A 50,045-nucleotide genomic window follows, 5' to 3' on the forward strand; every position below is an offset into this window, starting at 1 on the left:
GGCGGCGGCGGTGGCCGTGGCGGCGGAGGCGGTGGCTTCGGCGGCGGCGGTGGCCGTGGCGGCGGAGGCGGCGGCTTCGGCGGCGGCGGTGGCCGTGGCGGTCAGGGCGGTCCCCCGCGAGGTGGTCGCTGATGCTTTCCCCTAAGCGCGTCAAGTTCCGCAAGGTCCATCGCGGGCGCCGGCATGGCCTCTCGCGCGGTCAGCAGACGGTCAACTTCGGCGAGTACGGCCTCAAGGCCACCGAAGCGGGCTGGCTGACGAACCGCCAGATCGAGGCGGCTCGTATCGCGATGACCCGCAAGATCAAGCGTGGCGGCAAGGTGTGGATCAACGTCTTCCCGGACAAGGCCTTCACCAAGAAGCCGGCCGAGACCCGCATGGGTTCCGGTAAGGGCAACCCGGAGGGCTGGGTTGCCGTCGTCAAGCCGGGTCGCGTGATGTTCGAGCTCTCCGGCGTGCCGGAGGATCTCGCTCGCGAGGCCATGCGCCTGGCCGGCCACAAGCTGCCCGTGAAGACCAAGTTCGTGCTGCGAGAGGACGGTCAGTGATGAAGGCGTCCGAACTTCGCGACCTGGACGACAAGGGCCTGCGCGAGCATCTCGCCACGGCCCGGCGTGAGCTGTTCGGCCTGCGTCTGCAGCACGCCACCGGCGAGCTGGAGAACACCGCGGGCATGAGCTCCGCCAAGCGCGACGTCGCTCGCGCCCTGACCGTCGCGCGTCAGCGCGGCATCGACCCGACACAGAAGAACAATGGCTGAATCCGAAGAGACAACTGAGAACGTGGAGGAGGTGACCTCCACGGAGGCGGCCGCCGAAGCGCCTGCCTCCGAGGAGAAGCCCTCCGCTCCCACGGCGACGCGCCGTGAGCGCAACGCTGCCGCGCGTGCGGCCAAGGCCAAGAAGGCCGACGGCCCGCGCACGCTCGAGGAGCGCCTGGCCGAGCGCCAGGCCCACAAGGAGCGCAACGCCGCCCAGCGGCGTCGCTACCGCGCGAAGCAGAAGGTCAAGCGCGCCGAGGCGCGTGCGGCCGCCCCCGCCGTCGAGGAGCAGCACGCTCCCGAGCACGGCCCGGGCCGTCCGAAGGTGCGCCAGGGGATCGTGGTGTCCGACAAGCCGGACAAGACGGTCGTCGTGCGCGTGGACATCGCTCGCCGGCACCGCCGCTACCACAAGATCCTCCGCAGCTCGATCACCCTGCACGTCCACGACGAGAGCAACAACGCCCATGAGGGCGACACGGTTCGCGTCCAGGAGTGCCGGCCGATGTCGCGGACCAAGCGCTGGCGCCTCATCGAGGTCCTGGAGCGTGCCAAGTGATCCAGAACGAGACCCGACTGCGCGTCGCCGACAACACCGGCGCGCGCGAGATCCTCACGATTCGCGTCATGGGCGGCTCGCGCCGTCGCTACGCGGGCGTGGGGGACATCATCGTCGCCACGGTCAAGCAGGCCACGCCGAACGGCACGGTCAAGAAGGGCGATGTCGTCAAGGCGGTCGTCGTGCGCACCCGTAAGGAGTTCGGGCGCGAGGACGGCACCTACATCGCCTTCGATGAGAACGCTGCCGTGATCATCGACGCTCAGAACAACCCGCGCGGCACGCGCATCTTCGGCCCGGTGGCGCGCGAGCTGCGCGACGGCGGGTTCATGAAGATCGTGTCGCTCGCGCCCGAGGTGCTCTAGCCATGGCGAAGATTCGCAGCGACGACACGGTGATCGTGATCTCCGGCAAGGACAAGGGGAAGACCGGCAAGGTCATCCGCGTCGAGCCGGCGAACCAGCGCGTGTACGTCGAAGGCCTGAACATGATCAAGCGCCACCAGCGCCCGGTGCCGGGCCGACCCAATCTCGAGGTCGGCGTCATCGAGCGCGAGGCGTCGATTCACATCTCCAACGTGGCGCTCGTGGACCCCAAGGACCACAAGCCCACGCGTGTGGGAGTCACTCGCGAGGGCGGGGTGCGCAAGCGCGTCTCCCGTCGCTCTGGTACGGAGCTCGACTGATGGCACGACTGAAGGACCGATACAACGACGAGATCCGCGCGCAGCTCGTGGAGGAGTTCAAGTACTCGACGCCGATGCAGGCGCCGAAGCTGGTCAAGGTGACGCTCAACATGGGCGTCGGCGAGGCCAAGCAGGACTCCAAGATGCTGGAGACCGCGAAGTCGCAACTTGCCGACATCGCCGGCCAGCAGCCGAACATCCGCCGCGCGCGCAAGTCCGTCGCCAACTTCAAGCTCCGCGAGGGCATGCCGGTGGGCCTGACGGTCACCCTGCGTGACCAGCGGGCCTACGAGTTCCTGGACCGCCTGGTCTCGGTTGCCATCCCGCGCCTGCGCGACTTCCGGGGTCTGAACCCGAAGTCGTTCGACGGCCGTGGCAACTACAACACGGGCATCAAGGAACACGTCATCTTCCCGGAGATCGACTACGACACGGTTGATGCCGTCCGTGGTTTCGACATCGCGATCACGACGACCGCCAAGACTGACGGCGAGGCGTTCACGCTGCTCGACGCTCTGGGCCTGCCCTTCGCACGCGACGGGCGCCCGAAGCAGTACGTGAGCCTCCGCAACAGCGAAGCCGTCGCCGCAACATAGACAAGAGAGAACTTCTCGAATGGCTAAGACATCCAAGATCGTCGCCTCGCAGCGCACGCCCAAGTACAAGACGCGTCAGCAGTCACGCTGCCGTCGGTGCGGGCGTCCGCGCGCGGTGTACCGCAAGTTCGGCATCTGCCGTCTGTGCCTGCGCCAGCTGGCCCACAACGGCATGATCCCCGGCATGACGAAGTCGAGCTGGTAGGTCCATCATGTCGATGACCGACCCCATCGCGGACTTCCTCACGCGGATCCGCAACGGCATCATGGCCGCGCACGAGACGGTGGAGATCCCCTCCAGCACGTTCAAGCGCGAGCTCGCCCGCATCCTCACGGAGCAGGGCTACATCGAGGGCTTCGACGAGGCTCCGGGCGTGCCCGGCTCCGCCGCCGACAAGATCCTCATCCGCCTCAAGTACACTGAGAACCGGACTTCGGTGATCTCCGGCCTGCGCCGGGTGTCCCGCCCCGGTCAGCGTCGGTACGTCGACTCCAAGTCGATCCCGAAGGTTCTCGGTGGCATGGGCACCACCATCGTGTCCACCTCGCACGGTGTCATGACCGGCCACGAGGCCCGCGCTGCGGGCGTCGGTGGCGAGCTCGTGGCCGAGGTCTGGTAATCCGCAATGTCCCGCATCGGTAGAAAGCCCATCCCCGTGCCCTCGTCCGTGACTGTCACGGTCGAGCCCGAGGTCGTGCGCGTCAGCGGGCCCCGGGGCAACCTCGAGGAGCGCAAGAACCGCGCCATCGAGGTCGTCCAGGAAGATGGCCAGCTGCTCGTCTCCCGTCCGACCGATCGCGCCGAGCACCGGGCCCTGCACGGGCTCACGCGCTCCCTGGTCGCGAACATGGTCGAAGGCGTGACCGTCGGCTTCACGAAGACGCTCGAGATCCAGGGCGTCGGTTACCGCGCCCAGCTCAAGGGCCGTGACCTGGAGCTCGCTCTCGGCTACTCGCACCCCGTGCCGATCAAGGCGCCGGAGGGCATCGAGTTCGAGGTCCCGCAGCCCACGCGCGTGATCATCAAGGGCAACTCCAAGCAGGTTGTCGGCGAGATCGCGGCCATCATTCGCAAGCAGCGTCCGCCGGAGCCCTACAAGGGCAAGGGCATCCGCTATCAGGGCGAGTACGTGGCCCGGAAGGTCGGTAAGCGCGCATGACGGTTCTGTCTCCTCCTGCGAAGCGCCTCAAGCGTCGCCGCCGTGTCCGTGCGAAGGTGCACGGCTCCGCTGTGCGCCCGCGCATCTCGGTGTTCCGCTCCAACCGCGGCATCTTCGCCCAGCTCATCGACGACGACGCCGGCCTCACGCTGGCCTCGGTCCAGTGGACCGAGGACGCGCTGAAGTCGCTCAAGCCGATGGAGCAGGCGACGGAGGCGGGCAAGCTGCTCGCCACCCGCGCCAAGGACGCCGGCATCGACACCGCTGTGTTCGACCGCGGCGGCTACCAGTACCACGGCCGTGTCAAGGCCCTGGCCGAGGGCGCCCGTGAGGGCGGCCTGAGCTTCTAAGACCGCTACCCTCGAAGGACTCCATGGCAGCCCCCGATCGATCCATCTCAGCCTCTGGCTACGACCTCGAGGAACGCGTCGTCGAGATCAACCGCGTCGCCAAGGTCGTCAAGGGCGGCCGGCGCTTCTCGTTCACGGCGCTGGTCGTTGTCGGCGACGGGAACGGCGTCGTCGGTGTTGGCTACGGCAAGGCCAACGAGGTTCCGCTCGCAATCCAGAAGGGCGTCGAGCGCGCGAAGAAGAACCTGTTCCAGGTTCCGCGCCACGGCTCGACGATCACCCATCAGACCACGGGCATCTTCGGCTCCGGCCGTGTGTTCCTCAAGCCCGCGTCTCCCGGTACCGGCGTCATCGCCGGTGGCGGTGTGCGCGCGGTGCTCGAGCTCGCGGGTATCCACGACATCCTCTCGAAGTCGCTGGGCTCGCAGAACCCGATCAACCTGGTCAAGGCGACCATCGCCGGCCTGCAGGACCTGCGCAAGCCGGAGGAGATCGCGAAGCTTCGCGGGCTCTCGGTGGACAAGGTCCTCGGGCTGAGCTCCAAGCAGCCGGTCGCGACCTCGACCATTGGCGATGGTGCGTCCACGGACGCCGACGACACTCAGGCCGAGGCCACCTCGGAGGAGGTCGCAACCGCATGAGCAAGCTCGTCATCACCCAGGTCAAGTCCGCGAACGGCACGAATGGCCGTCAGCGGGACACGCTGCGCTCGCTCGGCCTGCGCGGCATCGGCAAGACGGTGGAGCGGCCCGACTCGGAGCCGCTGCGCGGCATGGTCCATGCCGTGCGCCACCTTGTAACGGTTGAGGAGAAGTCGTGAGCGAGCGTGACGCTGTCAACGAGGAGCTGGCCGCCGAGGCGGTTGGCCTCCATTCGCTGAAGCCGGCTCCCGGCTCAAAGAAGGACCGCAAGCGCGTCGGTCGCGGCCATGGCTCCGGCCATGGCAAGACCTCGGGTCGTGGCCACAAGGGCTACAACTCGCGCGCCGGCGCGAAGGATCGCGCACGCTTCGAGGGTGGCCAGAATCCGCTGCACATGCGGATGCGCAAGTTGCGCGGGCCGAACAAGAAGATGTCGATGCCGTTCGAGATGTTCCGGACGCACACGCAGCACGTGAATCTGGACGACCTCGAAGCGCGCTTCGACACCGGCGCGACCATCGGGCTCGAGGAGCTCAAGGCCGCGGGCCTCGCGAAGCAGCGGGGCGTGCCGGTCAAGATCCTCGGTCGTGGCGAGCTCACCAAGCAGTACACGGTGAACGTCCACAAGATCTCGGCCTCCGCGCGCTCGGCTATCGAGAGCGCCGGCGGCACCGTTCAGCTCATCGAGGACTAGCTCACCGTGGTCTCCACGATCCTGCAGTCGTTCCGCGTCGCGGAGATCCGCAAGAAGCTGCTGTTCACGGCGGCGATCCTGGCGCTCTACCGGCTCGGTTCGTTCATCCCTGTCCCGAGCGTCAACGTCGACGCCGTCGAGGACATCCAGAACAACTACTCGACGGGCGTGCTCAACCTGCTCGACACCTTCACCGGTGGCGGCTTGTCGAGAATCTCGTTGTTCGCGCTCGGGATCATGCCGTACATCACGGCGTCGATCATCCTGCAGCTCCTGGTCGTCGTCTCGCCTTCGCTGGAGAAGCTCCAGAAGGAGGGCGAGGTCGGCCAGGCGCGCATCACGCAGTACACGCGCTACCTGACCGTCGGCCTGGCGGCCGCTCAGGCCGTCGGCTACACGTTCCTGTTCCGCTCGCAGGGCTCTGCGGGCGGCACGCCGGTGTTCGACGAGTTCAACGCCGGCACCGTGATCCTCGTCGTGCTGTGTCTTACGGCGGGTTCCATCCTCGTCATGTGGATGGGTGAGCTCATCACGCAGCGCGGCATCGGCAACGGCATCTCGCTGATGATCTTCGCCTCGATCGTGGCCGGCCTGCCGGGTGGCGTGACCACCTGGTGGACCAACCCGGACCCGGTCTTCAAGATCATCCTGCCGTTCCTGGCGCTCGGCGTCGTGGCCGCGGTGGTCTTCATCCAGGAAGGCCAGCGCCGGATCCCGATCCAGTACGCCAAACGCGTGATCGGCCGTCGCATGAGCTCGGGCGGGCAGACCTACCTGCCGCTGCGCGTGAACATGGCGGGCGTGATCCCGGTCATCTTCGCCGCGTCGATCATGGCGTTCCCGCCGACGATCGGTCAGCTCGTCCCGGGTCTCGAGGGGCTCGCGACGACGTTCAACCCCGGCGGCGTCTGGTACGTCGTCGGCGAGACGCTGATGATCATCATCTTCACGTACTTCTACACCGCGGTGACGTTCAACCCGGTGGATCAGGCGGACAACCTGCGCAAGTACGGCGGGTTCATCCCCGGCGTGCGCCCGGGGCGTCCGACGGCCGAGTTCCTCGACCGCATCCTGGCCCGCCTGACGTTCCCTGGTGCGCTCTACCTGGCAGCCGTGGCCGCGCTGCCGACCATCATCATCGCCACGACCAACGCGCCGTCGAGCTTCTACTTCGGTGGCACGTCACTGCTGATCGTCGTGGGCGTCGCCCTCGACACGATGAAGCAGCTCGAGGCGCAGCTGATGATGCGGAACTACGAAGGCTTCCTCAAGTAGGCATGGCGGAGCTGAACCTCATCCTCCTGGGTCCCCCGGGGGCCGGTAAGGGCACCCAAGCCGCGCGCCTGCGCGAGGACTTCGGGCTCGCCTACATCGGCACGGGTGATCTCCTGCGCGAGCACAAAGAGAGCAAGACCGAGCTCGGCCAGCGCGCGCAGGAGTACATGGACAACGGCGACCTCGTCCCCGACGATCTGGTGATCTCGATGATCATCGACAAGATCGAAGAAGAGGGCGAAGACGGGTTCCTGCTCGACGGCTTCCCGCGCACGGTCGGCCAGGCCGACGCGCTGACGGAGGAGCTCGAGAAGCTCGGCCGGCGGCTCACGGCGGCGCTGCTCGTCGACGCGCCGGATGAGGTCGTCCTGCAGCGCCTGTCGGGGCGCCGCCAGTGCTCGAACGGGCATCTCTACCACGTGGAGTTCGACCCGCCCAAGCACGAGGACGTCTGCGACCAGGACGGCAAGCCGCTGTTCCGCCGCAAGGACGACGAGCCGGACACGATCCGCAAGCGCCTCGCGACGTACCACAAGCAGACCGAGCCGCTGCGCGACTACTACGAGGAGCGCGGCTACCTGCGGCGCTTCGACGGGACGCGCGACAAGACCGAGGTCCACGACCACATCCGCGCGACCTTGGCGACACTGCGCCTCGAGGAGCGGCTGTGATCATCAAGAAGTCACCCGCCGAGATCGACCAGATGGCCGCGGCGGGAGACATCTTGGTGCGGACGATGGACCTGCTGGCGGGCAAGATCCGGCCCGGCGTCACGACGCTGGAGCTGGACGCGGCCGCCGAGAAGTTCATCCGCTCGCAGGGCGCCACGCCGGCCTTCAAGGGCTACCGCGGCTTCCCGGGCTCGATCTGCGCCTCGCCGAACGACATGGTCGTGCACGGCATCCCGGGCAAGTTCAAGCTCCAGCGCGGGGACATCATCTCCGTCGACATCGGCGTGGTGAAGGACGGCTGGGTCGCTGACGCCGCCCGCACCTTCCCGGTCGGCGACGTGTCGCCGGTGGCGATGCACCTCCTCGACGTCACGCGCGAGTCGCTGTTCAAGGCGGTCGAGCAGTGCGTGCCGGGCAACCGGCTCGGCGACGTCTCGCACGCCGTCCAGCAGCACGTCGAGTCCCAGGGCCTGTCGATCGTCCGGTCGCTGGTCGGGCACGGCGTCGGCCGGGACATGCACGAGGAGCCCCAGGTCCCGAACTACGGCACCCCGGGAAAGGGCACGCCGCTCGAAGAGGGCATGGTCCTCGCCGTCGAGCCGATGGTGAACGCCGGCCGCCACATGGTCCGCATGGGCGACGACGGCTGGGCGATCTACTCCCAGGACGGCTCGCTGGCCGCCCACTTCGAGTTCACGATCGCGATCACGGCTTCCGGCCCGCGCATCCTCACGCCGTGGCATCACCCGGAGGCCGCCGCCTCCGCGCCCGCCGCAGCGTAAGCAGCGCCGCGCCCAGCAGCACGCCGATGCCGGTGACGGTGAGCGCCTTCTCGGGGGTGTCGCACTCGCCGACGGTGTCGCAGTCGGCCTGGCAGTCCCGCGCGTTGGCCGCGAACGTCTCGGGGTTCCAGCGCGTGGGCTGAAAGGCGGGCCCGGGCGGCGAGTCCTGCTCGATCGGGACGAAGCGGGAAGCGCGCGAGTCGCCCCACGGCGTGGCCTTCGTCATCCACGCCGGGCTGGTCCTGGTGATCTCGACCACGGGGGCGAACGTGGCGAGCCCGCGGCCGTCGGACTCGTCGTTGGGGTCGGGCCAGAGCCGGTCGCGGATGCCCGCGTGGAAGTACGACGCGTGCGACCCGTGCGAGGCGTAGACCACGGGGCGGCCGTCGCGCAGCTCGATCTCCTCGCCCCCGCAGCGCTCCTGCCCCGAGTGCTGGGCGTAGACGGCCTCGACGATCCGCTGGTCCTCGACCCGGTACTGGACGAGCTCCCAGTCCCCCTCGTGCCGGCCGCTGCGGACGATGCCGCGATCCTGGTCCTGGTAGCGGTAGTACAGCCAGTACTGGCGCCACGTCCCGCCCTGCTCGGCGGGGACCGCGCGCGTGTACACCGCCGGGCGGGCACTGTCGACGGCGGTGAGCGGCGAGCGCTCTTGGGCGTCGTGGACGACGACGGGCGCGGTGTCCAGCACGGGCGAGGATGATGACGCGTCGAAGGCCTCTGCAGAACTCCTCCCCGAAACGACACCGTCAGTGCGCTAACGTGATACGCCGCGCGCGTGAGACGGCGTGCGCAACCCCGACGGAACTGCCGAAATAGGCCGTTTGCAGGGCCTTAGCATGTGGACCGGACGCACCGGATGCTTTGCTATCCTGCTCTGTCGCGCTCGAAGCCGGGAGGCTTCTGCGTGTGACCGCTCCGGGGGCATGGTAGCGGTGGCCATCTCGGCCACCAGAGCCACCTCGTCTGGGACATCAGCCGAAAGGGATCATGAAGGTACGACCGTCGGTAAAGCCGATGTGCGAAAAGTGCAAGATCATCCGCCGCCACGGTCGGGTGCTCGTGATCTGCCAGAACCCGCGGCACAAGCAGCGGCAGGGGTAAGGGCGGTCACGCATGGCACGCATCGCAGGCATCAACATTCCGCTCAACAAGCGCGTTGAGATCGGGCTCACCTACATCTACGGGATCGGGCGCGCGACCTCGAACGACATCCTCACGGAACTCGGGATCGAGCAGGACCGCAAGGTTCGCGACCTCACCGACGACGAGGTGTCCAAGCTGCGCGACATCATCGACCGCGACTATGTGGTCGAGGGCGACCTCCGTCGTGAGCGCAGCCAGAACATCAAGCGCCTGATGGAGATCGGCTGCTACCGCGGCCTGCGCCATCGTCGCGGCCTGCCGGTGCGCGGCCAGAAGACCAAGACCAACGCCCGCACGCGCAAGGGTCCCAAGCGCATGCAGGTCGCCGGTAAGAAGAAGGCAGGTAAGAAGTAATGCCCGCTCCTCGCCGCCCCCAGCGTGGTCGCCGCAAGGTCAAGAAGAACGTCCCTGTCGGCCAGGCGCACATCAAGACGTCGTTCAACAACACGATCGTCGCCCTGACCGACCGCGAAGGCAACGTCATCGCCTGGGAGTCCGCCGGCGGTGCCGGGTTCAAGGGCTCGCGCAAGTCGACCCCCTTCGCTGCGCAGGTGACGGCTGACGCCGCCGCGCGCAAGGGCATCGAGCAGGGCATGCAGAAGGTCGAGGTCTTCGTCAAGGGCCCCGGCTCTGGTCGTGAGACCGCGATCCGCTCGCTGCAGGCCGCCGGCCTCGAGGTCACGGGCGTCAAGGACGTCACCCCGCAGGCCCACAACGGCTGCCGTCCCCGAAAGCGGCGACGCGTCTAACCCCAAGTGTGGCCCCCGAGCGACCAGGTGCGGGAGATCGACGTGATCGCAGACCACGACCTGCTCACCGCGAAGGTGCTGCGCCAGGCCGAGCGCGCGGACGACGCCGCGCCGGTCCAGGCGCGGCCCGTCGTGGGGCTCTACCCCCAGTAGGCAAAGACTTCCCCACCCCCTTGGGCGCACAAACCGGTGACGCCAGGGCTTGCTCCCCACACGAGAACGAAGTTAGGAAACTTGATGCTCGACTTCCAGATCCCCCGGATCACGTCCGAATCGGTTGAGGAAAACCGCGGACAGTTCGTGGTTGAGCCGCTTGATCGCGGCTTCGGCTACACGTTCGGGAACTCCCTGCGGCGCGTGCTGCTCGCCAGCCTGGCTGGTGCTGCCGTGACGTCGGTCCGGATCGAGGGGGTGGCGCACGAGTTCTCCACGATCAAGGGCGTGACGGAGGACGTCACCGACATCGTCCTCAACCTCAAGGGCATCGTGTGCCGCATGCACTCGGACGCCACCGAGGTCGAGGCGCCCCTCGTCGTGACCGGTCCCGGCGAGATCACCGCGCGCGACATCGACCTGCCGTCCGGCGTCGAGATCCTCAACCCGGACGCGCACATCGCGACGCTCGACAAGAAGACCAAGCTCGAGCTCTACCTCACGATCGGCCGTGGCCGTGGCTACCGCCCCGCTGAGGAGAACAAGTCGCCCGATCAGCCGATCGGCGTCATTCCGATCGACTCGATCTTCAGCCCGGTCCGCCGCGTCGCGTACTCCGTCGAGCAGGCCCGCGTCGGCCAGCGCACGGACTTCGACAAGCTGACGCTGGACATCGAGACCGACGGCTCGATCGACCCGCAGGCCGCCCTCCGCGAGGCCGCCGAGATCCTCATCTCGAGCCTCTCGATCTTCACGGACGAAGATCGCATCGAGGACCTGCGCCAGGGTCACGCGAACCTCCAGCTCGACAACGGCGGCGGCCCCGGCGGCAACGTGCTCGCTCCGGGCGGCCAGCGTGGCGGCGGCCCGATGGACGACATCCTCATCGAGGAGCTCGAGCTCGGCGTCCGTAGCTATAACTGCCTGAAGCGTGCCGGCATCCAGACCGTTGGCGACCTTGTGTCGAAGTCGGAGGGCGAGCTTGCCGCCATCCCGAACTTCGGCAAGAAGTCGATCGACGAGGTCATCGAGACCCTCTCGCAGCGGGGCCTGACGCTGCGCACCGACTGACATCATGCGCCATCAGAAGACTCGCCATAAGCTCAGCCGCGACAGCGCGCACCGGAAGGCGCTGCTCGCCAACCTCTGCATCGAGGTCATCGACCACGAGCGGATCAAGACCACCGAGGCCAAGGCCAAGGCGGTCAAGCCCGAGATCGAGAAGCTGATCACCCTTGCGCGCAAGGGCGACATCCACGCTCGCCGTCAGGCGACGTCGATCCTTCAGCATCCCGACAAGGGCGTGATCTACAAGCTCTTCGAGGAGATCGCCCCGCGTTACACGGAGCGGCCGGGTGGCTACACCCGCATCCTCAAGCTCGGCCCGAGGTCTTCGGACTCGACCGAGATGGTTTACATCGAGCTCGTCTGAGCTGACCAGCAAGCTCACCCTTGCGTACGACGGCGGCCCGTTCGCCGGCTGGGCCATTCAGCCCGGCCTGCGGACCGTGGCCGCCGAAGTCGTTCACGCGCTCCAGGTCGTCCTACGCCAGCCGGTCGACCTGACCGTCGCCGGTCGCACCGACCGCGGCGTGCACGCGCTGGGCCAGGTGATCTCCTACCCCGGCCCGCTGCCCCGCCTGCGGAGCGTCAACGCCCTGCTGCCGCACGAGATCTCGGTCTACGAGGCCGAGGCGGTGCCCGACGACTTCTCGGCCCGCTACGACGCGCGGTCGCGCGCCTACGTCTACCGCGTGCTCGCCCGCTCCGCGCCCGACCCGTTCGAGCGTGGCCGCGCCCTGTGGTGGCCGTACCCGCTGGACTTCAGCGTGCTGGAGGCCTGCGCCGCCGCCCTGCCCGGCACGCACGACTTCACGGCGTTCACGCCCACCGACACCTATCACCAGCGGTTCGAGCGCACCGTGCTCAGCGCGAGCTGGACCCGCACCGGGCCGCTCCTGGAGTTCCGGATCGAGGCGCTGTCGTTCATGCGCAACATGAACCGGATCCTCGTCGGGACGATGCTCGAGGCTGCCCAGGGGCAGCGGGACGGGTTCGAGCGACTGCTCGAAGGCGCGCCGCGCTCGGCCGCGGGCCGGACGGCGCCTCCGCACGGGCTCTATCTCGAGCGCGTCCGCTACACGTAGCTGACGGCGCGGTTCTTGCCGGTGCGCTTGGCCGCCCGTAGCGCCTCGTCGGCTTCCAGCAGCAGCTGCTGCGGCTCGGAGGGCCCGACGACCCAGCCCGCGCTGATGCGCACGATGTCGCCGTAGCGGATCTCGCTCATCAGCCGCTGGGCCAGCGTCTCCATCCCGGCGGCGTCGATGCCCGGCGCCAGGAGCGCGAACTCGTCACCGCCGAGGCGCGCGGGCAGATCCTGCTCGCGCGAGGAGGCGCGCAGCGCGTTGGCCACGAACACAAGCGCCCGGTCGCCGCCGGGGTGTCCATAGAGCGTGTTGATGCCCTTGAAGTCGTCGACGTCCAGGGTGAGCAGCCCGACCTGGCCGTCGCCCGCGTCGAGCGCCTCGAGCAGCGCGCGCCGGTTCGCGAGCCCGGTCAGCGGATCCTCGCGCGCGAGCCGGTCGGCCTGCGCGCGCAGCTCGACCATCCCGCGCTTGCCCGTCAGCAGCAGGAACGCGAGCAGCCAGTAGCAGGGGATGAGGATCAGCAGCTCGCCCAGCAGGGCGTCGCGCATCGCCGCCGGGTCGTACATGAGCGGCAGCGCGTGGACCACGAGCGCGGCGGCGAAGTACGGCCACGCCTCGCGCGTAGAGAAGAAGTAGGCGGCGAAGATCAGGCACAGGGCGATCAGGAAGCGCGCCGGGGAGTCGACGCCGCCGGTGTCGTGGACGGCGATCGCGACGCACGCCATCCCGGTGCCCACCGCGGCGTGCATGGCCCAGCCGGGCACGGTGCGCCAGTCCATCCTCAGCGCCGCGTGCAGACCCCAGAAGAACGCCGTGATGCCGATCGGGAGCGTCGGCGTGATCACCGCGCCCTCCGCGCCCGGTAGGAGCGGGAGGATCGTCGTCAGCACCGCCCCGACCGCGAACATCCAGCCGACGATCCGTCCGGCGAGCGGGCGTTCATCGGAGACCGCGGTGCCGGTCAGATGGAGCAAGGCCTCCATATACCGGGTAATCGGCCGCGACCACGCGACCTCGCAGTCATCACCGAGTAAACGACAGGCGCACGACCTCGGCGGCGGCCGTGAACACCAGGACGCCCGCGGCGGCCACGAGCGCGAGGTCGAGCGGGACCTCCGGCATCCACAGCAGCGCCGCGGCCAGGAGGACGAGCGCCGCGGCGCGCGCGAGCCGGCCGGGTGTGCCGCAGGGTGCGAGCGCCCGCGTGACCGGTCGCCGCCAGGCGCCGCGCGCACCGGGCTCGAGGACCGCCGCGGCGACCAGCCCGCCGGCGCCCAGGACGAGGCCCCACAGCCGCAGGTCACCCAGGAACGTGTCCCAGATCGTGCCCACGACCACGTCGCCGTGGCTCGTGTCGAAGGTGGAGAGCACGACGGCACGGCCGATCGTCGTCGCGGCCACGAGCACGCCGCCGGTGACCGCGAGGGCGAGCGCGGCCCGGCGCGCGCCACGCCGCCGGTCGGGGGCGCGGAGGGCGGCGAGGATGAGCAGCGCGAGGCCGAGGACGATCGCCACGGGCGCGAGCGACGCCGCGCGGCGGGCGTCCGGCGCCAGCTCGACCAGGCCGCTCTCCACGCCACCTCCGCCTAGGTGGAAGAGGCTCGGGTCCTCCCGTGAGAGAAGTGCGAGCGCCCGGGAGCGCTCCGGCACGGCCGCGCGGATGTCCGCCGCGGCGCCGGGGAGCACGAGGTCGACCGAGCCGCCGCTGAAGAGCGCATGGTGCATGGCCTGGGTCCCGGCGCGGAAGTGCGCCGGGAACTGCGGGTCCTGGACAGCGTCGGCGACGGCGGCCTCGACGGTCGGACGCAGCTGGGCGAGGTCGGGCTCGTCCTCGATCGCACGACCGGCGAGCCGCAGGCCGATCTCGTCCTGGACCTCGTCCTGCGTGAGCACCGAGGCGGCGCGGTCGGCGAACGCCTGCTCGTCGAGCACGACCGCGCGGCCGTAGAAGGCGAGCGCGCCGAGGACGAGCAGAGCGACCCCACCCGCGAGCAAACCGGCGCATGCTTTCCCCACCATGACCACTCAACCTAGGCGGCGCGAGGGGCTCAGGGCCTGGCCGTCCGTAGAGTCGTCGTATCCTCCGGCGCGTGCTGCGCGTGCTGCTGACCAACGACGACGGCATCGAGGCCGAGGGGCTCCAGACGCTCCGCCGCGCCCTCGTCGCGCTCGACGACGTCGAGCTCGCCGTCGTGGCGCCGGACGAGAACCAGTCCGCGACCGCCCGCTCGATCTCGATCCGGCGCCCGCTCTGGGTCCAGGAGGTCACCTTCGAGGACGACACGGTGGGCTACGCCTGCGACGGCACGCCCGTCGACTGCGTGCGCCTGGCGGCGCTCGGCCTGATCGAGGGCTTCGAGCCCGACCTGGTCGTCGCGGGGATCAACCACGGCGCCAACCTGGGCGACGACATCACCTACTCCGGCACCGTCGCGGCCGCGCTGGAGGGGATCATGCTCGGCGTGCCGGGGATCGCCGTCTCCCAGCAGTCCACGCGCCGCGAGCTGGACTTCCGGCTCGGGCACCAGTTCGTGTTCGACAGCGCGGCGGCGTTCGTCGCGCGGGTCGTCGACCGGCTCGACGACGTCCCGCTCCCGGAGGGCATGCTGCTCAACATCAACGTGCCCGCGGGGGAGATCGGCGGCGTCGAGGTCACCCGGCTCGGCAAGCGCATCTACCAGGACCGGCTGGACCTGATCGACGAGGACACGGGCCGCAAGCTCTACCGCGTCTACGGCGACTCGCCCGTGCACGACGACGATCCGGGCACGGACCTCGCCGCGGTGTCGGCGGGGCGGATCGCGGTCACGCCGCTGCACTTCGACCTCACCGCCGAGCACGGGATGGAGGCACTGCGGGAGTTCGACCTGGCGCAGCTGCTCGAGGCCGACGATGTCGACCCCACCACCTGAGGCGCGGGCGGCCGAGCTGCGCGAGCAGCTCAACTACCACTCGCAGCGCTACTACGTCCTCGACGACCCCGAGATCGGCGACGACGCCTACGACGCGCTGCTGGACGAGCTGCGCGCCCTCGAGCGCGAGCACCCGGAGCTGCTGACCCCGGACTCGCCGACCCAGAGGGTCGGCGGTGAACCCGTCTCCAAGCTGGAGAAGGTCACGCACCTCCAGCCGATGCTGTCGCTGGCCAACGCCCGCTCGGCGGAGGAGCTGCGGGCGTGGGTGGAGCGGATGCGCAACCACCTCGCGCGCGAGGGGATCGAGGCGCCGGCGTTCGCGTTCGTGGCCGAGCCGAAGATCGACGGCCTCGCGATGTCGCTCCTGTACGAGGACGGAAAGCTGGTGCGGGGCGCCACGCGCGGCAACGGCGTGGTCGGCGAGGACGTCACGCACAACCTGCGCACGATGGAGTCGATCCCGAAGACGATCCCCTACACGGGGCAGGTCGAGGTCCGCGGCGAGGTCTACATGTCGCTGCCGGACTTCACGGCCCTGAACGAGCGGCGCGCCGCGGCCGGGCTCTCGACCTTCGCCAACCCGCGCAACAGCGCCGCGGGGACGATCCGCCAGCTGGACCCGGCGCTCGCGGCCGAGCGGCCGCTGTCGATGTGGTGCTACGCGATCGGCGTCAACACGCTCGGCCTGTCCTCGCACTGGGAGGCGCTGACGTGGCTGCGCGAGCAGGGCTTCCGCGTCAACGGCGATGTCAAGCGCCTGGAGAGCGAGGACGCGGTCGTGGCGCAGTGCCTGCGCTGGCAGGACCGCCGCGGCGCGCTGGACTTCGAGATCGACGGCGTGGTCGTCAAGGTCGACGACTTCGAACTGCAGCGGCGGCTCGGCGTGGTCGGGCGCGACCCGCGCTGGGCGATCGCTTGGAAGTTCCCGCCGACGACCGCCGTGACGCGGCTGAACGCGATCAACTGGAACGTCGGCAAGTTCGGCGACCTGCACCCGTTCGCGGCCCTGGAGCCCGTGCACGTCGGCGGCGTGACCGTCAAGGCGGCGACGCTGCACAACGAGGAGGACCTCGCGCGCAAGGACGTCCGCGTCGGCGACGACGTGATCGTCCTGCGCGCCGGCGACGTGATCCCGCAGGTCATCTCGCCCGCCCCGCACGCGGTGGAGCGCCCGGACCGCGGGGCGCCGCCGCTGCCGCCGGAGCACTGCCCGTTCTGCGACACGCCGACCGTCAAGTCCGGCGTCTTCACGCGCTGCCCCAACCGCGAGTGCCCGGAGCGCCGGTGGCAGCTGCTGACCACGTTCGCGCACGTGATGGACATCGACGGCCTGGGCGAGAAGCAGGTCGCGCTGTTCCAGCGGCTCGGGCTGGTGACGTCCGTCGCCGACTTCTACCGGCTGGACCGGGACGCGCTGCTGGCGCTCGAGGGCTTCGGCGAGGTGAGCGTGGACCGGCTGCTGGCCTCGATCGAGGCCTCACGCGAGCAGCCGCTGGGCATCGTCCTGTTCGCCGTCGGGATCGAGGGCGTCGGCTACGTCACCGGCCGCAGCCTCGCGCAGCAGTTCCGCACGGCCGACGCGCTGCTCGCGGCCACGCCGGAGCAGATCGCCGAGACGCCGGGCATCGGGCCGGTGGTGGCGGAGCTCATCCACTCCCAGCTGGAGGAGCTCCGGCCGCTGTTCGAGGACCTGCGGGGCGTCCTGCGGTTGGAGGAGGATGGCCCGCCGCCCGGCGAAGGGCCGCTGGCCGGGCAGACGTTCGTGCTCACGGGGACGCTCCCGGACCTCACGCGCGAGGAGGCCACCCAGCGCATTCTCGCCCTGGGCGGCAAGGTCACCGGGAGCGTGTCCAAGAAGACGAGCCACGTCGTCGCCGGCGCCTCCCCGGGCTCCAAGCTCGAGAAGGCCGAGCGGCTCGGAGTTTCCGTGCTCGACGAAGCCGGACTGCTGGAGCTTCTCGCCGCGAGTCAATAGGCTCCCGACGTGGCTTCTGGCACGGACGCCACACGTCTCACCTGGAAGGAGTCTTTTGCGAATGTCACACGTCGTCCGCTCGACGGCACTCGGTGCGGTGGTCCTCGCCCTCGCATTGCCCGCCGGAGCCCACGCGGCCAAGGCCAAGCCCAAGCACACGGTGACGGTCAACACCGTCGACGCGCTGCCCAAGACGACGCTGAAGAACCTCAGCCGCTCGTGCGGGAAGAGCAAGTCGGCGTCGAGGATCCGCAAGCGCTCGACGAGCCGGCCGACGAAGAACCGTGTCCGCACGGTGACCACGTACTGCTCCGGCGGGACGCGCACGGTCTTCTGGATCCAGAAGGTCACCAAGACGGTCACGGTGCCGGGCCCGACGGTCACCGTCACGACGCCCGCCGCGCCCGCGCCGACCCCCACTCCGGCGGCCCCGCGCGACTTCCGGCTCACGCTGCTGCACAACAACGACGGTGAGTCCAAGTACGGCGTCGGCGACTCGATCGTCAACTACGGCGGCGTCACCCGCTTCAAGACCGTGCTGGACCGCCTGCGCGGCGAGGCCGAGGGCGTGCCGACCGCGGCCAACGAGGACAAGGGCACCGTCGTCGTCACCTCGGGTGACAACTTCCTCGCCGGCCTGAACCTGCGTGCCTCCTTCGAGCGCCGGGACGCCGGCCAAGGGTCCTTCTACGACGCGATCGCGCTCGGCCGGATCGGCTACGACGCGATCACGATCGGCAACCACGAGTACGACTTCGGCCCGACGCGCCTCGCGCAGCTCATCTCCTCGCCCGAGCTGGCGACCGTCCCGTTCATCACGGCGAACACCGACTTCAGCGCCGAGCCGTCGCTGGCCCCGCTGCGCGCGAGCGGCCGGATCGCCGACTCGACCGTCGTCACCAAGGGCGGCCAGAAGATCGGCATCATCGGCGTCACCACGCCGGACGTGCCGAACATCTCCTCGCCCGGCCCGAACGTGAAGTTCCTCGCGGACGTCGCGGGGATCGTCAACACCGAGGCCGAGCGGCTGACCAAGGCCGGCGTGAACAAGATCATCATGTCCTCGCACCTCCAGAACCTGGAGTACGAGAAGACGCTGGTCAAGAGCCTGCGCAACGTGGACATCGTGATCTCGGGCGGCGGCGACGAGTTGCTGGCCGGCCAGAACGACCTGCTCGTGCCGACCAACGGCCTCGCGGGCGGCCCGCGCCCGGGCACGGCGGGCACGTACCCGGCGACGAGCACGGATCTCGACGGCAACACCGTCCCGGTCGTCACGACCCAGGGCGAGTACCGCTACGTCGGCCGTCTCACGGTCAAGTTCGACGGTGCCGGCAAGATCGTCGAGACCGACGCCGCCAAGTCGGGCCCGGTGCGCGTCTCCGCGCTCGCCGCCGACCCGGACGTCGTGTCGCCGCAGGACGCGTTCCTGAAGGCGAACGTCACCGACCCGCTGGACACCTACAAGGCCGCGCTGGCGGCCAACGTCATCGGCACCACCGAGGTGGCGCTGGACGGCGGCAACCCGGACCCGATCCGGATCAAGGAGTCCAACCTCGGCAACCTCGTCGCCGACGGCTTCCGCTTCGCCGCCAACCGCACCGCGGCCGCGGACAACCGCCCGGTGGCGGACATCGCGTTCTCCAACGGCGGCGGCATCCGCACCTCGATCGCGGGTCCCGGCAACCTCAACGAGAAGCAGACGTTCGACGTGCTGCCGTTCGACAACGTGATGGTCACGGTGCCGAACGTAAGCGTCGCGCAGCTCAAGTCGCTGATGGAGTGGGGCGTCTCGCGCACCCCGACCGGCGACGGCAAGTTCCCGCAGATCTCGGGCTTCCGCATGAACGTGAGCACGAACGCGCTCTACACCGCCCAGGTGCAGACGGGCACGACGATCACCACGCCCGGCACGCGCGTGCGTGACCTGTGGCTGACCAACGCGAACGGCAGCGACGGCGAGCAGCTCATCGCCAATGGCGCTGTCGTCTCCAACCGCACGGTGAACATCGCGACGTCGAACTTCACCGCCAACAACGGGGACAGCTACCCGTTCACGGGCACGACGTTCCAGTTCGCGCACCGCCCGGGCCAGGACGGCTTCTATCCGTACCAGGCGTCGCTGTACGACTTCATCACGACGCCTGGCGCCGCCGGTGGCCTCGGCGGCGTGGTGACCGCCGCTCGCTACCCGAACGGTGGCAGCGGCCGGATCGCGCTCCGCACCACGCCGTAACCGCGCCTAGGGTCGGGCACCGCCACGTGCGGTGCCCGACTTCGCGCTACACGTCTTGTAGCTCCGTGTCTCGCGCACCGTCTTGCCCTTGCGCTTGACGGTGACCTTGACCTTCACGGTGCCCTTCGGCTTGCCGCGCAGGTCGATCACGGCGCGGCCCTTGCGGACCTCACGCGCTTGCCGTCGACGGTCACCTTCGGGCTCGCGCCGCGCACGCGGATCGCGAACTGGCGGCGGGAGAGGCACGTGCGGGTGGGAGCGAGGACGTTCGCGCCGCCGCTCACCGCGCTCGCGCCGATCGTCGGCAGCGACAGGTCGACGCTCGCGAAGGTGATGGTCGCCGCGCCGCGCACCGGGCCGTAGAGCTGCGTGCCGCCGATCAGCTGCAGCGTGTACTTCGCGCCTGCGGGGGCCGAGGCGGCGATCGCCTCGAGCGGGCGCTTGATCGTGTGCGGCTGGCCGTCGAGGGTGACGGGGATCGGCGTGGCCTGGTTGCCGACGACCACGCCGCGCTTCTCGTCGACCAGCTGCGCGAAGATGTGCGTGCCGACGCCGGTGCCCGAGTAGGTGAGCGAGAGCTCCGGCGGGCCGACGATCTGGGCGGCGGCGGTCGCCGTGACTGGGACGTTGACGGCGTTGACCGCGCGGCCGGCGCTGGCGATCGTGCCGGAGACGACGTCGAGCGGATTCAGTACCAGCGTGCCCTTGCCGGAGGCGGTGACCGGCGCGCCCGGCGCGACCGGGTAGTCGGCCGTGGAGCGCCACTGCGCGTCGTCGGCCAGCCATTCGAACTTCGGGCCGGTGTCGCTGGCGGTGTCGTTGGCGACGTAGCGCTTGAGCCATGCCACGACGGAGGCCTCGATGTGACCGGCCGGGCCGGCGCCGGTCAGGCAAACGCCATGGCCGCCACAGAACCACAGCAGCTTCGCGGGCACGCCGTTGGCCTTCAGGATGCCGTAGCTGGTGATCGCCTCTTGGAGCGTGAAGAGCGTGTCGGCGGTGCCCTGGACGAGGAACGTCGGCACCGTGATCTGCTTGACGAGGTCGCCGGGGCCGCGCGAGGCGAACCAGTTGCGGTCCTCGTCGGAGAGCTTGCCGGTGGTCACGCCGCTGGTGAACGCGGACACGATGTGCGGGTCCAGCCGGCCCTTCGAGGTCGGCAGGCCGGCGGCGACGAGCGCGGACGCCCAGCCGCCCTTCACCGTCTCCTCCTTGTAGAGCGACGTCGTGAGGCTGTGCCAGGCGATGATCGGGGCGATCGCGTCGATGCGCTTGTCGATCCCCGCCGTGGTGAGCTCGATGCCGCCCGCGTAGGAGACGCCGGTCATGCCGACGCGCGGGTCCCCGGCCTTGTCGAGCTGCGCCTCGGGCTGCTGCGCGAGCCAGTCGATCAGCGCCTGGACGTCGCGCGCCTCGGCGTCGGGCGCGTCGACGGTGACCGTGCCGCCCGAGTTCCCGAAGCCGCGGCTGTCCCACGTGAGCACGTTGAAGCCGGCCTTGCGCAGCGCGCCGACGCCGACGTTGCCGGTCGCCTCGTCACTGGCGGCGTCCGGGTTCGTCTGGCGCGAGCCGGCCCAGCCGTGGCCCTGGAGGATCGTCGGCGCCTTCCCGCCGCTCGGCGACGGGTGGAAGGACAGGACGATCTGGGTCCCGTCGAACGAGGTGACGGTGGCGTCGCGCGCCTGGGCGGCGGACGGTGCGAAGAGAACAGCGGCGCCGGCGAAGGCGAGGACGGTGCGGAAGCGCATGGCTCCCGCTTAGTACCCCGCTTTCTAGTTGTCGTAGCGCGCGAGGGCCGCGGTCATGCGGTCCTGGATCGCGCGGGCGCCGGCGGGATACACGCGGTTCATCATGAACGCGAACGCCACGCGCTCGCCACCGGTCGTCGTGCAGTAGCCCGCGAGCGCCGAGACGTCGCGCAGCGTGCCGGTCTTGGCGTGGCAGTTGTCCTGCGCCGCGGTGCCGCGCATGCGGCCGGAGACGGTGCCGTTGCGGCCGATCACGGCCAGCGACGCGTCGAACGCCTCCGCGTGCTCGGACTCGGCCATCCCGGACAGCATCTGCACGACCTCACGCGGGGAAGTGCGGTTCTGGCGCGAGAGGCCGGAGCCGTCGTCGATCTTCGGGCTGATGCCGAACTGGGCGAGGGTGTCGCGCATGACCTTGCCGCCGGCCGCGGTCGAGCCCTCGCCGCCGAACTGCGCGCCGATGCCCTTGATCAGCATCTCGGCGATGAAGTTGTCCGACGGTTGGTTCATCTGGCGCGCGATCGTCGCAATGCTCGGCGAGGTGTGCTCGCTGAACGGCACCATGCCCGTGGTCGCGAGCCCGGAGCGCGCGGAGCCCTTGATCTTGACGCCGCGGCGCTCGAGCGCCTTCTCGAACGCGTCGGCGGCGAAGCGGGCCGGGCTCGTCTGCCAGTAGGGGCTCGACCGGCCGGTGCGGCCGTGGTTGAACGCGAGCGCGGACAGCGTGCCGACGTCGCTCGAGGTCTGGAAGCGCGAGGAGGGCGGGCCGCGGAACGCGTCGAACGCGGACTCGTCGCCGACCACGCGGCCCGTGATCTCCGTGAGGCCGGCGTCGGCGAGCTTCTGCGCCAGGTCGGCGGCCGCGGTGGTGCCGAACGTCGGGTCCCCGCCGCCGCGCAGCACGAGGTTGCCGGTGATCGTGCCCGTCGCGTCCGGCAGCGCGTTCGCGAGCACGGACGTGCTCAGCGTGGCCTCCGGCCCGTACAGCAGCATCGCGGTCGCGCTCGTGTAGAGCTTCTCGACGGACGCCGGCATGCGCTTGGTGTCGGCCTTGCTGGCGTAGATCTCCTGGCCGCTGCCCAGATCGACCACGAGGGCGCCGCTGTAGGTGCCCGCGCGCGCCATCTCGCGCGCCAGGACCCGCTTGGTCTCGGCGAGGGTCGCGGCCTGCGCGGGCGCGGCCAGGACAGCGAGGATGAGCGCCACGAGGGCGAAGAGACGAGCCATGCGCATGTCGAGCCTACGAAACCCGGCGGCGTCCGGAAAGTCTCGGTCGACGCTCGCCTTGCGGGCTCGCGTCGATGGGAGTCCTCGCCTAGCGGCTCGGACTCCCGCCGCGCGCATACACTGGCGTGCGTGAGCAACGTCGTCGAGATGAACGCTCCCGCCCGTCGCAAGCGCCGCTCTTCGCGCACCGCCCTGGTGCTCGGCGGGGGCGGCTTCACCGGCGGCGTCTACCAGATCGGCGCCCTGCGGGCCCTGGATCTGCTGTCGTCGAACCGCTCGGTCAACCAGTTCGACATCTACGTCGGCACGAGCGCGGGCGCGCTGATCGCCTCCCTCGCGGCCAACGGCGTCTCGCCCGAGCAGATGATGCGCACGGTCAACGACCAGGTGCCGTACTCGCTGCCGCCGATCCAGCGCGAGATGCTGCTGCGCTTCAACAAGACCGAGTTCGCGCTGCGCGCGCTCAAGCTGCCGCTGCACGCGGTCAGCATGGCGCGTGACGTCGTGTCCTCGATAGGCTCGTTCAGCGCGGTCGATCTCGCCCTCGCACTGGGCGATGCCCTTCCCTCAGGCATCTACACGGGTGAGGGCATCGAGGAGTACCTGCGCAAGGCGCTCGCGGCCGAGGGGCGCACGGACGACTTCCGCCTGCTCAAGCGCGAGCTCTACCTCGCCGCGACCGACCTCGACACGTGCGAGCGGATCGTCCTCGGCGCCGAGGGCTGGGACGACATCCCGATCTCCGCCGCCGTCCGCGCGAGCACCGCGCTGCCGATGATCTACTCGCCCTACCGCGTCCGCGACCGCGAGTTGGTCGACGGCGGCATCGTCTCCACGACGAATCTGGACATCGCCGTCGAGGCGGGCGCGAAGTTCATCGTGGTCGTCAACCCGCTCGTCCCGTTCGTCAACGACTTCTCGAAGACGATCCCGACCCTCTTCGGCACCCGAGTCCGCCGCGTCAGCGACATGGGCTTCCCGAAGATCGGCTACCAGGCCTTCAAGCTCCTCGCCTACCAGCGCCTCCACGAGATGGCCTCGCACTGGAAGGAGCGCTACCCGGGCGTCGACATCGTCCTGATCGAGCCCGACGCCGACGACGAGCTGATGTTCCAGACGAACATCCTCAACTTCGCCTCCCGCGTCGACGTCGCCCGCCACGGCTTCGAGTCGGTCACCCTCAAGCTCGCGACGGATTACGACGAACTGCGCGAGGTCTGCCGCCGCCACGGCATCGACATCTCCGCCACCCGCGTCCGCAAGGTCGTCCGCCACTTCTCCGCCGAGCGCGAGAAGACCCGCGCCTGGCGGAGGATCCTGGAGCAGACGACCGGCGCGCTCCTGCGCCAGTCGTCTCAGGACGCGTAGAGCGCGTCGAACTCGCTGGCGTACAGGTCGTTGATCACGTTGCGCTTGACCTTCAGGGTCGGCGTGAGCTCGCCCGTCTCCTGGGAGAGGTCGTGGTCGAGGAGGAAGAACTTCTTGATCTGCTCGACCTGGGCGTAGCGCTCGTTCACGCGGTCGACCTCGGCCTGGATGAGGGCGAGGACCTGCGGGTCGGTCGAGAGCGTGGCGAGGTCCTCGGGGAGCGAGTGCTCGCGGGCGAAGTGGACGATCTCGTCGGGGTCGAGCGTGAGGAGCGCGACCGGGAACGGGCGGCGGTCAGCGTACATCACCGCCTGGGAGATCCAGCGGGAGCGCTTGAGGTCGTTCTCGACGTTGGCGGGCGTGAGGTTCTTGCCGCCCGCGGTGATCATGATGTCCTTCTTGCGGCCCGTGATCGAGAGGTAGCCGTCCTCGTCGAGGGAGCCGAGATCGCCGGTGTGGAGCCAGCCGTCGCTGGAGATCTCGCCGAACGAGGTCGTGTCGGACTTGCCGTAGTAGCCGCCGAAGATGTGCGGGCCGCGCACGAGCACCTCGCCGTCGTCGGCGATCTTGAGCTCTGAGCCGGGCAGGGCGCGGCCGACGGTGCCGAGCTTGTGGTCGGCGATCGTCGAGGCGGTGGTGACGGTCGAGGTCTCGGTCATGCCGTAGCCCTCGAGCACGGGCGCGCCGCACGCGTAGAAGAACTCGAGGATCTCCTTGGCGATCGGGGCGGCGCCGGAGGTGGCCTGCTTCAAGCGCCCGCCGAAGATGCCGCGGACGTTGACGTAGAGCTCGGCGTCGGCCTGCTCGAACGCGGCGGCGAGCGGCGCCGGGACGTCCTGGCCGGCTTCGCGCAGCCGTCGCACCTGCAGCCCGAGCTGGGTCGCGGCGGCGATCTTCGCCGGGTCGTTGTTGCTCGTGACCAGCGTGTAGATCTTCTCGAAGATGCGCGGCACGCTCGGCAGGAACATCGGCTTGGTCGCCATCAGGTCCGGCACGATCTGGTCCGGGTCGCCGCTCCAGTAGATGAGCGGGGCGCCGAGGTCCACGCACAGCAGCTGGATCAGCAGCGCGTAAGAGTGGGCGAGCGGGAGGAAGAGGTAGACGGGCTCACCGGCCTCGATGACGCCGACCTCCTCGCACATACGGGTGACCGTGCGGTAGTTGCCCTGGCTGAGCACGCAGCCCTTCGGCGGCCCGGTCGTGCCCGACGTGTAGATGATCGTGTACGGGTCCTCGGGCGAGACGGCGGCGACCCGCTCGGCCACCTCGCCGGCGTCCCGCGCACGGCCGCGCTCGCGCAGCTCGTCCAGGGAGAGCGCGCCGGCGGCGGGCTCGATCGCGATGATCGCCTCCAGCTTCGGCAGCTGGTCGCGGACGGCGACGAGCTTGGCGACCTGCTCGGCGTTCTCGGCGATCGCGAAGCGCGACTCGGAGTTGCCGGCCACCCACGCGCACTCCTCGGGGGAGTTGGTGGGGTAGATCGGCACGACGACGCCGCCCGCCGACGTGATGCCGAAGTCGGCGAACGTCCACTCGACGCGCGTGGTGCACAGGAGCGCGACCCGCTCACCGGGAGCGAGGCCGAGGTCGATCAGCCCGCGGGCGATCTCCGAGACGATCTCGGAGAGGCCTCCATAGCTGAGGTCCACCCACTCGCCATCGCGCTTGAAACGGGCCGCCGGCTGCTCTCCATAGCGCTCGGCGGCCAGGCTCACGATGTCGGCGATCGTCCGCGAGCCGGTCGATGCTCCGGCCCGCCCAGACGTCGTGGTCTGCTGCATCTCGTTCTCCTCCTCAAGACCCTGTCTAGAGAGGAGCGAGCCTACCTTTGCGGCGCGCGCCGCGCCGCAGTCTTACGCCGTCGCTACCTGCCTGGTTCCTGACTCTTCCAGGGTCGCCATGAACAGGGTTTTGTCGATCCTGCCTTGGAAGATCGGCACGCCCAGTTCCATGCACTTCTCGATCACGTCACGCCGTTCCATATCGGCTTCGCGAGCGAGCTCCGTGGGCGTGAGATGGATTGCCATCAGTACGAGTCCTCCTGGTGAGGTTTGCCACGTGTCAGGGGACGGTAGCGCCTTCACCGGATGACGACAACTGGGATCTGCTCAACCTGAACTAAACGTGGGCTAGACCGGGTTGGAAAGCTCCACGAAAACGTGATCCACCCCAAACCGGTCTGCCAGCAGGTCGCCGAGCGCGCGTACACCGAACGTCTCCGTGGCGTAGTGACCCGCCGCCACAAAGCAAATTCCCAGCTCCTCGGCGTCTGCGGCGATGTGCTCGCGCGGCTCGCCGGTCAGGAACGCGTCGAGCCCGAGCTCCGCCGCCTCGTGCAGAGTGTCAGCGGCTGAACCTGACACGATCCCAATAGTGGAGATGTCCATAGCGCGCAGTCCGAGAAGGAGCGGCTCGCGCCCGGTCACCGTGGCGACACGTGTGCGCAGCTCCTCGGGGGAGATCGGCTCGGGGAAGCGTCCACGGCTCCCGATCGGCCGGCCCTTGTAGGTGCCGAACGGCTCCCGATCCACACACCCGAGCGCCTCCACGAGGAGCGCGTTGTTGCCCACCTCGGGGTGCGCGTCGAGCGGGAGGTGGTAGGCGACGAGGTTGATGTCGTGCTTGAAGAGCGGGCGGAGCCGCTCGGCCAGCAGCGGCGTCAGGCCCGTGGGGTGGAAGTCCCAGAACAGCCCGTGGTGGACGAGCACGAGCTCGGCACCCAATTCCACCGCGCGCTCGTGCAGCGCGCGCCGCGCGGACACGCCCGTGACGACGCGGGTGACCTCGCGCGCGCCGGGAACCTGGAGCCCGTTCGGGCCGAGATCGGCGAAATCCCGCGGATTCAGGAGTTCGTCGAGGGTGGACAAAATGTCCGTTATCTGCGCCATCGGGTTTGCGGCCCTGGACTTCGGGCGATCTCCATTCGTGTTGTCCAGAACACCCGGTTGTCAGGGCCGGGTGGACGGGTGAGTAGATCAGAGTCCGCGCAGGAGGACCACGGTGGGTAGGGGAACGAGCGGTGCCGAGCCGGCGCCGACAATCGACAGCGCTGAACACCCGGGCGTGGCCGATCAGAAGCTCGTGGCGCGTGTACGCCGCGGCGACGATCGCGCGTTCGAGGAGCTCTACGAGCGCTACCACCGACGCATCCACGCGTACGTGCTCGGCATGGTCAAGGACCACGGGCGCGCCGAGGACGTCACGCAGGAGGTCTTCCTCTCCGCCCTGCGGCGCATGCGCGAGACCGAGCAGCCGCTGGCGTTCAAGCCGTGGCTCTACCAGATCGCCAAGAACTCCTGCATCGACGCCTTCCGGCGCTCCCGGCGCACGGAGGAGGTCTCCTACGACGCCGACGACGGCCTCGCGCCGGCGGATCACTCCAAGCTCGTGGCGCCGGGCGCGTCGCCCGACGCCGCCGTCGCGGCCAAGCAGGAGCTCGACAGCCTCTGCGGCGCGTTCGGCGGGCTGTCCGAGACGCATCACGAGATCCTGGTCCTGCGTGAGCTCGAAGGGCTGAGCTACGCGCAGATCGGTGAGCGCATGGGCATGAGTCGCCCGGCCGTAGAGTCGACGCTGTTCCGCGCGCGCCGTCGCCTGACCGAGGAGTACGACGACATCGTCTCCGGTGCCCGCTGCCTGCGCATCCAGGGCATCATCGTCACGGCCGTGGAGTCGCGGCTGGGCACGCGCGACACGCGCCGGCTCGCCCGCCACCTCTCGCACTGCCAGCCGTGCCGGCGTGAGGCGATGGCCGCCGGGCTGGACCGCGAGCTGTTCGCCCGCCCGTCCGTGCGCGAGCGCGTGGCCAACAAGGTCGCCGGCATCCTGCCGTTCCCGATCTTCGCCAAGTTCCGGCGCGAGGCCGACACGGCGGCGTCCGCGTCCACGTCGTCGCCGCCGAGTGGGCGCGGCGCGGCGTTCATGCAGCACCTGCCGATGGTCTCCGACCACCTCCAGAGCGGCTGGGGCAAGGCCGCCGCGGGCGCGGCCGTGCTCGTGGCGAGCGTGGGCGCCGGGGTCGGCGTCAAAGAGGTCGCGAGCGGCGGTCCGGCCGCGCCGGCCGCGCTGGAGTCGTCCACCCAGCGCGCGAGCCGCACCGCGGCGCCGGCCAAGACCGCGACGCCGACGCCCGCGAGCACGTCGCGCGAGCGCGCCGAGACCGACGGCAGCAACAACGGCGGCTCGTCCTCGGGCACGCGGCGTGGCGATGACGGCGGCGCCGTCAAGGACGCCGCTGCGCGTGGCGGCGGCGTGAGCGGCGCCTCCCCGGGCGGCAAGGGCGGCGCGGGCAACAACGTCGGCGGCACGCAGCCGCCGACGACGAACGCGCCCGGCACGCCGGTCGTGGCGGCGGGTTCGAACCCGGATGCCGACGACAAGCCCGCGGCGAACAAGCCGGCCGCCAAGAAGAAGCCCTCCGAGCAGGTCAAGGAGGACATCTCCAAGGCCACCGCGCCCGCCCGCAACGTCGTCAAGGAGACCACCGACAACGTCCAGCAGACGGTCGACGAGACCACGGACGCGGTCGAGGAGACCACGAACCAGGTCACCGAGGGCGTCAACCAGGTCACGCAGCAGACGACGCAGGCCGTCGACGACACCGTGGAGACCGTGACCGGCCCCGGACCCGTCGCCGAGACGGTCGACAAGACCACCGACAAAGTGGACAAGATCGTCGAGGGCACCACCAAGGTCGTGCAGAAGGTCGTGGCCGGCGTCCTGTACACGCTGGACGCGACGACCGGCCAGGTGATCAGCGCCGTTCAGCTAGTCACGGGGGCCTCCACACCGCCCCCCGGAGGCTGATGGCTAGACTGCTCTCCGTTCGGGGCGTGGCGCAGCCTGGTAGCGCGCGCCGTTCGGGTCGGCGAGGTCCCCGGTTCAAATCCGGGCGCCCCGATACAGAGCGGTCCTTTCACCCGAAAAGGACATGAAGAAGGCCCCGCCCCGGCGGGGCCTTCTTCGTTTCACGGGTCCGTGGAAAGCACGGATGAAGCAGCCCTGTCGGCGCCATAGCGTGGGCGCCATGAAGGGACCCGCCTACAGCGCATGGCAGGACTGGCAGGTGGAACGCGGACCGGCGGCGCTCGTCGCCGCGGCCGTGCTGGCCGCGAACCCCCACAACAGCCAGGCGTGGACGTTTCAGGTCGGCGACGACGCGATCGACGTGTTCGCCGACCTGTCCCGCTCGACCGGCGCGCTCGACCCGTTCCACCGCGAGCTGTACGTCGGGCTCGGGTGCGCGCTGGAGAACCTGCTGCTCGCCGCGTACGCGAACGGCTACGCGCCGACGGTCACGCTGCTGCCCGCGCCCGGCCACGCCGCGCACGTCGCGCTCGCGCCGGGCCCGACCGAGCGCGGTCCGCTGTACGAGGCGATCCCGCACCGGCACACGGACCGCTCCGCGTTCGCGCCCGGTCCGCTCCCCGCCGCGACGCTGACGGAGATGGCGGCGCTGGCCGAGCCGGGCACACGGCTCGTCTGGGCCGCCGACACCGCGCACGTCGGGCGGCTGATGGTCGACGCCGCGCGTGCCGTCACGCGCGACGAGGCCCAGTCCCGCGACAGCTACCGCCTCTTCCGCTCCTCCCGCTCCGACATCCGCCGCCACAAGGACGGCCTCACGCTCGACGTGATGGGCATGCCGGCGCTCACGACCGCGGTCGCGAAGCTCCTGCCCGCCACGTCCCGCTCGCGAGCGGACGCCTTCTGGGTCAAGAACACCGAGACCGTCCAGACGCGCACGGCGGCCGCCTACGGGTTCGTCGCGGTCCCCGACGCCGGCGACGACCGCGCGCGCATCACCGGCGGGCGCCTCCTGCAGCGCGTGCACCTCTGGGCGACCGCGAACGGCCTTGCGCTCGGGCACATGAACCAGCTCACCGAGCGCGCCGACCGCGAACGCGAGCTCGGCCTCGAGCCCGTCTTCACCACCGCGACGCAGCAGCTCGTGCCCGACGGCTGGGAGCTGCTCGCCGCGTTCCGGCTCGGCTACCCGAGCGGCGCGAACGGCCGCCGTCTGAGCCCCCGCCGCCCCGCCGCCGAGGTGGCTCAGCCCGTCAGCGGGTAGATGTCGAGCGCGCTCTCGCGCGTCGGCGTCGGCAGCACCGCCGGCTCCTCGGCCGGAGCGCGCGTGAGCAGCACGGGGATCGGGCTGGCGTGCAGGACCTTCTGCGAGACGCAGCCCAGCAGCGACTGGTGCAGGCGGCCATGGCCGTGCGAGCCCATCACGATCAGGTCGAAGGCGCCGGAGCGGGCGCGCTCGATCAGCGCCTTGGCCGCGGGGCCTTCGACGAGCAGGGTGGTGACGCTGACGTCTTCGGGCAGCGAGTCGGTCGCGCGGCGCAGCAGCTCGGTGTAGTGCTTGACGACCTCGTTGCGGGGCGGGGCGGCGCCCGTGGCCAGCAGCGCCGTCGCGGGCATGGGCGGAATCGCCGTCAGCAGCGTGAGGCGGGCGCGTTGATCGCGCGCCAGGGCGGACGCATGCGCGAGGGCGGCCTCGCCGTCGGGCGACCCGTCCACCGCCACCAGGATGTTGCGGTACACACTGCTCATCTGAGCCTCTCCAAGAGGCGACTATAAGCCCATCGGAGGCGTTTCGTGTGGGTACTCGACCCCAACTATGCGGCTGATGGGGATCGCCCACTAATCTGGCGCGGATGATCGACGGCCTGGACTCGCGGCTGCTGCTCACCCTGCGGGCGCATCCGCGCATCGGCCTGGTGGAGGTCGCGCGCCGGCTCGGCGTCGCGCGCGGCACCGTGCAGGCGCGGCTGGACAAGCTCGTCTCGCGCAACGTGATCACGGGCTTCGGGCCCGAGTGCGAGCCGGCCGAGATGGGCTACCCGGTGCTCGCGTTCATCGCGCTGGAGATCGTGCAGGGGCGCCTGGACGAGGCGATCGAGGGCCTGCGGCGCGTGCCCGAGGTACTCGAGGCGCACGGCGTGACCGGCAACAGCGACATCCTCTGCCGGGTCGTGGCGCGCGACAACACCCACCTGCAGGACGTGATCAACGCGATGCTGCACACGGGCGCGATCCAGCGCTCGACGAGCTCGATCTCGATGACGCGGCAGATCCCCTACCGGATCGACCCGCTGATCAAGGCCGCGGGCGCAGACGAGCCGTGAGCGCCGTGCCCGCGCCGCGCGGGCTGCGCACCTCCAAAGACCCGCCGAGCGCCTCCACGCGCGCCCGCAGGCCCTGAAGGCCGGTGCCGCGCGACGGGCAGGCGCCGCCGCGCCCGTCGTCGGCGATGGCGACATACAGCTCGTCGTCGACGTGCGTCACCCGCACGCGCAGCTCGGTCGCCGCCGCGTGCTTGATCGCGTTCGTCAGCGCCTCCGAGACGAGGAACCAGATCGTCGCCTCGGTCACCGCCGACGGCCGTACCTCCGGAAGCGCCTCGATCCGCACCGGCAGCGGCGACTGCACCGCCAGGGTGGACAGCGCGGGCCGCAGCCCGCGCTCGAGCCCGACCGGGTGCAGCCCGTGGGCGAGCTCGCGCAGCTCCCGCCCGGCGATCACGGCCTGCTCGCGCGCGGCGGACAGGCGCGCGACGGCCTTGCCCGGGTCGGCCTCCAGCTCGCGCAGGGCGAGATCCAGCGCCTGGCCGAGCACGACGAGCCGCTGCTGCGCGCCGTCGTGCAGGTCGCGCCCGATCCGCCGGCGCTCCTCGTCGGCGGCCCGCAGCAGGGCGACCTCGTGCCGACGGCGCTCGAGCTCGGCACCCGCGCGCGCCGCGAAGATCTGCAGCGCCTGCAGCTCGGCCGGCGCGGGCTTCAGCGGGAGCCGGCTGGAGATCACGCCGATGTGGCCGATGGCAGAACCCCGCGCGTCCCGCAGCGCCACCGCCAGGTAGCCGTCGAGCGCGTGGCGGCGCAGGAACGGGTCCTCGGGGTAGCGCAGCCGCGCACCGCGCGAGACGAGCAGCAGCGGGTGCGTGTACGCGTCCTCGCACGGCGTGCCGGCGAGCGTGAAGACCTGACCCTCGCGCAGCTCGATGCCGGGCCGGCACGCGCTCGCGAGCGTGCACGCCTCGCCGTCCCCGCAGGTCTCGGCGACGAACGCCACGTCGGCGTTCAGGGCGCCCGCCAGCTCGGTCACCAGGCAGCGCAGGAACTCCTTGCCGACGGCACCGGCCGTGCCGGCGGCGAGGCGGGAGAGGAGGGAGCTCTCGACGGGATGGGCGGCCATACGGCGACCGCGATGGTACGGACGCGGACATGGCCCCAACCAGGGGTACAGCCTCACCGACGGGTACGGTTACCACCCCTTGTTGACGCTCACGCCTCCCTTCATCCGCAGCTACGACCACCACGTCGGCACCGAGGGCCCGGTGCTCGTGCTGTTCGGCGACTACGAGGACCCGGCCTCCGCCACCGCGCACGCGGGCATCACGGCCCTGCGCGAGCGCTGGGACGGGTTCGTCTACGCGTGGCGGCACCTGCCGATGGCCGAGGAGCACCCGAACGCCAACGGCGCCGCACTCGCCGCCGAGTGCGCCGGCGTGCAGGACGCGTTCTGGGCCTTCCACCACGTCCTGTTCGCTCGCCAGGACGCACTGGGCGTCCCGGACCTCCTCAACTACGCGGCGCAGATCGGCCTCGACGTGGCGACGCTGATGGAGAACATGATGGACGAGCGCCACGCCGACCGGATCGTCGACAACATCCGCAGCGCGGTCGACTCCGGGGTGCGCCACGCGCCCGCGATCTTCATCGAGGGTGTGCGCTGGGAGGGCGGCACCGAGCCGGAGGCGCTGGAGGGCGCGCTGCGTGCAGCCCTGGCCGGGTGAGGTCCTCGAGGAGCGTGCGGGTGAGATCGCGGTCGGCTTCGCCGCGCTGCTGACGCGGCAGGCCGCCTGGCGCCACCGGCGCGTGGAGACGATCGAGGTGCTCTCGCACGAGCAGGTGCGGCGCTCGGTGTCGGTCGACTTCACGGTGCCGCGCGAGCACCGCGCGGAGCTCGCGCTGGGCGACGGCCAGTGGGTCGTCCCGCTCGCGGTGCTCGACAAGCGCAAGCTCGTCCACTTCGACCTGCTCGGCGAGGACGGCTACGCGCTGCCGCTGATGCGCTCGGACGAGGTGCAGCTGATCGCGCGCGAGCTGCTGTACATGGTGCTCGACATCGACCTCGAAGGCGCCGAGCTGGACGTCGACATGGACGACCTGATCGAGCGCGTGCTCGCCGCGGGGCCTGACGACGGCCCGGTCATGAACGCCCGCGTCGCCGAGGTCGCCGCCCGGGCGCCGGAGTTCGCGGCGCTGGCGACCACGCTGACGAGCGGGTTCCTGCTGTGCGCGGTGCTGACGGACGTCAGCCGCCGGCGCGTGGTCAAGTTCGCCTACGACGAGCCGCTCGGGCATCCCGACCGCTTCTCGCACTTCTACGGCACGCAGGGCTGCTCGGAGGCCGCGAGCTACCACGTCGAGCTGGCGGTGCCGGACGGTATGCGGGCCCGCAGCGCGGACATCGTCGACAACCGCTCGGGCGACCTGCTGCTCGAGGGGCCGCGGGACTCCGACCGGCCCGGCCTGCACTACGTCGCGGGCGCGGAGACGAGCGCGGAGCCAGGGCTGAGCGTGCGCTACGCGACCGAGCGCGGCGGCTTCCTCGTGCCGGCGATGCTGGTGGCGTGGGTGATCGCGCTCGAGCTCGGGCTGGCGTTCCTGTTCGCGGACCTGCACGGGATCGCGACGACCGGCGGCCCGGCGGTGGCGGTGCTGCTGTCGATCTCGGCCGTGTTCTCGAGCCTCGTGCTGCGCGCCGGGGAGCATCCGCTCGTCCAGCTCGTGCTCGCGCCGTACCGGATGCTGCTCGCGCTGGCGACGATCGCGGCCGTGCTCGCGGGCGCGGTGCTCGCGTTCCGTGGCTCGGCAACGCTGCTGGACGTGACCTGGGGTGTCGGCGCGGTTGTGGCCGTGCTCGCGGCGGGTATCCTGTCCATTGAGGTCGCCCGTGCACCGGCGACCGCCAAGCGCCCATGAGTCTTCACGACTTCTTCCGCCGCGAGCCCAAGTCCCTCAAGGGGATCAAGGAACGCTCGGGCGTGGCGCAGGGCGCGGAGCTCGCGTTGCCGGCGCTCAAGCCGATCACGGGCGAGCAGGCGCGCGCGGCGCTCAAGCGCTCACGTGCGCGCCGCGAAGAAGCCGGCGGCGCTGCGTAGCACCCCGTAGGCGCCCAGCGCGAGCAGCGCGAGCATCAGCGCGAGCCACGGGCCGCCGGCCGAGACGTCGTCCGGGTGCAGGAGCGGGAGCGCGAGCAGCAGCACGGTCCAGCACGTGAGCGTCGCGTAGGGGATGAAGGCCTCGTGCGGGCGCCGGAGCCCGATCGCGCAGCTGACGAGCATCGTCCCGAACAGCGCGTACCAGGCGGCGACGGCGCGGGCGAGCAGCGGTGTGAGCGTCCACGGCCAGTGCTCCAGCAGGTCCGCGGGGAACAGGAACAGCGCGACGGAGCCGATCAGCAGCGCGGCGCCGACGATCGCGGACGTGATCCGCAGCCCCTTCAGCTTGCAGCTCGCGGCCGGCTTGGCCTCCGCGTCCCGCCGCTGGCGCCACACCAGGAACGGCACCGCGAACGGCACGCCGACGTAGACCGCCGTCCACACCCACGTGAGCGGGTAGTCCCAGAAGAAGCGGTCCTCGTGGATGAACGTCGCGAGCGCGAGCGAGCTGGCGAGCACCCAGAGCGCGATCGGCAGCGTCGAGAACGTGCGCCACTCGCGTGCGCGCCAGAGCACGAGCCCGGTCGCGAGCGTGCCGGCGAGGAAGCCCGCGCCGATGAAGGCGGCGTTGACGGCGGGCTTGATCGCCCACGCGTACTCGGTGTCGGCCAGGCCGGGCGCGAGGTAGAGGAAGATCCCGTTGGCGGCCGCGAGCCAAAACAGGATCCAGATGCCGATTCTCGTGAGCGGTTGGACCATCGCGCCGACGGTCCCACAGATCACCCCGTGCCGCTAGTACGGCTGGCCGCCAGCTCCACGAACGGGTCGAGCGCGGCGGGGTTCGCGAGCGAGTCGCGCGAGGCCGCCTGCTCGGGCGGCGTGCCCATCAGGATCCGCTTCACGGGCAGCTCGAGCACCTTGCCCGACAGCGTGCGCGGGACCTCCGCGACCTCGATGATGTCGCTCGGGACGTGGCGCGGGGAGCAGTCCTCGCGCACCCGCGTGCGGATGGCCTTGATCACGTCGTCGGTGAGCTCCTCGCCGTCGCGCAGCACCACGAACAGCGGCATCCACGCGTCCTCGCCCTCGACCGGCACGTCGACCACGAGCGCGTCGGTGACCGCATCGACCGCGAGCACGGCGCGGTAGATCTCCGCCGTGCCCATGCGGATGCCGCCGCGGTTGATGGTCGCGTCGGAGCGGCCGCTGATGATCGCCGTGCCGCGCTCGGTGATCTCGATCCAGTCGCCGTGGCGCCAGACGCCCGGGTAGGTGTCGAAGTACGCCTCGCGGTACTTGGCGCCGTCCGCGTCGCCCCAGAAGTAGATCGGCATCGAGGGCATCGGCTTGGTGAGGACGAGCTCGCCGACCTCGCCGATGTGCGGCTGCCCGTCCGGGTCCCACGACTCCACGGCCGCGCCGAGCGAGCGCGCCTGCAGCTCGCCCTCGTAGACCGGCAGCTCGGCCACGCCGCCGACGAACGCCGTGCACAGGTCGGTGCCGCCGGACATCGAGAACAGCCACGTGTCCTCGCCGACGTGCTCGTAGACCCAGCGGAAGCCCTCGGGGGAGAGCGGCGAGCCGGTTGAGCCGACGGCCTTCAGCGCGCTGAGGTCGCGGCCGGCCGCGGGCTCGACGCCGGCCTTCATGCAGGCGCCGATGTAGCTCGCGCTCGTGCCGAAGCTGGTCATCCGCGTGCGCGCCGCGAAGTCCCATAGCGCGTCGAGCGACGGGTAGCCGGGCGAGCCGTCGTAGAGCAGGATCGTGGCGTCCGTGAGCAGGCCGGAGACGATGTAGTTCCACATCATCCAGCCGGTCGTCGTGAACCAGAACAGCCGGTCGCCGCGCTGGGCGTCGGCGTGCAGGCGCAGCACCTTCAGGTGCTCGAGCAGGATGCCGCCCTGGGACTGGACGATCGCCTTCGGCAGGCCGGTCGTGCCGGAGCTGTAGAGCACCCACAGCGGGTGGTCGAAGGGGACCTTCTCGAACGTGAGCGGCGCATCGGTGGCCGGCCACTCGTCCTCGCCGAGGATGAACGTCCGCGCGCCGGGCATCTCGGCGGTGATCTCGGCCAGCGCCTCGCTGCGGTCGAACTCGCGGCCGTTGTAGCGGTACCGCCGCACGGCGATCAACACCTTGGGCTCGATCTGCGCGAAGCGGTCGATCACGCTGCGCGAGCCGAAGTCCGGCGAGCAGCTCGACCACACGGCGCCGAGCGACGCCGTCGCCAGGAACGCGGCGACGGTCTCGGGGATGTTCGGCAGGTAGGCGGCCACACGATCGCCCTTGGTCACGCCGAGCGCGCGCAGCCCGGCCGCGATCCGCCGCGTCTGCTCCTGCAGCTCGCCCCAGGTGATGGGCGCGTCCTCGCGGTCCTCGCCGCCCGCGATGATCGCGAGCGCCGCCGGATCGCGATCACGGAACGCGTGCTCGGCGTAGTTGACGAGCGTGCCCGGGAACCACTGCGCGCCGGGCATCTCGGCGCTCGCCAGCACGGTCTCGCCGCGCTCGCCCACGCCGTAGCGGTCCCAGATCGAGGCCCAGAACGCCTCGGTCTCGGTGACCGACCAGCGCCACAGCGCCTCGTAGGTGTCGAAGCCGCGCTCGCGGCGGTAGGCGCCGAGCTCGCAGCGCTGCAGGAGCGAGTCGGGCGGAGTCCACAGAACCGGCGGCGTCATCGGTCCGCCATCATTCCACGCGTGCTGCGTACGGTGACCGCCACGCGCTACGTCACCCCGCTGCGCGAGGGCGGCTCCCTGCCGGGCATCGTCGAGGCCGACGACGACGGCCTGTACGTGCTCAAGTTCCGCGGCGCGGGGCAGGGGCCGAAGGCGTTGGCCGCCGAGATCGTGGCGGGCGAGCTGGCGCGCGACCTCGGCCTGCCGGTGCCCGAGCTCGTGCTGATCGAGCTGGACCCCGCCCTGGGCGCGGCGGAGCCCGACCCGGAGATCCAGGAGCTGATCGCCGCGTCCGCGGGCATCAACCTCGGCGTCGACTTCCTGCCCGGCTCGCTCCCGTACAACCCGACCGAGCCGCCGGCCGCCGACCTGGCCGCGGACGTCGTGTGGCTCGACGCGCTGATCACGAACGTGGACCGCACGCCGCGCAACCCGAACCTGCTGCGCTGGCACCGGAACCTGTGGCTGATCGACCACGGCGCCTCGCTGTACGCCTTCCACGGCCCGGACCCGCTCACCCGCTCCCGCGGTGCGTTCCCGGCGATCCGCGACCACGTGCTGCTGCCCGCCGCCTCGAGCATCGCCGCGGCCGACGAGCGCCTCGTGGGCAAGGCCGACCCCACGCGCGCCGCGTCGCTCGTGCCGGCCGACTGGGCGAACGGCGAGCAGTACGGGGAGTTCCTGCGCGCCCGGCTCGAGAGCCCGCGCGTGTGGGCCGAGGAGGCCGAGCGTGTCCGCGCCTGAGGCTCCCGCCAAGCGCGCGCCGTTCCAGTACGCGGCGCTGCGCATCGTCCCGCGCGTCGAGCGGGGGGAGGCCGTGAACGCCGGCGTCGTGCTGTTCTGCCGCCCGCTGCGCTTCCTCGGCGCGCGCACCCAGCTCGACACGGCGCTGCTGCGCGCGCTCTCCCCGGACTGCGAGCCGACCGCCGTGGCCACGTTGCTGACGACGATGGAGCGGATCGCGGCAGGCGACGAGCGCGGCGGCCCGATCGCGCAGCTGCCGGCTTCCGAGCGCTTCCACTGGCTCGTCGCGCCCGCGAGCACGATCGTCCAGCCCGGCCCGGTCCACACCGGGCTCACGCGCGACCCGGAGGGCGAGCTGGCTCGTCTTTTCGTCCGGCTGGTGGAACGCTGACCGCTCTTTGGACGTAGTACGGTCGATGTGTCATCTCGTCGGCCCCGCCGCCTAGACTCGACTTCGCCGGATGCCCTACCTGACGTGCTCCAGCTGTGGCCTTCCGACGTACATCGTCAGTGAAGGCAATTGCCCCGCCTGCGGAACCGTGCTGCGCCGGACGTCGCCGCCTGTCGGCCCGCGCCCGGCCGAGAGCCGCACGGACGAGCAGGTGCACGCCAAGCTGCAGATGGCGATGGACGAGCTCGGCGCGGACACCGCGCTGCTCACCGAGGTCCGTGGCGGCCGGGAGCACATCCGCTGGCAGGCGGGTGTCGGGCCCTACCAGGGGCGCGCCGTGCCGCTGAGCGACACGATCTGCGACCGGCTGCTGAACGGGCAGATCGACTCGGTGGTGCCGGACGTGCAGGCTGAGCCGTCGCTGCGCGGTGTGCAGGCGGGCGAGGTCCGCGCCTACATCGGCGTGCCGTTCACCACCGCCGACGCCCGGGCCTACGTGCTCTGCTGCCTCGCGCACGAGGTCCGGCCCGATCTCGGCGAGGCGGACGTGCGGTTCCTGCAAGGCCTGGTCGAGAGCCTGCGCCCCGTCCTGTGAGGCGCCTGGCGACCCTCGCGGCCGCGGCGGCGCTGCTCGCCGGCTGCGGCGACAGCGGCAACGGCAACGGCGGCGGCGAGCCGCCGCGGGCGACGACCGCTCCGTCGGGCGTCGCGCTGCGCGAGATCGGGACCTTCGAGGCGCCGCTGTTCGTCGCGTCCCCGCCCGACGACAACACGCGCGTGTTCGTCGTCGAGAAGGGCGGCACGATCCGGATCGTCGGACGCGACGAGCCGTTCCTCGACATCAGCGACAAGGTCAGCTCCAGCAGCGAGCAGGGCCTGCTCGGGCTCGCGTTTCCGCCCGACTACGGCGCGTCCGGCCTGTTCTACGTCTACTACACGGATCAGGACGGGGCGAACACGCTCGCGGAGTACAAGCGCGCGGACGAGGACACCGCCGATCCGGACTCCGAGCGGGTGCTGATCTCCCAGGAGGACTCCGAGCCCAACCACAACGGCGGGATGATCACCTTCGGTCCCGACGATCTGCTGTACGTCGGCATGGGTGACGGCGGTGGCGGCGGCGACCAGCACGGGGAGCGCGGGAACGGGCAGGCGCTGGACACGCTCCTCGGCAAGATCCTGCGGATCGACCCGGCGCCCAACGGCTCGAATCCGTACACGATCCCGTCCGACAACCCGTTCGTCGACCGCGAGGGCGCACGCGGCGAGATCTACAGCTACGGCCTGCGCAACCCGTGGCGGTTCAGCTTCGACCGCCAGACGGGCGACCTGACGATCGGCGACGTCGGCCAGAACGCGGTCGAGGAGATCGACTGGGTCGCCGCGGGGGAGGGCGCGGGCGCGAACTTCGGCTGGCGCGTCTTCGAGGGCTCGGATCGCTACACGGAGGGCGAGGAGGCCGAGGGCGCGATCGAGCCCGTCATCGACGAGTCGCACGCCGACGGCAACTGCTCGATCACCGGCGGCTACGTGATTCGCGACCCCGCGCTGCGTAGCTGGTCGGGCGACTACGTCTACGGCGACCTGTGCCGCGGCACGCTCCGGCGCGCGGAGCTCCCGGACGGCGAGCCGCAGGACACCGGGCTCGAGGTCGAGCAGCTGTCCTCGTTCGGCGAGGACAGCCAGGGGCGCGTCTACGCGATCTCGCTCAACGGGCCGGTCTACCGTCTCGAAGAACGATGATCACCCGCGTCCGGGCTGACAACCCGAGCCCGCTCACGCTCTCGGGGACGAACACCTACGTCGTCGACGGCTGGGTGGTGGACCCGGGGCCGGCGCTGGACTCGCATCTCGCGGCGGTGATCGCGGCGGTGGGACCGGAGCCGCGCGGCATCGTCCTCACGCACTCGCACGCCGACCACTCGGAGGCGGCGCCCGAGCTGGCCGCGCGGCTCGGCGTCACGATCGTCGACGCGCGGGACGGCGACACGGTCGGCCCGTTCACCGTGATGGCCCTGCCCGGCCACGCCGACGACCACGTGGTCTTCATCGCGGGCGCCCACGCCTTCACCGGCGACGCCGTGCTCGGCGAGGGCAGCGTGTTCGTCAGCGGCCGCCTGCGCGAGTACCTCGAAGGCCTGCGGCGCCTGCGCGCGCTCGGCCTCGAGCGCATCCACCCGGGGCACGGCGACGAGATCGACGACCCGGCCGCCAAGCTCGACGAGTACCTCGCGCATCGGGCCGAGCGCGAGCGCAAGTTGCGTGCCGCGCTGGAGTCGGGCATCGCCCCGGACGACGAGGAGGCGCTGCTCGACGGCGCGTGGCCGGACGCCCCCGCCGCGGTCCGCCCGTTCGCCGCGATCACGCTCCGCGCCCACCTGGCCAAATTGCAACAAGAGGGAAATCTCCGCATGTAATGATCGCGAGATGAGAATCCTGATTGGCGGCATGGTGGCCGCGGTATTGGCGGCGGTCGTCGTCGGGGTGTTCGCGCTCGGAGGCGAGGGCGTGTCCTTCGCCAACGCGGCGGACCGGATGCAGGGCAAGAGCGTCCGCTCGACCATGACGATGGCGATGTCCGTCCAGGGCACGGACGTGACGATGAAGGGCACCGCGCTGCAGAGCGCCGACCTCAAGCGCTACAAGATGGACCTCAAAGGCGGCGTCGGCGGCGCGGACATCTCGCAGACGCTCGTCATGGTCGGCAAGGACCTGTGGGTCTCCAGCCCGAGCTTCACGGAGCTGCTCCCCGAGGGCAAGCGCTGGGTGCACGCCACCGACGAGGCCATGGCCGACCTCGGCTCGATGTCCTTCGAGGACCTGATGGCCTTCTGCGAGGCCGCGACCGACATCGAGAAGCGCGGCGAGACCGAGATCGACGGCGTGAAGGCGACGCACTACGTCGGCGCGGTGGACCTCGCGGCCGCCGCCAAGCGACTGGGCCGGGGCCCGGACGCGTTCGGCGACGCCGGCAAGACGCCGCTCGAGGTCTGGCTCGACCCCAACGGGAACGCGCTGCGGATCAAGATGGACCTCGTGATCGAGGGCGGGAAGGCCACGATCACCATGGACGACTTCGAGTACGACGTCGACACGAGCTCGATCAAGGCCCCGCCGGCCGGCGAGACCGTCGACGACGCCGAGGTCGGGATCTTCAGCCAGAGCTGAGTTCCGGTGCGATGAACCGGCGATGAGGGTATCCGGAGCGCATGCGCCCCGTGAAGCTCATCGTCGCCGGCAGCATCCTGGCCGGCGTGGCCGTCGCCATCGTCGCCGGCGTCTTCCTCATCTCCGGCGACGGCGCCCTCGCGCGCGCCGCGGACCGTCTCGAGCACGAGAACGCCGGCATGGACATCCGCATCGAGACGATCGAGAACGGCGAGCGGACGGTGATGCGCGGGTCCATGGTGCGCGACGCGACGGGTCGGCGCGGCTTCATGGAGGTGCAGTCGACGTTCGAGGGACAGGGAACGATCGAGCAGAACATCCTCGCCGTCGGCGAGGACGTCTGGATCGAGATGCCGGAGATCACCCACCTGCTGCCCGAGGGCAAGCGCTGGGTGCACATGGTCGAGCAGACGGCGATGGTGGAGACGCTCACGCTGCCGGACTTCATCGACTTCCTGCGCGAGTCGGACACGGTCGAGAACCTCGGCGAGTCGACGGCCGGCGGGCGCAAGCTGACCCACTACCGGGGCAAGCTCAGCGCGAAGGACCTGGCCGACCGGATCGGCGGCGAGACCGACGCGAACTTCGAGCGGCTCCTCGGCCGGCAGGACCTGCTCGCGCCGGTCGACGCCTGGATCGGCGACGACGGCTCGATCGAGAAGGTGACCATGAGCGCCGAGGCGGGTGGCTCGAAGGTGACGTCGCACGTCGAGAACGTGGCGTTCGGCGTCCCCGCCGACTTCCGGCCGCCGCCGGAGCGCGAGGTCGTCTCCGAGGAGGAGTTCAACCGCGCGATGGAGGCCGACGAGGCGTGATCAGGCGGCGCTGAGCCGCTCGCGGCCCAACTCGAGCGCGGCGCGCAGCGGCGTCGTGTTGCTCGACGCCGCGCTGTCGAAGATCTGGCGCAGCGTGTCGCCGACCGCGCGCACGTTGGTGTCGGCGCGTTCGGTGGAGTAGCCGTCGGGCTCGAGCTCGACGGCGATGTTGATGAGGCCGCCGGCGTTGCAGACGAAGTCCGGCGCCCAGAGGATGCCGCGCTCGGCGAGCGCGGTGTCCAGCTCGTCCGAGGCCAGCTGGTTGTTGGCGGCGCCGGCGATCGCCTTGCAGCGCAGGGCGGGCAGCGTGTCGTCGTTGAGCACGCCGCCGAGCGCGCACGGGGCGAGCACGTCGACCTCGGCGGTCATCGCGGTGTGTGGGTCCGTCCAGGTCGCGCCGAGGCGCTCCGCGAGCTCGCGCTTGCTCTGGTCGACGTCGGCGACGATCAGCTCCGCGCCGCCCTCGTGCAGGAGCTCCGCGAGCCGCGCGCCGACGTTGCCGAGCCCGATCACGGCGACCGTGCGGCCGCTCAGGTCGCTCGTGCCGAACGCGTACTCGCACGTCGTGCGCAGCGAGACCTCGCAGCCGAGCGCCGTCCACGGGCTGGGATCGCCCGATCCGGCGGCCAGACCCGTCACGTGCTTGGTCCGCGTGGCGATCGTCTCCATCGCCTCCTCGGACGTGCCGACGTCTTCGGCGGTCAGATAGTCGCCGCCGAGCGACTCGACGGTGTCGCCGAAGTCCAGGAGCGCGGCCTCGCGGCGCTCGGGCGTGAGCACCGCCTCGTCCGGCCGCAGCATGATCACGCCCTTGCCACCGCCGAGCGGGAGCCCGGCCACGGCGGCCTTGAACGTCATCGCGCGGCTGAGGCGCAGCACGTCCCGCATCGCGGCGCGCGAGTCGTCGTACGTCCACATCCGGCACCCGCCGAGCGACGGTCCACGCGCCGTGCTGTGCACGGCGACCATCGTGAACAGGCCGCTCCGCCGGCCGCGGCGGACCAGCAACGTCTCGTGTGCGAGGGGCTCCGGGTAGTCGATGTGGACGACCCTAGCGGGCAGGGTCGCCGCCGCCGGGGTGGCGGGACGGCGACATCGGACGATCGGGGGGTGCGCTCAGCCGCCGGCGGGCGGGGCCGTCACGCCACCGTTGACCGGCGGCGCGACCGTGCCGCCCTCGGTCGCCGGCGGCGTGGCTACCGGAGGCTGCTGCGCGGAGTCGGCCGGTGCGGGCGTGGCGGTGGCGGGCGGCGTCGGGACGGCGGCGGGTGGCGTCTCGATCGGGGTGGGCGTCGCGACCGGCGGGGCGTCTGGCGCGCGGGCGCCGCCCGTGTCGACCTGCGGGTCCACGACCGGAGCCGTGCCGGCGTCGTCGGTCGGGACGGCCTTCGTGGTGTCCCCGGGCTTCGCGATCGTCGCCGACAGCGACTTGCCCTTGTCGGCGGCCTCCTGCTTCTCGCGCTTGGTCTCCGTCGCGGCAGCGCCGGCGCCGGCGGCGGGCGCCGGGTTCGTCGTGATCGGCTGCGGATGGCTCTTGGCGGGCACGACCACGGGCGCCTTGACCGCCGGCGGGGCCGCCGTACGGGTGTGGCTCTGCGCCTTCTCCACCGGGGCGGGGGCCGGATTGCGCGCGTCGATCTTGTGCTGGACCTCGACCGCGCCGCCCGTGGCGATCGCGGCGGTGCAGACGACGGCGGCGACCTTGCACGCGGTGACGCCCGCGACACCGCCACCGGCGGCCGCGCCACCCGCGGCGGCGCCGCCGGCCGAGCCACCGACGCCGATCACCTTCGCGGCGAGCGCGAACGGAGCGAACCCGATCGGCGTCAGCGCGGCGAACGAGCGCTTCATCCCGCGCAGCGCGCCGCGGTACTCGCGGCAGGCGTCGCAGGACTTCATGTGCTTGCGCGCGCGGCCGGACGCCTTCACGCCGCGGTCGTAGGAGCGCATCAGGTCGGCCTGGATCTCCGCGCAGTCGGCGTCGCGCGCCTCGGCGGCCTCGACGAGACCCACGCGGGCACGGACGAGCAGCGACTTGACGGCGGGAACGGTGACGTCCAGCGCGACCGCGAGGTCGGCGTACGTCATGCCGTCGATCTCGCGCATCAACAGGGCGGAGCGCTGCTGCTCGGGCAGGTTGGAGACGTCGAGCACGAGCTGGCGCAGGTCGTCGCGGCGCTGGGCCTCCTCGACCGGGTCGTGCAGCGGCTTGCGCGACATCTCGAAGACTTCGGCGGCGGGCGGGATCGGCCGGCGCAGGTGGTCGATGCAGCGGTTGTGAGCGACGCGGTAGAGCCACGCGCGCACGTTCATCTCGCGGTTGTCGTTGCGCAGCGAGCCGTACGCGCGCACGAAGACGTCCTGCAGCACATCCTCGGCGTCCTGGCGCGAGCTCGCCGAGAGCATCTGCCTTACGTAGGCGAACAGTCTCTGGCGGTACCGATCATGCAGGACGCGGAACGCTTCATCATGTCCGCCACGGAACAGAGCCAGAAGCTGCTCATCGGAGCGCAGCCGCAGCAAACTCCCACCTAGAGGAAGGCGGGATAAAGCGGGGGCGTGGACTGCTGAGGCTTCCATTGCAAGGGCTCCTGACGCTGCCGTCCCAGCGACTGTAACTGTAGGGGTCGAAAGAAGTTCCGCCCTATAGGTGTTACTTGCTCTCCCCCCTGTGACCGATTCCCTACGCATTCGTGACGGACTTTCCTTGCCGATCTCGGAAATCGAGATCAGGGCTTCGCGTTCCTCGGGTCCAGGTGGTCAGCATGCGAACGTCACGGCCTCGCGCATCGAGGCCGTATTCGACGTCCAGGGCTCGAATACTCTCGACCAGGTTCAGAAAGACCGGATAAGTGCCAAGCTCGGCCCCCGCGTGACGGCGGTCGCCCAGGACGCGCGCTCGCAGGCCCGCAACCGCGACCTCGCGCTGGAGCGGCTCGCACGGCGGCTCGAGCAGGCCCTGCACATGCAGCGCCCGCGCACGAAGACCAAGCCGAGCGCGGGCGCCAAGCGCCGCCGGCTCGAGGACAAGAAGCGGCGCGCTCAGACCAAGCAGGGTCGGCGGCGCCACAGCGGCGAGGACTGAGCCGAGAGCCTGCGGGTACTGGACCGATCACCCGTGAGGTCCATCGGCGTCTTCCTCACCGCCGTCGTCGCGACGCTCGCGCTCGCCGGAACCGCCGACGCGCGGATCGCCTTCCAGCGCGGCGACCGCATCTACGTCGCGCGCGACGACGGCTCGGGCGTGAAGCGCCTGACGCGCGGCCACTTCCCCGTGCTCTCGCCCGACGGACGCTGGGTCGCCTTCTACCGCACCGCGTCTCGCGGGCTGGAGCTCCGGCTCATGCGGGCCACGGGAGGCGCGTCCAAGCGCATCGCGCTGACGAGCGAGGGCGGACACCTGACGTTCTCGCCGGACTCGAAGCGGCTGGCGATGATGGTGCGCTACGAGGTGTGGCTCGTCGACGTGGCCTCGCGGCGGAAGCTGGCGCGGCTTCCCTACTCCGCGCGTGGACTTTCGTTCTCGCCGGACTCGCAGTCGCTGGTGTTCGCCGGCTCGGAGTCGCTGAAGATCGACGACCCGAGTGACCTGTTCACCTTCCGGTTGGGCGAGCCGCCGCACCAGCTCACGCGGGACGGCCGGTCGCGCTGGCCGCTGTGGACGTCCCAGGGGATCGTGTTCACCCAGCAGACGGTGCGCGGCGGCGGCAAGTTCCCGCTCTACGAGCTCTGGGAGACGCAGGCCGACGGGACGGGCCTGCGCGCCCTGACGAACCAGAGCGTGCCGATCACCGACGACATCACCTACGGGCCGGCACCCGTCGCACGCTCGCTCGATGGCTCGCGGCTGCTGATCAGCGTCGCCGGGCAGTCACGCGACGACGCCTACGCGCTGGACCTGACGACCGGGGCGGCGCGGCCGTTCGGCGAAGGGCTCGTCCCGCTCGCACTCAGCCGCGACGGGGCCTCGGCCCTGCTGCAGACCCGCGGCAGCGATCCGACCGACCAGCACAGCCTCGTCCGCGCCGACTGGCTGACCGGCACGCGAACCACGTTGATCCGCAACGCGATGTGGGGCAGCTGGACTGGGTAGCGCCAGTCCATGACTCGCTATTTCATCGGGGTCTCCCAGGAGGAGTTCCCGCCCGAAGCGCTCATCGAGCAGGCCGTCGCCGCCGAGAAGGCCGGCTTCGACGGCATCTCGTCCTCCGACCATCTGCAGCCCTGGTGGGAGCCCGGCGAGTCCGGGCACACGTGGCCGTGGCTCGGCGCCGCCGGGCAGGCGACGGAGAAGATCCCGCTCGGCACCGGCGTCACGTCGACTGGCGCGCGCTACCACCCGGGGCTGATCGCCCAGGCGTGGGTGACGCTCGAGCGCCTGTTCCCCGGCCGGCCGTTCCTCGGCATCGGCTCCGGCGAGGCGCTCAACGAGGTGCCGGTCGGCGACGACTGGCCGTCCCCGGGCGACAAGGTCAGGCGCATAGACGAGGCGCTCTCGATCATCGACCGCCTCTGGAAGGGCGAGACGATCACCGAGGAGGGCCAGTTCTACAAGTGCCAGGACCTCAAGCTGCACACGCTCAGCGAGCGGCGGGTGCCGATCTGGGTCAGCGCGTTCGGTCCGCAGGCGGCGGAGGTCGCGGCGACGTGGGGCGACGGGATCTGGACGTTGCCCGACCCGGAGACGACGCCCGACCTGCTGGACGGCTGGCGCGACGCGGGCGGGAAGGGCGAGGTCATCTTCCAGGCGCTCTTCTCGTGGGCGGAGAGCGACGAGGAGGCTCTGGAGTCCGTGCGCAAGTGGAAGGGCGCGCAGCCCAAGGAGCACTACAAGGACGACTGGCACAAGCCGCGCGCGATGTACGCGAACGGCGAGGAGCAGATGTCCGACGAGGAGCTGGCGGAGAACGCGATCATCTCGTCGGACCCGAAGGTCCACGTCGAGCGGATCCGTGAGCTCGAGGAGCTCGGCGCGACCGTGATCGTGCTCCAGAACAACTCGGGCGCGGACCCGCTGAAGGCGATCGAGGTCTACGGGCGCGAGGTGCTGCCCGCGCTGCGCGGTTAGCGCGGCCAGTCCTCCCGGGCGGGCGCGAACACCTCGACGACGGTCGCGCCGTCCGGGCCGCTGCGCCCACCGTGAGGTTCATGGGCCGGGATCATCCAGATGTCCCCCGGCCCGACCTGCTTGTCGCCCTCGGCCGTGCTGAAGGTGAGGCTGCCGCGGGTGCACAGGCCGGCCTGCTCGTTGTGGTGGCTGTGGCGCGGCAGCTCGGCGTCCGGCTCGAGCTCGAACACGCTGAACGTGAGCTGCTCGCCGTGCACGTGGCGGAAGCTGATGCCGGGGAACGCCTGCGTCGGCGTGAGGTCGTCGAGCTGGTGGAAGCTGGTCATGCGTCTCCTCGCTTAGAACATCGGCCCGGGAACGGTGACGGGTCCCGCGGGCCACTGCGCGTGCGGCTCGAGTGGGCGCCACATCGAGTCGATCGGCATCGCGACGCCCGCGGCGGTGACCGGGGCGTCGATCGTCGCGAAGCCGAGGCGCGCGTACAGCGGCGCGTTCTTGCGCAGGCAGAACAGCACGGCGAAGTCGGGGCCGAGCCGCTCCGCGGTGGCGAGCGCGGGCTCCATCGCGCGGCGGAACACGCCCCGTCCGCGGTGCGTGTGGCTGACGATCACGCCGCCGAACCCGACCACGGGGAAGGCCGCGGATCCGACTTCGACGTCCGCGACGAGCAGGCCGACGGCGGCGATCAGGCGCCCGTGGTCGCGCACGACGATGTACCGGTCCTTGCGCCGGTCGGGTGGCATCGTGAGCGCCGCCATCTCGAACGGGTCGTCCTCGCCGGCGAAGAGCTCGTCGCGCTCCTCCTCGGTCAGGCGGCGCGGGAGCTCGACGACATCCATGCGGGAATGTTCCCGCGTCCGCGGGCGTCATGCGTGGGGACGTCCCGACACCTTCGCCTCCTTTCCGCCGCCGTCGCGCGCTGTCGGCCGTCGGCGACATGCTGCCGGCCGCGCGGGTTTCGCCTCGGCCGTGTCGTTCTAGTTACGGAAAACGGAACCAGAACGACACAGTGGGGAGTCTGGCTATCGGAAAACGGCAGTAGACTCCCCAGCCTTGCCGCGAGGCGGGTCCTGCCCCTCCTCGATGCTGGTGTTCAAGCGGCCCAGGGCAGCGGCCGCGTCCCCTCGGAGGTCGCCACCGTGCTGCCGCCGCGGCTCGCCACCAGCGCGGCTACGTCCGTCACCGCCGAGACCTGACGCGGCTCGTCCGCGCCGACCACGATGGTCGACCCGGCGGCGTACTCGCTCCCGCTGATCGCCAGCCGACCATCCAGCACCACCCACACCTGCTCGTGCTCCGCACGGTGCACCGGCCCCGCCTGCCCGGCGCGCATCTCGACCGTCCACACCGCGAGCTCGGTCGCGCCGGTCGAGGGCGCGGCCAGCGTGTGCATCACGGCGTTCGGCGTCTCGTGCTTCTGGTAAATCTCCTTGTCGATCATGGGTAAGAAGGTAAAGCAGCTTGTCTAGTTCGTCAATGCCCGGCTGGGTGGCGGTCGAGGCGATCCTGCGCGCAGGGCGCGCGGCGATCGACGAGCTGCACCGGCGGCTCGCGGAGCGCGGGCACCCCGACGTGCGGCCGGCGCACGGCTACGCGTTCCAGGCGATCGGCGCCGACGGGACGACCGCGGGCGAGCTCGGCGTCCGCCTGAACGTGACCAAGCAGGCCGCGGGGCAGATGGTCGACGAGCTCACGCGGCTCGGGTACGTGACCCGCGAGCCGGACCCGGACGACGGCCGGCGCCGGTTGGTGCAGCTCACGCCGCGCGGCGTCGACTGCCTGCGGGTGTCGGCGGCGATCTTCGAGGAGATCGTCGCGGAGTGGCGGGCGCGCGGCGACGACGTGGACGTGGCGGTCGCCGCGCTCGCCGGCCTGGCCGACCTCTACGGCGGCCGGCTACGGCCGATCTGGTAGGTCGAGCAGCTCGGCGGCGTTGGCGCGCAGCACCGCGTCGTGCGCCTCGGCCGGCAGCTCGAGCCGGTCGAGCTCGGCGAGGCACGCCTCGGGGTCGAACATCGGATAGTCCGTCCCGAAGCAGAACTGGCCGCGCAGCCGGCGCGGGATCTCGCGCTTGACCTCGTCCGGCAGGTAGCGGTACTTCCAGCCGCTGATGTCGAGGTAGACGTTGGACTTGTGCAGCGCCATGGCCACGGCCTCGAGGTGCCACGGCCAGCCGACGTGCGCGAGCACGATCTTCATCCCCGGGTGGCGCGCGGCGATCCGGTCGAGCAGGATCGGCCGCGCGAGGTCGATGCGCAGACCCTGTCCACCCGGCTCGCCCGCGCCGAGACCGCTGGTCCCCGCGTGCGTGAGCAGGATCAGGCCGAGCTCCGCGGCGGCGTCGAAGAACGGCAGGAAGCGATCGTCGCCGGGGTCGAAGTCCTGGAGCGTGGGGTGGAGCTTCAGCCCGCGCAGCCCGAGCGCGGCCAGGTGCTCCAGTCGCGCGAGCGCGTCCTCGCGGTTCGGGTCGACGCTGCCGAAGCCCACGAACCGCCCGCCCGACTGCTCGCAGATCGAGGCGATGTCCACGTTGTCGAGCGTCTTGCCCTGCGCGTCCCAGCCGAGGAGGACGCCGACGAGGTCCAGGCGCTCGTACAGCGCGACGAAGTCCTCGATCGAGGTCGTCTCCGGTCGCGAGCCGAAGTAGCGCTCGATCGAGTCCGCGTAGTGCCCGACGCACCCGCACACCCAGTCGCCGGTCGGGAGGTGGACGTGCATGTCGACGCCGCGCATGGGGGCGAACCCTACGCCCACCCGCCTACATGGGATGTGCTGAGTTGCTCGCCCGCTCACCAACTGACATACTGATATTTCAGATGCCAGTTCCAGCCAACGATGCGCCGCTCGAGCGCGACCTGCTGAGAGACCAGGCCTACGTGACGATCCGCGACGCCATCGTCGACGGCACGCTCGCTCCCGGTGAACGACTGCGCGACGCCGAGCTGTGCGCGTGGCTCGGCCTCAGCCGCACACCCGTGCGCGAAGCGCTCAACCGGCTCGAGCAGGACGGCCTCGTGGAGACCGAGCCGCAGCGCTTCACGCGCGTCACGCCGCTGGACCGGCGGGCCGCCCGCGACGCGTTCCCGGTCGTCGCCGCCCTGCACGCGCTGGCCGCCGAGCTGGCCACAGGCACGGCCGCGCACGCCGGCGACGCCCCGCGCCGCGGCGGCGCGGCG

General features: G+C 70.8%; 63 protein-coding genes, 1 tRNA gene and 1 pseudogene. 46 read left to right on the top strand and 19 right to left on the bottom strand.

The window, feature by feature from the left end:
* The first annotated feature begins 131 nt into the window (after positions 1-131).
* The 16 genes and pseudogenes from rplP (at position 132) to map (ending at position 8,173) form a co-directional block, all read left to right on the top strand.
* Complete coding sequence (gene rplP, locus OJ997_RS24760) at positions 132-548, top strand: 50S ribosomal protein L16 (RefSeq protein ID WP_270027941.1); 417 nt, start codon at positions 132-134, stop codon at positions 546-548.
* Complete coding sequence (gene rpmC / locus OJ997_RS24765; RefSeq protein WP_270027942.1) at positions 548-760, top strand: 50S ribosomal protein L29; 213 nt, start codon at positions 548-550, stop codon at positions 758-760. Before rplP ends, rpmC begins: the two co-directional genes overlap by 1 nt.
* 31 nt (positions 761-791) lie before the next feature.
* Positions 792-1,319, top strand: coding sequence for a 30S ribosomal protein S17 (rpsQ, locus tag OJ997_RS38150; protein WP_372517931.1), 528 nt, complete (start codon positions 792-794; stop codon positions 1,317-1,319).
* On the top strand, positions 1,316-1,684 hold the full coding sequence (gene rplN, locus OJ997_RS24775; RefSeq protein WP_270027943.1) for a 50S ribosomal protein L14: 369 nt from the start codon (positions 1,316-1,318) through the stop codon (positions 1,682-1,684). Before rpsQ ends, rplN begins: the two co-directional genes overlap by 4 nt.
* A gap of 2 nt (positions 1,685-1,686) precedes the next feature.
* Positions 1,687-2,004, top strand: coding sequence for a 50S ribosomal protein L24 (rplX, locus tag OJ997_RS24780; RefSeq protein ID WP_270027944.1), 318 nt, complete (start codon positions 1,687-1,689; stop codon positions 2,002-2,004).
* Positions 2,004-2,600, top strand: coding sequence for a 50S ribosomal protein L5 (gene rplE, locus OJ997_RS24785; RefSeq protein ID WP_270027945.1), 597 nt, complete (start codon positions 2,004-2,006; stop codon positions 2,598-2,600). The genes rplX and rplE overlap by 1 nt, the downstream gene beginning before the upstream one ends.
* A 19-nt stretch (positions 2,601-2,619) precedes the next feature.
* Complete coding sequence (locus tag OJ997_RS24790) at positions 2,620-2,805, top strand: type Z 30S ribosomal protein S14 (protein ID WP_121251772.1); 186 nt, start codon at positions 2,620-2,622, stop codon at positions 2,803-2,805.
* Between the two features lie 7 nt (positions 2,806-2,812).
* On the top strand, positions 2,813-3,220 hold the full coding sequence (gene rpsH / locus OJ997_RS24795; RefSeq protein ID WP_270027946.1) for a 30S ribosomal protein S8: 408 nt from the start codon (positions 2,813-2,815) through the stop codon (positions 3,218-3,220).
* Between the two features lie 6 nt (positions 3,221-3,226).
* Positions 3,227-3,760: a 50S ribosomal protein L6 gene (rplF, locus tag OJ997_RS24800; protein ID WP_270027947.1), complete on the top strand. Its 534-nt coding sequence runs from the start codon at positions 3,227-3,229 to the stop codon at positions 3,758-3,760.
* Positions 3,757-4,110: a 50S ribosomal protein L18 gene (gene rplR, locus OJ997_RS24805; RefSeq protein WP_270027948.1), complete on the top strand. Its 354-nt coding sequence runs from the start codon at positions 3,757-3,759 to the stop codon at positions 4,108-4,110. Before rplF ends, rplR begins: the two co-directional genes overlap by 4 nt.
* A 23-nt stretch (positions 4,111-4,133) precedes the next feature.
* A pseudogene (gene rpsE / locus OJ997_RS24810) lies at positions 4,134-4,640 on the top strand (30S ribosomal protein S5); the annotation flags it as partial.
* A gap of 107 nt (positions 4,641-4,747) precedes the next feature.
* Entirely contained in the window at positions 4,748-4,930 is a 183-nt protein-coding gene (gene rpmD / locus OJ997_RS24815; RefSeq protein WP_270027950.1) for a 50S ribosomal protein L30, read from the top strand.
* On the top strand, positions 4,927-5,445 hold the full coding sequence (gene rplO, locus OJ997_RS24820) for a 50S ribosomal protein L15 (protein WP_270027951.1): 519 nt from the start codon (positions 4,927-4,929) through the stop codon (positions 5,443-5,445). Before rpmD ends, rplO begins: the two co-directional genes overlap by 4 nt.
* Positions 5,446-5,451: 6 nt before the next feature.
* Positions 5,452-6,720 (top strand): preprotein translocase subunit SecY, encoded by a 1,269-nt coding sequence (gene secY / locus OJ997_RS24825; RefSeq protein ID WP_270027952.1) that lies wholly within the window; start codon positions 5,452-5,454, stop codon positions 6,718-6,720.
* An 11-nt stretch (positions 6,721-6,731) separates the two neighbouring features.
* Positions 6,732-7,391 (top strand): adenylate kinase, encoded by a 660-nt coding sequence (locus OJ997_RS24830; protein WP_372517932.1) that lies wholly within the window; start codon positions 6,732-6,734, stop codon positions 7,389-7,391.
* The gene (map, locus tag OJ997_RS24835) at positions 7,388-8,173 is read left to right on the top strand and encodes a type I methionyl aminopeptidase (RefSeq protein ID WP_270027954.1); all 786 of its coding nucleotides are present in this window, start codon (positions 7,388-7,390) and stop codon (positions 8,171-8,173) included. The genes OJ997_RS24830 and map overlap by 4 nt, the downstream gene beginning before the upstream one ends.
* Here map and OJ997_RS24840 read toward each other — a convergent pair.
* Positions 8,121-8,864: a Vps62-related protein gene (locus tag OJ997_RS24840; RefSeq protein ID WP_270027955.1), complete on the bottom strand. Its 744-nt coding sequence runs from the start codon at positions 8,862-8,864 to the stop codon at positions 8,121-8,123. The two genes, map and OJ997_RS24840, sit on opposite strands and share 53 nt — an antisense overlap.
* A 299-nt stretch (positions 8,865-9,163) precedes the next feature.
* On the opposite strand from OJ997_RS24840, the gene rpmJ reads away from it, so the two are divergent.
* The 7 genes from rpmJ to truA all read left to right on the top strand — a co-directional run bounded on the left by rpmJ (position 9,164) and on the right by truA (position 12,368).
* Positions 9,164-9,277, top strand: a complete 114-nt coding sequence (gene rpmJ / locus OJ997_RS24845) for a 50S ribosomal protein L36 (protein WP_081685960.1) — start codon at positions 9,164-9,166, stop codon at positions 9,275-9,277.
* A gap of 12 nt (positions 9,278-9,289) precedes the next feature.
* A complete protein-coding gene (rpsM, locus tag OJ997_RS24850) occupies positions 9,290-9,673 on the top strand; it encodes a 30S ribosomal protein S13 (protein ID WP_270027956.1) in 384 nt (127 codons plus the stop codon).
* Positions 9,673-10,068 (top strand): 30S ribosomal protein S11, encoded by a 396-nt coding sequence (gene rpsK, locus OJ997_RS24855; RefSeq protein ID WP_270027957.1) that lies wholly within the window; start codon positions 9,673-9,675, stop codon positions 10,066-10,068. Before rpsM ends, rpsK begins: the two co-directional genes overlap by 1 nt.
* Before the next feature lie 6 nt (positions 10,069-10,074).
* On the top strand, positions 10,075-10,221 hold the full coding sequence (locus OJ997_RS24860) for a hypothetical protein (RefSeq protein ID WP_270027958.1): 147 nt from the start codon (positions 10,075-10,077) through the stop codon (positions 10,219-10,221).
* 84 nt (positions 10,222-10,305) lie between these two features.
* Positions 10,306-11,292, top strand: a complete 987-nt coding sequence (locus OJ997_RS24865) for a DNA-directed RNA polymerase subunit alpha (protein ID WP_270027959.1) — start codon at positions 10,306-10,308, stop codon at positions 11,290-11,292.
* A gap of 4 nt (positions 11,293-11,296) precedes the next feature.
* Complete coding sequence (gene rplQ / locus OJ997_RS24870; protein ID WP_270027960.1) at positions 11,297-11,653, top strand: 50S ribosomal protein L17; 357 nt, start codon at positions 11,297-11,299, stop codon at positions 11,651-11,653.
* A 1-nt stretch (position 11,654) separates the two neighbouring features.
* Positions 11,655-12,368 (top strand): tRNA pseudouridine(38-40) synthase TruA, encoded by a 714-nt coding sequence (gene truA, locus OJ997_RS24875; RefSeq protein WP_270028008.1) that lies wholly within the window; start codon positions 11,655-11,657, stop codon positions 12,366-12,368.
* On the opposite strand, the gene OJ997_RS24880 is transcribed toward truA, so the two are convergent.
* Both OJ997_RS24880 and OJ997_RS24885 read right to left on the bottom strand, forming a co-directional pair.
* Positions 12,359-13,351 (bottom strand): GGDEF domain-containing protein, encoded by a 993-nt coding sequence (locus OJ997_RS24880; RefSeq protein ID WP_270027961.1) that lies wholly within the window; start codon positions 13,349-13,351, stop codon positions 12,359-12,361. The two genes, truA and OJ997_RS24880, sit on opposite strands and share 10 nt — an antisense overlap.
* Before the next feature lie 40 nt (positions 13,352-13,391).
* The gene (locus OJ997_RS24885) at positions 13,392-14,387 is read right to left on the bottom strand and encodes a hypothetical protein (RefSeq protein ID WP_270027962.1); all 996 of its coding nucleotides are present in this window, start codon (positions 14,385-14,387) and stop codon (positions 13,392-13,394) included.
* Between the two features lie 71 nt (positions 14,388-14,458).
* Between OJ997_RS24885 and surE the strand changes: the two genes are divergently transcribed.
* The 3 genes from surE to OJ997_RS24900 all read left to right on the top strand — a co-directional run bounded on the left by surE (position 14,459) and on the right by OJ997_RS24900 (position 19,494).
* Positions 14,459-15,280, top strand: coding sequence for a 5'/3'-nucleotidase SurE (gene surE, locus OJ997_RS24890; protein ID WP_270027963.1), 822 nt, complete (start codon positions 14,459-14,461; stop codon positions 15,278-15,280).
* Entirely contained in the window at positions 15,261-17,258 is a 1,998-nt protein-coding gene (gene ligA, locus OJ997_RS24895; RefSeq protein WP_270027964.1) for an NAD-dependent DNA ligase LigA, read from the top strand. Before surE ends, ligA begins: the two co-directional genes overlap by 20 nt.
* A 61-nt stretch (positions 17,259-17,319) precedes the next feature.
* The gene (locus OJ997_RS24900) at positions 17,320-19,494 is read left to right on the top strand and encodes a bifunctional metallophosphatase/5'-nucleotidase (protein ID WP_270027965.1); all 2,175 of its coding nucleotides are present in this window, start codon (positions 17,320-17,322) and stop codon (positions 19,492-19,494) included.
* 6 nt (positions 19,495-19,500) lie between these two features.
* Here the strand turns inward: OJ997_RS24900 and OJ997_RS24905 are convergent, their stop codons facing one another.
* Genes OJ997_RS24905 through dacB form a run of 3 tightly spaced genes read right to left on the bottom strand, consistent with a single transcriptional unit; the run spans position 19,501 to position 22,469 of the window.
* Positions 19,501-19,644 carry a hypothetical protein gene (locus tag OJ997_RS24905; RefSeq protein ID WP_270027966.1) on the bottom strand — a complete coding sequence of 48 codons (144 nt, stop codon included), beginning with the start codon at positions 19,642-19,644 and terminating at the stop codon, positions 19,501-19,503.
* Positions 19,641-21,242 carry a CocE/NonD family hydrolase gene (locus tag OJ997_RS24910; protein WP_270027967.1) on the bottom strand — a complete coding sequence of 534 codons (1,602 nt, stop codon included), beginning with the start codon at positions 21,240-21,242 and terminating at the stop codon, positions 19,641-19,643. The genes OJ997_RS24905 and OJ997_RS24910 overlap by 4 nt, the downstream gene beginning before the upstream one ends.
* Positions 21,243-21,266: 24 nt before the next feature.
* A complete protein-coding gene (gene dacB / locus OJ997_RS24915) occupies positions 21,267-22,469 on the bottom strand; it encodes a D-alanyl-D-alanine carboxypeptidase/D-alanyl-D-alanine endopeptidase (protein ID WP_270027968.1) in 1,203 nt (400 codons plus the stop codon).
* Between the two features lie 129 nt (positions 22,470-22,598).
* Here dacB and OJ997_RS24920 point away from each other — a divergent pair, with 129 nt between their 5' ends.
* Positions 22,599-23,837, top strand: coding sequence for a patatin-like phospholipase family protein (locus OJ997_RS24920; RefSeq protein WP_270027969.1), 1,239 nt, complete (start codon positions 22,599-22,601; stop codon positions 23,835-23,837).
* Here the strand turns inward: OJ997_RS24920 and OJ997_RS24925 are convergent.
* The 3 genes from OJ997_RS24925 to OJ997_RS24935 all read right to left on the bottom strand — a co-directional run bounded on the left by OJ997_RS24925 (position 23,825) and on the right by OJ997_RS24935 (position 26,725).
* The gene (locus OJ997_RS24925; RefSeq protein WP_270027970.1) at positions 23,825-25,618 is read right to left on the bottom strand and encodes an AMP-dependent synthetase/ligase; all 1,794 of its coding nucleotides are present in this window, start codon (positions 25,616-25,618) and stop codon (positions 23,825-23,827) included. The genes OJ997_RS24920 and OJ997_RS24925 overlap by 13 nt on opposite strands.
* 72 nt (positions 25,619-25,690) lie before the next feature.
* Positions 25,691-25,864 (bottom strand): hypothetical protein, encoded by a 174-nt coding sequence (locus OJ997_RS24930; RefSeq protein WP_270027971.1) that lies wholly within the window; start codon positions 25,862-25,864, stop codon positions 25,691-25,693.
* Positions 25,865-25,966: 102 nt separating this feature from the next.
* Entirely contained in the window at positions 25,967-26,725 is a 759-nt protein-coding gene (locus OJ997_RS24935) for a Nif3-like dinuclear metal center hexameric protein (protein WP_270027972.1), read from the bottom strand.
* A 175-nt stretch (positions 26,726-26,900) separates the two neighbouring features.
* Here OJ997_RS24935 and OJ997_RS24940 point away from each other — a divergent pair, with 175 nt between their 5' ends.
* The 3 genes from OJ997_RS24940 to OJ997_RS24950 all read left to right on the top strand — a co-directional run bounded on the left by OJ997_RS24940 (position 26,901) and on the right by OJ997_RS24950 (position 29,907).
* Entirely contained in the window at positions 26,901-28,643 is a 1,743-nt protein-coding gene (locus OJ997_RS24940) for an RNA polymerase sigma factor (RefSeq protein WP_270027973.1), read from the top strand.
* Between the two features lie 20 nt (positions 28,644-28,663).
* Positions 28,664-28,737: transfer RNA gene (locus OJ997_RS24945), tRNA-Pro, on the top strand.
* A 126-nt stretch (positions 28,738-28,863) separates the two neighbouring features.
* Positions 28,864-29,907 (top strand): Acg family FMN-binding oxidoreductase, encoded by a 1,044-nt coding sequence (locus tag OJ997_RS24950; protein ID WP_270027974.1) that lies wholly within the window; start codon positions 28,864-28,866, stop codon positions 29,905-29,907.
* Here OJ997_RS24950 and OJ997_RS24955 read toward each other — a convergent pair.
* Positions 29,889-30,392 (bottom strand): universal stress protein, encoded by a 504-nt coding sequence (locus OJ997_RS24955; protein ID WP_270027975.1) that lies wholly within the window; start codon positions 30,390-30,392, stop codon positions 29,889-29,891. The genes OJ997_RS24950 and OJ997_RS24955 overlap by 19 nt on opposite strands.
* A gap of 104 nt (positions 30,393-30,496) precedes the next feature.
* Between OJ997_RS24955 and OJ997_RS24960 the strand changes: the two genes are divergently transcribed.
* Positions 30,497-30,967 carry an Lrp/AsnC family transcriptional regulator gene (locus OJ997_RS24960; protein WP_270027976.1) on the top strand — a complete coding sequence of 157 codons (471 nt, stop codon included), beginning with the start codon at positions 30,497-30,499 and terminating at the stop codon, positions 30,965-30,967.
* On the opposite strand, the gene OJ997_RS24965 is transcribed toward OJ997_RS24960, so the two are convergent.
* Positions 30,939-32,033, bottom strand: coding sequence for a sensor histidine kinase (locus OJ997_RS24965; protein WP_270027977.1), 1,095 nt, complete (start codon positions 32,031-32,033; stop codon positions 30,939-30,941). The two genes, OJ997_RS24960 and OJ997_RS24965, sit on opposite strands and share 29 nt — an antisense overlap.
* A gap of 79 nt (positions 32,034-32,112) precedes the next feature.
* Here OJ997_RS24965 and OJ997_RS24970 point away from each other — a divergent pair, with 79 nt between their 5' ends.
* The 3 genes from OJ997_RS24970 to OJ997_RS24980 are packed head-to-tail and all read left to right on the top strand — an operon-like array spanning position 32,113 to position 34,005.
* Positions 32,113-32,634, top strand: coding sequence for a DsbA family protein (locus tag OJ997_RS24970; protein ID WP_270027978.1), 522 nt, complete (start codon positions 32,113-32,115; stop codon positions 32,632-32,634).
* The gene (locus OJ997_RS24975; RefSeq protein ID WP_270027979.1) at positions 32,615-33,826 is read left to right on the top strand and encodes a hypothetical protein; all 1,212 of its coding nucleotides are present in this window, start codon (positions 32,615-32,617) and stop codon (positions 33,824-33,826) included. The genes OJ997_RS24970 and OJ997_RS24975 overlap by 20 nt, the downstream gene beginning before the upstream one ends.
* Entirely contained in the window at positions 33,823-34,005 is a 183-nt protein-coding gene (locus tag OJ997_RS24980) for a hypothetical protein (protein WP_270027980.1), read from the top strand. Before OJ997_RS24975 ends, OJ997_RS24980 begins: the two co-directional genes overlap by 4 nt.
* On the opposite strand, the gene OJ997_RS24985 is transcribed toward OJ997_RS24980, so the two are convergent.
* Together OJ997_RS24985 and OJ997_RS24990 are read right to left on the bottom strand one after the other, a co-directional pair.
* Complete coding sequence (locus OJ997_RS24985; protein ID WP_270027981.1) at positions 33,967-34,764, bottom strand: hypothetical protein; 798 nt, start codon at positions 34,762-34,764, stop codon at positions 33,967-33,969. The genes OJ997_RS24980 and OJ997_RS24985 overlap by 39 nt on opposite strands.
* Before the next feature lie 20 nt (positions 34,765-34,784).
* On the bottom strand, positions 34,785-36,683 hold the full coding sequence (locus OJ997_RS24990) for an acetoacetate--CoA ligase (RefSeq protein ID WP_270027982.1): 1,899 nt from the start codon (positions 36,681-36,683) through the stop codon (positions 34,785-34,787).
* A 21-nt stretch (positions 36,684-36,704) separates the two neighbouring features.
* Here OJ997_RS24990 and OJ997_RS24995 point away from each other — a divergent pair, with 21 nt between their 5' ends.
* From OJ997_RS24995 to OJ997_RS25025, 7 genes are all read left to right on the top strand, one after another.
* Complete coding sequence (locus tag OJ997_RS24995) at positions 36,705-37,427, top strand: HipA family kinase (protein WP_270027983.1); 723 nt, start codon at positions 36,705-36,707, stop codon at positions 37,425-37,427.
* Positions 37,414-37,818 carry a DUF3037 domain-containing protein gene (locus OJ997_RS25000; RefSeq protein ID WP_270027984.1) on the top strand — a complete coding sequence of 135 codons (405 nt, stop codon included), beginning with the start codon at positions 37,414-37,416 and terminating at the stop codon, positions 37,816-37,818. Before OJ997_RS24995 ends, OJ997_RS25000 begins: the two co-directional genes overlap by 14 nt.
* A gap of 148 nt (positions 37,819-37,966) precedes the next feature.
* Positions 37,967-38,413: a GAF domain-containing protein gene (locus OJ997_RS25005; RefSeq protein WP_270027985.1), complete on the top strand. Its 447-nt coding sequence runs from the start codon at positions 37,967-37,969 to the stop codon at positions 38,411-38,413.
* Positions 38,410-39,561: a PQQ-dependent sugar dehydrogenase gene (locus tag OJ997_RS25010; RefSeq protein WP_270027986.1), complete on the top strand. Its 1,152-nt coding sequence runs from the start codon at positions 38,410-38,412 to the stop codon at positions 39,559-39,561. Before OJ997_RS25005 ends, OJ997_RS25010 begins: the two co-directional genes overlap by 4 nt.
* Complete coding sequence (locus tag OJ997_RS25015; protein ID WP_270027987.1) at positions 39,558-40,235, top strand: MBL fold metallo-hydrolase; 678 nt, start codon at positions 39,558-39,560, stop codon at positions 40,233-40,235. The genes OJ997_RS25010 and OJ997_RS25015 overlap by 4 nt, the downstream gene beginning before the upstream one ends.
* A 10-nt stretch (positions 40,236-40,245) precedes the next feature.
* Entirely contained in the window at positions 40,246-40,986 is a 741-nt protein-coding gene (locus OJ997_RS25020) for a LolA-like protein (protein WP_270027989.1), read from the top strand.
* Positions 40,987-41,027: 41 nt separating this feature from the next.
* The gene (locus OJ997_RS25025; RefSeq protein WP_270027991.1) at positions 41,028-41,801 is read left to right on the top strand and encodes a hypothetical protein; all 774 of its coding nucleotides are present in this window, start codon (positions 41,028-41,030) and stop codon (positions 41,799-41,801) included.
* On the opposite strand, the gene OJ997_RS25030 is transcribed toward OJ997_RS25025, so the two are convergent.
* The gene (locus tag OJ997_RS25030; protein ID WP_270027992.1) at positions 41,802-42,809 is read right to left on the bottom strand and encodes a Leu/Phe/Val dehydrogenase; all 1,008 of its coding nucleotides are present in this window, start codon (positions 42,807-42,809) and stop codon (positions 41,802-41,804) included.
* Between the two features lie 108 nt (positions 42,810-42,917).
* Positions 42,918-44,492 carry a sigma-70 family RNA polymerase sigma factor gene (locus OJ997_RS25035; RefSeq protein ID WP_308213587.1) on the bottom strand — a complete coding sequence of 525 codons (1,575 nt, stop codon included), beginning with the start codon at positions 44,490-44,492 and terminating at the stop codon, positions 42,918-42,920.
* Between OJ997_RS25035 and arfB the strand changes: the two genes are divergently transcribed.
* Genes arfB through OJ997_RS25050 form a run of 3 tightly spaced genes read left to right on the top strand, consistent with a single transcriptional unit; the run spans position 44,473 to position 46,869 of the window.
* Complete coding sequence (arfB, locus tag OJ997_RS25040; protein ID WP_270027995.1) at positions 44,473-44,886, top strand: alternative ribosome rescue aminoacyl-tRNA hydrolase ArfB; 414 nt, start codon at positions 44,473-44,475, stop codon at positions 44,884-44,886. The genes OJ997_RS25035 and arfB overlap by 20 nt on opposite strands.
* Positions 44,887-44,919: 33 nt before the next feature.
* Complete coding sequence (locus tag OJ997_RS25045; RefSeq protein ID WP_270027996.1) at positions 44,920-45,894, top strand: TolB-like translocation protein; 975 nt, start codon at positions 44,920-44,922, stop codon at positions 45,892-45,894.
* Positions 45,895-45,903: 9 nt separating this feature from the next.
* Complete coding sequence (locus tag OJ997_RS25050; protein WP_270027997.1) at positions 45,904-46,869, top strand: TIGR03557 family F420-dependent LLM class oxidoreductase; 966 nt, start codon at positions 45,904-45,906, stop codon at positions 46,867-46,869.
* Here OJ997_RS25050 and OJ997_RS25055 read toward each other — a convergent pair.
* The 3 genes from OJ997_RS25055 to OJ997_RS25065 form a co-directional block, all read right to left on the bottom strand.
* Positions 46,866-47,195 (bottom strand): cupin domain-containing protein, encoded by a 330-nt coding sequence (locus tag OJ997_RS25055; protein WP_270027998.1) that lies wholly within the window; start codon positions 47,193-47,195, stop codon positions 46,866-46,868. The genes OJ997_RS25050 and OJ997_RS25055 overlap by 4 nt on opposite strands.
* A 12-nt stretch (positions 47,196-47,207) precedes the next feature.
* Complete coding sequence (locus OJ997_RS25060) at positions 47,208-47,708, bottom strand: GNAT family N-acetyltransferase (protein WP_270027999.1); 501 nt, start codon at positions 47,706-47,708, stop codon at positions 47,208-47,210.
* A 254-nt stretch (positions 47,709-47,962) separates the two neighbouring features.
* Positions 47,963-48,310 (bottom strand): cupin domain-containing protein, encoded by a 348-nt coding sequence (locus tag OJ997_RS25065; RefSeq protein WP_270028000.1) that lies wholly within the window; start codon positions 48,308-48,310, stop codon positions 47,963-47,965.
* A gap of 35 nt (positions 48,311-48,345) precedes the next feature.
* Here OJ997_RS25065 and OJ997_RS25070 point away from each other — a divergent pair, with 35 nt between their 5' ends.
* Positions 48,346-48,783, top strand: coding sequence for a MarR family winged helix-turn-helix transcriptional regulator (locus OJ997_RS25070; RefSeq protein WP_270028002.1), 438 nt, complete (start codon positions 48,346-48,348; stop codon positions 48,781-48,783).
* Here the strand turns inward: OJ997_RS25070 and OJ997_RS25075 are convergent.
* Positions 48,766-49,602: an amidohydrolase family protein gene (locus tag OJ997_RS25075; RefSeq protein ID WP_270028004.1), complete on the bottom strand. Its 837-nt coding sequence runs from the start codon at positions 49,600-49,602 to the stop codon at positions 48,766-48,768. The two genes, OJ997_RS25070 and OJ997_RS25075, sit on opposite strands and share 18 nt — an antisense overlap.
* Positions 49,603-49,685: 83 nt before the next feature.
* On the opposite strand from OJ997_RS25075, the gene OJ997_RS25080 reads away from it, so the two are divergent.
* Positions 49,686-50,045: GntR family transcriptional regulator (locus tag OJ997_RS25080; RefSeq protein WP_270028005.1), on the top strand; the 360-nt coding region annotated here is incomplete at its 3' end.

This window comes from Solirubrobacter phytolaccae, assembly GCF_027587195.1.
GTDB classification, from domain to species: Bacteria; Actinomycetota; Thermoleophilia; order Solirubrobacterales; family Solirubrobacteraceae; genus Solirubrobacter; species Solirubrobacter phytolaccae.

Excerpts from the sequence above, each read along its gene's own strand:
- OJ997_RS24790 (WP_121251772.1), top strand. The coding sequence starts at position 2,620 with ATGGCTAAGACATCCAAGATCGTCGCCTCGCAGCGCACGCCCAAGTAC.
- OJ997_RS24885 (WP_270027962.1), bottom strand. The coding sequence starts at position 14,387 with ATGGTGGGGAAAGCATGCGCCGGTTTGCTCGCGGGTGGGGTCGCTCTG.
- OJ997_RS24910 (WP_270027967.1), bottom strand. The coding sequence starts at position 21,242 with ATGCGCTTCCGCACCGTCCTCGCCTTCGCCGGCGCCGCTGTTCTCTTC.
- OJ997_RS25035 (WP_308213587.1), bottom strand. The coding sequence starts at position 44,492 with ATGCGTAGGGAATCGGTCACAGGGGGGAGAGCAAGTAACACCTATAGG.
- OJ997_RS25065 (WP_270028000.1), bottom strand. The coding sequence starts at position 48,310 with ATGATCGACAAGGAGATTTACCAGAAGCACGAGACGCCGAACGCCGTG.
- rpmC (WP_270027942.1), top strand. The coding sequence starts at position 548 with ATGAAGGCGTCCGAACTTCGCGACCTGGACGACAAGGGCCTGCGCGAG.
- OJ997_RS24900 (WP_270027965.1), top strand. The coding sequence starts at position 17,320 with ATGTCACACGTCGTCCGCTCGACGGCACTCGGTGCGGTGGTCCTCGCC.
- OJ997_RS25070 (WP_270028002.1), top strand. The coding sequence starts at position 48,346 with ATGCCCGGCTGGGTGGCGGTCGAGGCGATCCTGCGCGCAGGGCGCGCG.
- ligA (WP_270027964.1), top strand. The coding sequence starts at position 15,261 with ATGTCGACCCCACCACCTGAGGCGCGGGCGGCCGAGCTGCGCGAGCAG.
- OJ997_RS25050 (WP_270027997.1), top strand. The coding sequence starts at position 45,904 with ATGACTCGCTATTTCATCGGGGTCTCCCAGGAGGAGTTCCCGCCCGAA.
- OJ997_RS25060 (WP_270027999.1), bottom strand. The coding sequence starts at position 47,708 with ATGGATGTCGTCGAGCTCCCGCGCCGCCTGACCGAGGAGGAGCGCGAC.
- OJ997_RS24950 (WP_270027974.1), top strand. The coding sequence starts at position 28,864 with ATGAAGGGACCCGCCTACAGCGCATGGCAGGACTGGCAGGTGGAACGC.
- OJ997_RS25020 (WP_270027989.1), top strand. The coding sequence starts at position 40,246 with ATGAGAATCCTGATTGGCGGCATGGTGGCCGCGGTATTGGCGGCGGTC.
- OJ997_RS24880 (WP_270027961.1), bottom strand. The coding sequence starts at position 13,351 with ATGGAGGCCTTGCTCCATCTGACCGGCACCGCGGTCTCCGATGAACGC.
- dacB (WP_270027968.1), bottom strand. The coding sequence starts at position 22,469 with ATGGCTCGTCTCTTCGCCCTCGTGGCGCTCATCCTCGCTGTCCTGGCC.
- rplX (WP_270027944.1), top strand. The coding sequence starts at position 1,687 with ATGGCGAAGATTCGCAGCGACGACACGGTGATCGTGATCTCCGGCAAG.
- rplE (WP_270027945.1), top strand. The coding sequence starts at position 2,004 with ATGGCACGACTGAAGGACCGATACAACGACGAGATCCGCGCGCAGCTC.
- OJ997_RS24990 (WP_270027982.1), bottom strand. The coding sequence starts at position 36,683 with ATGACGCCGCCGGTTCTGTGGACTCCGCCCGACTCGCTCCTGCAGCGC.
- rpmJ (WP_081685960.1), top strand. The coding sequence starts at position 9,164 with ATGAAGGTACGACCGTCGGTAAAGCCGATGTGCGAAAAGTGCAAGATC.
- rplP (WP_270027941.1), top strand. The coding sequence starts at position 132 with ATGCTTTCCCCTAAGCGCGTCAAGTTCCGCAAGGTCCATCGCGGGCGC.
- rplF (WP_270027947.1), top strand. The coding sequence starts at position 3,227 with ATGTCCCGCATCGGTAGAAAGCCCATCCCCGTGCCCTCGTCCGTGACT.
- OJ997_RS24965 (WP_270027977.1), bottom strand. The coding sequence starts at position 32,033 with ATGGCCGCCCATCCCGTCGAGAGCTCCCTCCTCTCCCGCCTCGCCGCC.
- OJ997_RS24985 (WP_270027981.1), bottom strand. The coding sequence starts at position 34,764 with ATGGTCCAACCGCTCACGAGAATCGGCATCTGGATCCTGTTTTGGCTC.
- OJ997_RS24865 (WP_270027959.1), top strand. The coding sequence starts at position 10,306 with ATGCTCGACTTCCAGATCCCCCGGATCACGTCCGAATCGGTTGAGGAA.
- OJ997_RS25075 (WP_270028004.1), bottom strand. The coding sequence starts at position 49,602 with ATGCGCGGCGTCGACATGCACGTCCACCTCCCGACCGGCGACTGGGTG.
- OJ997_RS25025 (WP_270027991.1), top strand. The coding sequence starts at position 41,028 with ATGCGCCCCGTGAAGCTCATCGTCGCCGGCAGCATCCTGGCCGGCGTG.
- rpmD (WP_270027950.1), top strand. The coding sequence starts at position 4,748 with ATGAGCAAGCTCGTCATCACCCAGGTCAAGTCCGCGAACGGCACGAAT.
- OJ997_RS24935 (WP_270027972.1), bottom strand. The coding sequence starts at position 26,725 with ATGGCGCAGATAACGGACATTTTGTCCACCCTCGACGAACTCCTGAAT.
- OJ997_RS24955 (WP_270027975.1), bottom strand. The coding sequence starts at position 30,392 with ATGAGCAGTGTGTACCGCAACATCCTGGTGGCGGTGGACGGGTCGCCC.
- OJ997_RS24960 (WP_270027976.1), top strand. The coding sequence starts at position 30,497 with ATGATCGACGGCCTGGACTCGCGGCTGCTGCTCACCCTGCGGGCGCAT.
- OJ997_RS24925 (WP_270027970.1), bottom strand. The coding sequence starts at position 25,618 with ATGCAGCAGACCACGACGTCTGGGCGGGCCGGAGCATCGACCGGCTCG.
- rpsH (WP_270027946.1), top strand. The coding sequence starts at position 2,813 with ATGTCGATGACCGACCCCATCGCGGACTTCCTCACGCGGATCCGCAAC.
- rplR (WP_270027948.1), top strand. The coding sequence starts at position 3,757 with ATGACGGTTCTGTCTCCTCCTGCGAAGCGCCTCAAGCGTCGCCGCCGT.
- rpsM (WP_270027956.1), top strand. The coding sequence starts at position 9,290 with ATGGCACGCATCGCAGGCATCAACATTCCGCTCAACAAGCGCGTTGAG.
- rplQ (WP_270027960.1), top strand. The coding sequence starts at position 11,297 with ATGCGCCATCAGAAGACTCGCCATAAGCTCAGCCGCGACAGCGCGCAC.
- rpsK (WP_270027957.1), top strand. The coding sequence starts at position 9,673 with ATGCCCGCTCCTCGCCGCCCCCAGCGTGGTCGCCGCAAGGTCAAGAAG.
- OJ997_RS25015 (WP_270027987.1), top strand. The coding sequence starts at position 39,558 with ATGATCACCCGCGTCCGGGCTGACAACCCGAGCCCGCTCACGCTCTCG.
- OJ997_RS25055 (WP_270027998.1), bottom strand. The coding sequence starts at position 47,195 with ATGACCAGCTTCCACCAGCTCGACGACCTCACGCCGACGCAGGCGTTC.
- OJ997_RS24930 (WP_270027971.1), bottom strand. The coding sequence starts at position 25,864 with ATGGCAATCCATCTCACGCCCACGGAGCTCGCTCGCGAAGCCGATATG.
- OJ997_RS24980 (WP_270027980.1), top strand. The coding sequence starts at position 33,823 with ATGAGTCTTCACGACTTCTTCCGCCGCGAGCCCAAGTCCCTCAAGGGG.